Raw genomic sequence first — 57671 nt, 5'->3', positions numbered from 1 at the left:
AGGTACCTTCAGCTTTTATTGCGAGGCAATTACCATCTCGCTTACGAGATGCAAAGCGTTAGAGCCAGAGCTCTCTATACCGTCGATAACATGGTGCAGGAGTTTCAGCAGTTAGAAGAGGAGTATGGCAATTATCTGTTCATCTTCTCCACCGAAACAAGTGTATTGAGAGGCTACACGGTATATATCTTCCACGCTCAGTTTGAGAGAGGATTCATTGACTTCAACGTGGTGGTAGACGATCAGGGCAAAATCGATACATTTGTGGTCCAACCGACGTCACAGCCGGGTGCAATAGCTGAATATATAGATACTAGCAAGTTCGATGAATTTGAGATCACTATCGGTGAGGGAAGATACCGTCTCCCAGCAGTAATAACGGTCCCCAAGGAGATAGACAGGTACCCGCTTGTCATTCTGATTCACGATTCCGGAGCTCTTGACAGAGATTCGACAATAGGTCCCAACAAACCCTTCAGACAGATTGCATGGGGCCTTGCGACCCAGGGCGTGGCCGTTCTTCGTTATGACAAGAGAACATTCGTGTTCGGAGAGCGCTTATCTCAGACTTCTCCAAGTATCGAGACGGAAGTAATAGAAGATGTAATCAAGGCTATAACTGCCGCTTCAAGAATTCCTTCGGTTTCTTCGATCTTCCTTGCCGGTCACGGACTTGGAGGAAGAGTTGCCCCCACCATAGCAATGAGAGATTCAAGAGTCGATGGAATAATTCTGATGGCTACTCCCTCTAGAAGAGAGCTCCAGGTAATAATTGACAAACAGAAGTACATTTCCTCGCTCAACAAGGGGGAGATTGGACAACAGACTCAGCTCCTAACAGATTATCTGCAGATCGCTTTGGAAGGGAAGCTACCTCCAGGAGCTCCCGTGCTTGCAGCGACAGCCGGTTACTATTATGAACTCGACAGGATGAGCCCAATAGAAACAATAAGGGAGCTGGAAATACCTGTGTTGATAGTGCAGGGTGACGCCGACTTTGAGTCGACCGTCCAGGATTACATAATGTTCATGAACGCACTCTGGACAAAAATCAATGTCTATTTCCATTTGTTGCCCGGCCTCGATCATTACTTCATGCCTGTAGAGGGTGAGATATCAACGCCTGACAACTACTATGAGTTCCGACATGTCGATGGTCGTCTCATAGATACCCTATTTTCATGGATCTATATTTTCGATTGAGAGATTTGCTCACAGCGGTTCGCAATTCAAGACGGGTCGAGAACTTCTTCAGAACAATCTATTAATCATAAAGAAAGCACGAAACAAAGTGACCATCACTCACTTCCTTCAATGAAGGGCTTTCTTTCCAGCATCTATCGAATGCCCTCGGGCATCTCTTAACGAATCTGCACGTTTCTGGTGGATCAACAGGTGAGGGAATATCCCCTTTCACTATCTCTCTATTTCTGGCACTTCTTAAGTGGGGATTCGGGATAGGAATCGAGGATAACAATCCCCTTGTGTAAGGGTGCAGAGGATCGTTAAAAAGGGAATCGGTTTCTGCCGTTTCAACAATCTTTCCAAGATACATCACAGAAATCCTGTCACAGATGTGTTTTACGACTGCCAGATCGTGAGCAATGAAGAGATATGTGAGGCCAAAATCATGTTTCAGATCCTCGAGAAGATTTATCACCTGAGCCTGAACTGAGACATCGAGAGCCGAAACCGGCTCATCACAAATGACCAGACTCGGGTTAAGAATTATTGACCTTGCTATTCCAATTCTCTGTCTCTGACCACCAGAGAACTCGTGAGGATAGCGGAACATGTACTCCGGTCTAAGACCGACCTTTTCAAGTATCTCGGCTATCATTGCCTTGCGCTCTTCTTTGCTCCTACCAACTGAATGGACTCTCAAACCTTCTGCAATTATATCGAATACAGTCATGCGTGGATTCAGAGAAGCGTACGGATCCTGGAACACCATCTGTATCTCTCTTCTGAATGGCCTCATTTTGGATTCAGAGAGGGAAAAGATATCAATGCCACCTTCAGGTGAGCCTTCCCCTCTATAGAGAAACTCACCTCCAGTAGGCTGGTAAATCTTTATCAAAGTCCTTCCTATCGTTGTCTTACCGCAACCCGATTCTCCAACCAATCCAAGAGTCTCTCCCTTTACTATTTCTAGGTCAACACCATCCACGGCCTTCAAATGAGACTTCACTTTAAACCCACTCTTCACGGGAAACCATTTTCTGAGATCCCTAATCTCTACCATCGGAGAGGCTTTCATAATACATCACGCCCTTCGAAAAGCCAACATCGAACGGAGTGCTGTCTCTCAATCTGAACTACTGGCGGCTGCTGTAAGCACTTTTCGAACGCTACAGGACATCGGGGCCTGAATCTGCATCCTTCCGGAAAATTCGATGGATGTGGTACGTAACCGTTTATTACATTGAGCTTCTTTTGATCCTTTTTTGCAACATCTATCTTAGGTATAGAACTTATGAGACCTTTTGTGTAGGGATGAACTGGTTTGTCAAAGATATCGAATACTCCTCCGCTTTCAACAATCTGGCCGGCGTACATCACAACAACCCTGTCGCACATTTCAGCGATTACGCCCAAGTCGTGAGTAATTATTATAGTTGCGGTGTCAAACTTGCTCTTCAATTCGTTCATAAGTTCAAGCACCTGGGCCTGTATCGTGACATCCAGTGCAGTAGTCGGCTCGTCAGCTATCAGTAGCTCAGGACTGCAAGCAAGAGCCATGGCAATCATTACCCTCTGCCTCATCCCCCCGGATAATTGATGAGGAAACTCCTTCACTCTCTTCTGGGGTTCTGGAATTCCTACAAGTCGCAGCATTTCAATGCTTCTCTTCATCGCATCATCTTCATCAAGACCTTCGTGCAGTCTGTACACTTCCGAGATTTGCCATCCAATTGTATAAAGAGGATTCAAAGAAGTCATGGGCTCTTGAAATACCATGGATATTGACTTTCCCCTGATTTTCTGTAGCTCTTCTTTACTCAGCGTAGAAATGTCCCTTCCCCTGAAAGAGATCTTAGTTTTGTCGCCCAGGAATGCGTTTTTGGGAAGTAGTCTAATAATTGAAAAGGCTGTGATCGTCTTCCCACACCCGGACTCTCCCACGATTCCTAGAGTTTCGCCTTTTGACAATCCAAAAGAAACGCCATCGACCGGTGTTATCTTTCCGAGCTGTGTCCTGAAAGAGATTTTCAGGTCATCAACTTCTAGTATTCTCTCCATGAACTTCAACTCTCACTCACAAATTTGGGATCTAAAGCGTCTCTAAGCCCATCTCCCAGGAAGTTTACGTTCAACACGGTTATGAAAATAAAGAACCCTGGAAAGACGGTAAGCCACCAGGGATTAGTACCAGCAGTGGTTCCCAATATGTAATTCATTGCCCTCTGAAGCATATTTCCCCACGAAGGCATCGGAGGTTGAATGCCAAGTCCCAGGTAACTCAGCGATGATTCGGCAAGAATTGCGTAAGACATGTTCAAGGTGGCAGAGACAATAACTATCGGTATAACGTTGGGTAGAACATGCCTCAATATGATTCTTCCATTTCTCACACCCATAGCCCTTGCTGACATTACGTACTCAGTCTCTCTTATCGAAAGAACCAGTCCTCTAACCAATCTTGAAACTCCCATCCAGCCAAACACAGTAAGTACAAGAATGATATTCATAATTCCCGAACCAAAAACAAGAGTAAGGGTTATCAAAATTGGGAACATCGGTATAGAAAGCATTACGTCTACGAATCTCATCAACAACCTATCAACGATTCCACCGTAAAAACCCGAAAACAATCCCACGAGCGTTCCTATTAGAGTCGTAATGACTGCTGAAGCAAAACCCACAAATAACGATATCCTTCCGCCATACATAACTCTCACGAGTACATCATGTCCAAGTTCATCGGTACCAAAGGGATGACCCTCAGTCAACGGTGGAGAAAAGAGATTTGAAAAATCCATATCTTCGTACCCTACCTCAACGAAGAGGGGGCCAAGCAGAGTGAAAAACGCTACACCAATCAACACCACGGCACCAAAAAGGGCAAGTTTGTGGCTCTTGAATTTCGTCCACACGAGTTGTTTGTAGCTGTTTATGTGAACAGGTCGCGCTTTCTCCTCTATCTCATCCAGTTTTCTCTTGTAAAAAAACTTTGCCATAACTAAGCTCCCTTTCTTCCCATTCTGATTCTGGGATCGACCATCACGTACAGGAAGTCGGCAACAAGATTCGAAATCAACGTTATTATTGCCAGAAACATTAGACAGCTGATCGCAAGATTATAGTCGCTGGAAATAACTGCATTGTACATAAGCCTTCCCATTCCGGGCCATGAAAAGACAGTTTCAATGATCAACGCTCCACCGAAGAAATACGGAATATCAAGTGCAATTATAGTGATTATCGGTATCATCGCATTTTTCAGCGCATGTTTAATGATTACTTTTCTGTCGGGCACTCCCTTAGCGTAAGCAGTTCTTACATAGTCTTGATCGAGAACTTCGAGCAGCGACGTCCTGATGTATCTTACCCATGATGCCACCTGAACCAATCCCAATACAAAGGCAGGCAGCACAAGGTGTCTCACTCTGTCTGCAAAGATATTCCAAAAACCGGTTATTCCATAGGTTGCCATACCCGAAACGGGGAACCAGCCTAAATTAACACTGAAGATAATGATTGCGATCAAAGCAAACCAGAAGCCCGGCAATGAAATGCCGATAAAAGCAAATATGGTGGTTGCGTAGTCGAAGGTCGAATACTTTTTAACGGCTGAAATAATGCCTATTGGAAGTGCAAATACAAGCCCGATTAGCCAGGCAGTGATCGTGAGCACTAGCGTGTTGGGCAAACGTGAAGCAATCAGATCTATTACAGGAGACTTGTACATACTTGAATAACCCAGGTCACCGGTTAGAACACTCTTCAACCAGGTAAAGTACTTAACCGGAAGAGGGTCATCAAGATGATAGTACTCTCTGAGTTCCTTCATTCTTTCGGGGTCATTGGTCATTGCACGAGGGTTTTGCATTCTCATTTGCAGTAGTGGGTCACCTGGCATTGAGTTCATTATGACGAATATTATTATTGAGATTGCGAAGAAAATCGGGATAAGTTCAAGAAACCTCTTTAGAAAATACACCTTCACGACTTCTAGCTTTCCCTTCTCTGAATATAGTCGGCGACGTTCAAACCTGCAATCAACTGAACACTGACAAGGCTCTTTATGGGGACTGCAGTGTAGTTCAGATTGTTTTCAAGATACTCCATTTTTCTCTCAAATGCCTCATCTGCCATCTTGGAGATCGCCGCTAGCTCCTTAGATCCATTGTCGTTTTCTCTTAATAGCCTTCTTAGCATCCCGAGCATCAATGATTGATAGAACTGGCTGACTATCTTATTATCAAAGACCTCTGCCACACTTGCCTTTCTCTCCAGAGACGGATCGTTTTCAATCCAGTTCTTCTGCGCCTGCAGTTGATCGGGATAGGTTTCAAGAACATTCTTGAAGACCCTGTAGAACGGGGAATTTCTGTCAATAACATATGGTTCAACTGCTTTCATCACTTCGCTGACGAACTCAAAATTCTCAGCGGACCTTTGATAATTGAATCTCTGCGCTTCCTTCCTCGTAATATCGGCTTCAGACATGTCTTCTACCCTTGAATCATAGTAATATGGCATCTCACAAACTAAGGCAAACGTATCGGCTACGGATGAAGCAAAATCATCAGAACTAGTCCCGGCCTTGATGACGTCTGCCGGGTCCTTGTCGGGACCAAGATTCTTCTTCAGATAATCGTACTCTTGAGCCATTCCGAAAAGCTTGAAAACGGCTGGTTCAAGCTGCTCCAAAAAAGGTGCTTCGGGCTCTCCAAGAGAAAGCGGTAAATCAAACAAACCGGGAAGTTTGCTGAAAGTCTCGTAGAGTTCTGGAACTGCGTCACTCACATAATAATAGACGCCTCCAAAACCAGAATTGTGAAGAGAATACATGAACTCGGGTTTCTTCTCCTCGATAAGTTTCATAAGCACTTGCGTCTCTGGTAAAGGCGAGTGAAAGTGAAGCGTTTCATAGTCGACCGGGAAGGTCCATTCAACTTGCTCATGACCGGGCGGTCTGTAGAAGTTGGCTGCGTATTTTCTTATGGATGAAGAATCCTTGAACCAACCTTCATTCAATTTAGTACCGTCAACATCTATTACCTTAATCAAATGCCAGGTGTAGTCAAACTGATCCCGAAAGGTATCGTCGCTGGCAAGTCTTTCACTTAGGAAGTCCAGCATCATTGCGCCAATCGGTTCGTTAGGGTGCGGACAGCCAAAGAGAAGAGCATTCTTCTTTCCGCTGCCAATTTCAAGTACGTAGATTGGATTTTCTCCGCGTGATTTTCCTGCTTCGTAAACTTTGACTTTTCCAGGATATCTCTTTGCCAGCTCTAGAGATCGCCGATCCATCTCCTCAACGGTGAAAAACTCCTTATAATCGGGAACAGAATCGATAAGCTCGATGAACTTCATATCTAAACCTCCGAAATTATGAAATTGAAGATGGGGGAGAAGATCCTCTTCTCCCCCAAAGATTCTTATTGCTCGTCAATGTACCAGTTCTGAATTATCCAGCCCAAACCGTTGTCGTAGCCGGAATTGAAGCTCTTAATGTATTTCTTTGCAAAATGGGGTGTCGGCGCAACAACCAGGGGCAGAACAGGGAGTTCCTCGGTCCAAAGCGCGAAGTGCTTTTCATAGAGTGCCAGCTTCTTTTCCGGATCGAGCTCCCTGGCGGCTGCGTTGACTATTTCATCGTTTTCCGCATTTGCCCAGCCGGTGAAGTTCATTCCTCCCCAATAATTCTCTTCAGAGGGTATCTGATCAGTGGTCCAATAATTCGCCGCTTCGTCGCTGACTCCATACCCCCAGCCTGAGATATGTGCATCAAAATCCCCATAGGGGAATATCTCGGTCCAGATTACCAGCGCTGGCATCACCTCAATTTCTACTTCCATTCCAATTTGCTTCAACATTCCCTGGATCATCTGGGCCATCATCTGGTAATCGCCGCTGCCAGAGGCGAGAGAAAGGCTAAACTTCAGAGGCGTTCCGTCCTTTTCGTATATGCCTTTACTGTTAAGCTTCCAGCCTGCCTCTTCGAGAAGAGCTTTGGCTTTCGCAGGGTTGTACTCGTAGTGCTTAACCTCCGGGCTCTTGAGAGCATCTCTCATCTGGTGCAGATCGGTTATCCAGGTATCTACGACTTCGGCAAGGCCTGCGTAGACTACATTGCTTATCTGTTCTCTATTTAGACCATAGAGAACGGCCTGCCTTACTCTCTTGTCTCCAAAGATCGGATGTGGCTTAGATGTATCCTCTGGATCTCTCAAATTCAGATTCAGGTTATCATAAGCAATGTTTGGTGTGTAGAAAACGTTGAACATATCTGCTCGTTCATTCTCAAGCTGCACTGATTGTTTTAGAGTTAGAGTGTATCTTCCGAAATCGATTTCCCCATTAAGTGTGGATGCGAATACGACATCCATGTCTGGAATAATTCTCATAACCAACTGGTCGATGTTCGGTCTACCCATGTAGTACTCATCAAAAGCTTCCATTATCACATACTGGCCTTCCACGTATTCTTTTAGCTTGTACGGTCCTGTCATAATCGGATTCTTTGTCGCATTTTCCACGAAACTGTCCCAGCTTCCAGAATGCTTCGCTTCCTCGTAACTATCTCTGAAAACGTGTTCGGGGAGTTGGAACCATCCAAAGTAGTAAGCGTAAACAGAAGAACCCAGCTCTGCATTACTCAGAGGTTCTGGAAGAGTGATAGAGTATGTGTAATCGTCGATAACTTCTACTTCCGAAACGGAACTTTCGAAGTAGTTCGTCGTAACAGGAGCACCACTGTTCATTACTTCCCACTGGAATTTCGCATCGTGAGCAGTAACGGGTTCTCCATCATGCCACTTCATACCCTTTCTCAGTTCATAAGTTATGGTGAGAGAACCATCTTCATTTATTACCATTAGACCGTTCTCAAGAGACGGCATTCTCTTTATCATCCTGGGGAAATAGAACCCATCCTTATCTGTGCCGGTGACTCCATCGCCGATGATATTACAGATTGTCCATGTCAAACCCGCAGAAGTAAACAGCGTGTTGAAACCGGGCGCATCTGCAGTAACAGCTGTAGTGGCCGTACCACCCTTCGCGGGTGGATTTATTGCCATATAAATGGATATTGCCGCCTCTTTCCTTGTGATTGGCGAACTGGCCTCGATCACATGGCCGTACCTGAAGTCAAGAAGCTGGCGGTTGCTTCTGTAAGCAACGGTAAGCGCTCCCCAAGCTTCCTCCGGAGCTTCCCACTCATCGAGAGCAGTCGTACAAATCTCGTCAAATGCCTCTGCTTCGGACTGCAGTCCAAGAACTTCAACCATTGCAACTGCAAAATCCGCTCTTGAAACTTCACCCTTCCCCTTAATGATTTCTTCCTTACCAGGGAAGGCCTTTTCAATAGCCGCCTTAAACTCTGTGAAAGTTAGTGGTGACTCGTCAACTGAAGTCAAAATCCCTCTAGATTCAATTACTGGTATCGCTTCTTCTGCGGAAATCTGCGCCAAAGACAGACCCGAGAAAAAAAGAACGAGCATACAGACAAAGAGTTTCTTCATCGCGTGACACCTCCAAGAAAGATGATGTGGAACATGACAGATTTATGCAATTATATACTGGCTTAGCTTACGAAAGGCCAGTAAGCGGAATTTACACCTATTGTTTACTTTAATCGAAAATTCGAACCGAATCGTTCATCTGGCAGAGAAAAAGAGATCCTCATAAGCTCTCATGACCTTAGCAGTATGCTTGCCGCATACTTCGAAGGAGACATCATCTATAGCCCTAACGGGCATAACACGAGAAACTGTGCTGGCAAGGAAGACTTCCTCTGCATTGAAGAACTCTTCCAAGGCGATGCGCTTTTCAACGACCTCATAACCAAGATCCTCGACAAGAGAGATCACCTTCCCTCTTGTGATGCCGGAAAGAATATTGTCAACCTCGGGAGTGTAGAAGACGCCGTCTTTCACAAAGAAGTAATTTGAGCTTCCACCTTCGGTAGCGTACTTTTTTCCGTTTGACTCTCTGAACATCAGAGCTTCATAACCTCCTCTGGCGTACGCAAAATTCTTGGCAAGAACATTTGGTAATAAGTTTATCGTTTTGTGTTCACAGAGTCCGTGGCGCAAGTCGGGATATGTAAGAAGCTTGACTCCATCTCTCCAGCTAGTAGAATCTATCTTTCTTAGAGGAAGTGCAAGCATGAAAAACGTGCTCCTGGTTTCTTTCGGCGGGTATCTGTGATCTCTGTGAGGGTCGGTGCCCCTAGTGAGTTCGATATATAATTCCCCGTCTTCTATACCATTTCTTTTGACTAACTCAACTGCAATCCTCCTTGCCTCTTCAGAAGGGAATCGCATTTCAATATTGAAGAATTCGGCACTTTTTTTCATCCTTGAATAATGATCCTCAAAGAACAGTATTCTCCCTTCCAGTGTTCTAATAACCTCAAAGAGACCGTCTGCAAAAGTCAGTCCGCGGTTCTCCAGCTGAACAAGCCTTTCCTTTTCCTGAACAAATTCACCATCAAGAAATGCCCACATAGAAACCTCCTTGGGTTTTTGAGTCTCTGCAACAATATTATGCATCAAACTGGCTATCGATTTGCGGTAAGACAGCTCATCAGTGTTAGAATATAACGTAACTGTAAGCAGACTTTTCATTTGGAGGGTTTCTTTATGGACAACGTTTTGGCGCTTTTTCCCGGGGGCTCTACAGGACTCTTTGGAAGTAAGGTGTACGATGTTGTTTTAATTCCAGAGGGAATCATGTTGGTGCAGTTGACCAGAGAACTAACGAATGAAGCCATTAAAAAAGCAAAGGATGCCTCTGAAGAGCGGAAGGAAGGGTTCTTTAAGAAGATGGCATCTGTGATGTCGTCAGGCTATTCCCTGCTTGACAGATACAACGAGAAGACAAAAGAGGAGATCTTGAATGAAACACCTGGTAATCTCTTTATTCCAAAAGAATCACTCAGAAAAATCAAGGTCTCCAGCAATACGAATTCTTCTCAGGGAACTTCTTCCGATAGCACAGTAATCAAAATCGTATGGAATGAAGGCAAGATTAAGCTGACTTTCAGAACGGATTTGAATGAAAGAAAGGTTAAACGCGTTTTTGAGGAGACGTTTGGTTTGTAGCTTCATCTTGGGGAATAGTCACTTCATCGATGGTCTGAGGCGGGAGGTATAAAATGAGGAAATCTTTACCATTCTTTGCAATTATCACTCTTATCACGGCCACCTTAATGGCTAATTGTGTTCTTGAATTCCCAAATGCTGACATTTACTATCCCGAGGGATATGAGGAAGTTGCCGTTAATGTAGGTAATACATTCGAATCGATAAGATCAAAAGCCATTGAACTAATCGGCAACGATCCTGGCAGGATAAACATTGTTCTAGCCGACTTCGGAGCGAACACAAACGGTCTGGCTCAACCTCACAATCACAAGACTATTCAGATCTTCGTGTGGCCTGCCGATACAATGCTTTCGACTAGAATGAATGAATCGAACCATTACAGGCTGCTTCTTATGCATGAGTTCACACATATTGCTCACCTGACCTACACAACGGGTTTTCCAGCCTTTGTCTCCAGGGTGATTTTTGGAACGGAAATGCTTTCACCTCAGCAGCTTTCACCATTCGTAGAAGGAGTGACGCTTTTTGCAGAATCGTCTAACTTCTTCTCCGAAGGCAGATTGAACAATCCAATGTGGGGAAGGGAAATGACTTATCAGAATTCGAAATCAAACTCTTTTCCCGGTCTTGATTATGCGCTATCCGTATCTGGCGAAGATTACCGAGGAGGGGCGCTTTATTACAATTATTTGGCCACTTTCTATGATTATCTTGTGAAAAGATTTGGAATAGAATCCGTTAAGCAATTTCACAAAGAAGTTTCCGGAAGATTTCCCATTATCGGTCCCATAAACGCCTCAAGGATTGCATTTGGTGAAACTCTCGACGATCTCTATTTAGACTGGAAAGAAGAGACCGAGTTGAGAGCAACAAAGTATGCCACTCTTACGGAAGTCAGGACAATTGAGAACGGGCAGATCTATGATATTGCAAAGACGGCAAATGGTGTAATCTTCTCTTATTCGATTTTTGGGGAAGCTACTTCCTGGAACGGCTCTGTGGAGCGCGGGATCGAAGAGTACGTCGATGGGGGCTTTTCCCGAAGGCTTTCCGATTTTGGAGCACTGACTTTGAAATGGCACGAAGGAAACATCTACTTGATGACGTCTGTTACTGAAAGAAACACAACGTCAAGAGAGATATGGTCTCACAAGCTGCCTCTATCTGTTAGACTTCTCGACAAAGGTATGATTACCGCATTTGAAATCTACAACGGAAGACTGATCAAAGCAGTTTATGATGCAAAGACAGAGATTTCAACGATCTTTTTTGATGAAATGCAACTTATCAGAATCCCATGGGTTGTCAAAGATATGCTCATCCTTGAAGATGGAAGTCTGATAATGATGCTATCCAGCAGCGGTATTAATGGAGCCATAGCAACTTTCAAAGAAGGTGAGTTCAGAGTAATTCTCGATGATCCATACCTAAAAGGAAGAGGGATTGACTATTATGAAGGCAAAGTGGTCTTCACTGCTGCCTATGAGGAAGGGTTCATGGATGCCTTCGCAGTAGATTTAGAGTCTTTGCAGATCTCTAGGCTTACTCACGGTGCAAATCTTGAAAAAGCAGTCGTTTTAGACTCCAAAGTCTACGGGTTCGGACACTCTCGTAGAGAAAAGGGTATGTCTGTTTTTGCTTTCGATTTTGAGAGTACCCCATATGTCGTGACAGCAGTCGAGTCTGATGACTTTGAGCCTTTACAAGTAGAGTACACGGTTGGGGACTACCTGAAGAAGTCCTTCCTTCATTTTTTGAATCCCGTCCTAAGAGCGCCGTTTGTATCATATGATGGCGAAAACATTTCCCTAGGATTACTTACCGTTCACCTTTCACATGATTCGAAGCACTCTATGGAGCTGAAGCCTCTATTCACTTTTGGTACCAACAAGCTTTCCTTCCAGGGGGAGTATACCGGGCAGTTCTTGGAAGGAGTAAATGTCTCTCTGAAAGTAAACTTAGGCACTCCCAACGTTCCTGTGGCAACTGCAGGGCTATCTTCTGAACTCTTCCAGATGCCTTTGAACCCCTCCACGAGATTTAGATCATACGCGCACATTGGATTTGACACATCAGGGGGAATGACAACTTCAGTTCCTTTGAGTTTGAAAGGAAATCTCTTCGCGATCTCTCTGGAACCCGGCATAAAACTCTCTGATGGGGAGATCACTCCACTGCTCTCTCTTGATGCCGGTTTTGCCCCGACTTTGGGGACTTCTGTCAATCTTGGTGTGGGTTTCTTCGACGATTTTTACTGGTATGCAAACGGCGCTCAGCTCCTGTATCGAATCGACTGGGGATGGAGTCCCATGTTCTTCCTGAAAGAGATTGGGATCGGGGTCGAAGTTAGTGGAACCAATACCAGCCTTGATCACTCTGCGCTGTACATGTTTGTGAACGTAGGTTCTACCCTGGGCTTGGGAGATGTTTTCCCGAAGATAGGAATTCAGCACAGCGACTCTGGTTTTGGGTTCTATTTCGAGTTGGATGCTAAACCTTGATATAAGACCTGACTTTTTATAACGATCCAGGTGAAAAACTACGAAAGAAAGGGGGAAACCCTTTTCTTTATCTTTCTTCAACGATTCAAAAGCTACATCTGGAGGTTAAGAGGAAGGCTCTCAATTCATCAAAACACTTACAGATAAAAGAGCTTCGGGAGCCGAAAAGAGCTTATTCTTTTCAGGTTCCAATAAGAGAAATCCGTCGAGATCATTTCATGTGATTTTCTCATTATCAATTGGTTTCGATGAAATCTGATTTAGGTCCGTTTTCAGTTATATTTCCGAGTTTTCTCCTAGTTTTGACCACGGCGGAAGGGCGTTCACTAGAGAAAACTCGGTAGCTGCCCTTTAGTTAACTTTGCTTAAGACATGACGAATGTATAAGGTATAATGCTTTTATCGGAGATAGCAAAAAGAAAGGGGGAATCAACATGAAGACAATGGGGTACTCGGCTTTTCTTATAAGCGATGCCGGTTCAGTGATTATTGAGGAATCAAAACATGACGGAATAACGCTCACATTTCCTTCCGATCCAGTATTTGCGAAGTACAGGGGCCGTCTCATGGCTGTTATCGAAGTCAAAATGGAATCATCAAAGTTCTCTCTCACAAAGAGCAAGCTTGACCTTAGCGGGGTTAAGCTTCATGGCGTCAAGATAGTTGAAGACAAGTTATTTGAAGATTCGGTTGCTCTTTGGGCCTTCGAGTCGAGAACACTCGGCAAAACTCTGAGAATTGTGTCAGATGGAGAAGCGTCAAAGATACCTGCAAAAAGGGATACGAATTTCGTTGTTCCAATTATTGTGAATACAATAGAGTTCTCCTCGAAGGAAGCGCATACTGGGAGATTGATCTTTCCGTTGCCAGATGAATGGTTTGTTCTTTCCAGTGTATATTTTGGCCAGGATGGCGCGAAAATCCGCAGGGAAAACGCAAAGATCGACTTAGATTCTCTTAGTACAGGAATAGTTGTGGAAGAACTTAGAAAACACAGGGTCTTCACCGACAACCTTTGGGACCTGTATCAACTGTACAAATCATTGGAGAGCTTTGAAACGAAAAACGAGTCTCTTCCCGAACCACTGGGAGAAGAAATCACTGTTTCGGATCTAGACCTTGAAGACTCTATACCTCAGGCTGCCGACCTTTACCTTTCAAAGGACAGAAAGACAACCGACTCTCTTCATCGCGAAGTAGTTATTCAATCGAGCATAGAAAAGGTGGGAACTTTCAGCAAAAAGAAAGCGGTTGTCCTACGGATTATGAACAATTCCGACCTCGGAACGATCAAGGGAATTCATATATCGTTCAGGCTCATAGATCCTATGGGTAAAGAGCTTTACGTTGCAGAAAAAGAACTTGAGGGATTGAGTGTCGGACCGGGAGAGGCAAAAAAACAAGTGTTCACAGACTTTCCGGAATTTGCCGACCAGCAACTGGAACGAGTAGTTGTGAATCTCATGAGTATTTCGTGGAGCAACGGTCTAAAGACGCTTAGTGATTCCTAGAAATAGCTAGATTTCTTAGTTCTCGATACCTGGCTGATTCAAGTATTCTCAGGACCCTCATGGATTTCGTATCATGGGGGTCTAGAACTTCTCCTCCTTCAATACGCCGAAGAGATTTGTCCAGATCGTCAATCGTCACTCCAAAAACATTTTCGTCAGTAACACCAGGTATGAGATCTGGACTTGGAGGTTTTTCTATTATCCTGCTTGGAATTTGCAATTGCCCTGCTAGTTCGATTACTTCGGTTTTAAACAAATGCCTTATTGGCTCAATATCGCTTGAATCGTCTCCCCATTTCACATAAAGCCCACATAACAGCTCGGTCTTGTTGGTGGTTCCCAGCACCGCGTATCCTCGTTTTTCAGCTTCAAGGTAAAGGGAGATCATCCTTACTCTGTGCTTCGATCTATAATAGGCCAGTCCCCTTCTGAATTCATCGTTTCCTTCATTACAAAGATCGTCAAGAAATGGGTCAGAAGACAGCTCCTCCCACTTGTGTTTAACATACTTCTCCTTAATTGTCTGAGGAATTAAGAATGCGGGAGGCTGAAGCTTATAAGAGCCAATCGCTCTGAGAGCTGAGCTTATGTTTTTGACTTTGAAGTCTATCCCAAGAAACTTTGCGACGAGCTTCGAATCCTTAATCGTATCTCTTGAAGAGTCGCGTTCTGGCATGAGTAGCCCAAATATCTTCTCCTTTCCAAGAGCTTCGACGGCAAGTTTTCCAACAACGGCAGAATCGATTCCTCCGCTAATACCTATCACAGCTCCCTTATAACCATATTTCGTAACAGAATCTCTTATGAAGTTTATGATCTCATCCATAGTGTCCACCTAACAAATTATACTAGATAAATGGTCTTTTCCCCTGAAAGGGTATATAAGTCATATCGCAATGAGCAACTAGACTCTCTGGCTGGAAAGGGTACGTCGGATGAAAGTGCTAAACTAGTGATTATGAAGCTCTTAAGCTCAAATTAGGAGGACGATAATGAAGAGAATTCTATTTGTACTTACCATCATAGTAGCTGCCGGAACTCTCATGGCTTCAAATCCAATCAATCTTTATGGAAGAGATGCAGAGGGCAGAAACGGAGTTGTGGCGGCAGCAAAGCCTGAGGCCTCACAAGTCGGTGTTGCAATTCTAGAAATGGGTGGGAATGCGGTTGATGCAGCGATCGCCACTGCATTTGCGCTGGGTGTTCTGGAACCTAACGCATCAGGAATAGGGGGCGGCGGATTCATGATCATCCAGCTGGCTGACATGGATGATGCTGTCGTCATAGACTTCAGAGAAACTGCACCAGGAGCAACGAGTCCTTCATTCTTTAATCTCGACGAGAACAATCGTCCCATTAACTATGAAAGTACTGTTGGTGGAAAAGCCATAGGAGTACCCGGTGAAGTAGCCGGGCTTCTATATGCGCTTGAGCACTATGGAACGCTCTCCCGCGAGCAAGTTATAAAACCGGCTATAGACTGGGCGAAGAAGGGAATTCCGGTAACAACCAACTTGTTCTCGATTATCAATGACAACTACGAAAAGATAATGATGATGGAAAACGGCGCCGATATCTACCTTAAGTATGGCGGCATACCCTATGAAATAGGTGAGACTATTGTTCTGAATGATTTGGCCAACACTCTCGAGCTAATCGCCGAGAAAGGAAAAGATGCATTCTACACCGGTGAAATTGCCGAGAAGATCGTCGCCGAGGTTCAAAAACGTGGCGGAGTTATGACTCTAGAAGACCTTTCAAATTACGAAGTGAAGATCCGGAAACCAGTTTGCGGAAGTTATCGCGACTATACAATTCTTTCCGTGCCTCCCGCCAGTTCGGGTGGAACTCACGTTATCGAACTGCTAAACATTATGGAGAACTTCGATCTTGAATCACTCGGAGACAATACCGCTGAGACTCTGCACATTTGGTCTGAAGCAATGAAGCTGGTATTTGCCGACAGGGCTAAATACATGGCCGATACCGACTTTGCAGAAGTACCCCTTGAGGGCCTAACTTCAAAAGATTATGCGAAACTGCTGGCCGACAAGATTGATATGAACAGACCAATCCAATCGGTGGAGGCCGGAGATCCCTGGCAGTTTGAGAGCGGCAGCACCACGCATCTTTCCGTAATGGACAAAGAAGGAAACATGGTTGCGATAACCAAATCGATTAACTACTTCTTCGGGTCAGGTGTCGTTGTTCCTGGAACCGGCATTCTGCTAAACAATCACATGGACGATTTCGTTAAGACCCCAGGTTCCGTCAATTCAGTTGAACCAGGCAAACGACCTCTCAGCAGCATGAGCCCCACTCTGGTTTTGGACCCTGAGGGAAGACCATATATGACGATTGGCGCTCCGGGTGCCACAAGAATTATTACCACTGTGGCCCAGACAATTAGCAATATCATTGATCACGGGATGACTGTTCAACAAGCGATTCTGGCCCCTAGAGTCTTCAGATCTCAGTCTGGGCCATTTTACATAGAAGGCCGCATCTCAATAAATGCTTACAACAAACTGATCCAAATGGGTCATGAGATATCAATAAGGAATGATTATGATCCTTATTTTGGAGGGGTTCATGCAGTGCTTTTCAACAGAGATATAGGCATTCTTTTTGGCGGAGCCGATCCCAGAAGAGATGGACAGGCTGTTGCGTTCTGATGTAGCACAGAAGATCACCTCTTCGAAAACAAAGCAACGATCTTTTCTTTTTTAAGGATGAAACTCAGTAATCAAATCGGTAATCGCTCTTTGATTGTGTTTCAAATCCTTGATTATAGAACGATACATGATCATAATCTCTTCATAACGTGCGTATTGTAAAGGGGTGAGCGGTGTGTGGAAGGAATTCAAGAAATTCATTAGTCGTGGTAATGTGATTGATCTTGCGGTCGGAATCATTATCGGCGGTGCGTTTCAGGTCATTGTCAAATCGCTGGTCGAAGACATTATCGTGCCTTTTGTCAGCCTATTTCTTGGTGGGATTGACTTTTCAAACATATTCATCAGTCTCTCCGGAGGAAGCTACGCAACTCTCGCAGAAGCAAAAGAAGCAGGTGCCGCAACTCTGAACATCGGCCTTTTCATCAACGCAGTCATAAATTTCCTGATCCTTGCGTTTGTCATCTTTATGATTGTGAGGCTCATTAACAAGATACGGGAAAGGCAGAAGAAGGAAGAGGCAGCGGCAGCGCCAACGACGAAGATCTGTCCTTTCTGTCACACTTCGATTCCGATCGATGCAATAAGGTGTCCCAACTGTACGTCTGAACTTGAAAAGAAGGCTTGAGACCCTTTTCGAAGAGAGCGACCTACGGGTCGCTCTTGTTTTTGGATATTTTCATTCGTCGCTCTTGTCCGTACCGATTTACAGACCGGACCCATTTCATTAAAAATGGATAACACGAAAACTCTTGCGATGATGGTACAATCATTCCATCTAGATCCGGAGGTTCAAGATGCGGCTTATTAAAGTCTTAACGCTTATAACAGCTCTTTTTGTTGTTCTTTGTTTCTCTCTCACTGGATGCATTAAACCCGAGGTTTACTACTCTCTTTCAGGCCAGGTCGTTCCTTACTTTCCAGAAACCTCAGCTCACGATAGTTTTCAAAGAACTGCAGCATACACTCCCATATTTTCCAGTAAAGACATAGAGCAGGGTTTCATGAGTAATCAATTTATTGTCCTCTTCGATAGAGGGTTTGATTCAACAATAATATCGGGCGTTTATGGAGTAGAGATCCTCGATGAGTTCTTTTCAAGAGACGGTTCTGTTGGTTATGCCGTTGTGAAGACAAACGATCCATCTTCGCTGTCTGGAATTGAAGGAGTCAAGTCAGTCGAGCCTGAGAAGATCTTCACTCTTCAATCCGAGGAGAGTGTCCCCAACGACCCGCTGTATTCCGGTCAATGGAACTATCCGATGATCCAGATGCCTCAGGCCTGGACAATTGCTAAGGGTTCTTCCACTGTCGTTGTCGCAGTAATAGACTCTGGTGCTAGGTTGGATCATCCAGATTTGGAAGGTATCTTTCTTCCGGGATACGATCTAATAAACGATGATGATGACCCTACAGATTATGATCCCGTTAAATCCCATGGAACCCATGTTACAGGTACGATTGCCGCGAAAACGAATAATTCTCTGGGGGTTTCAGGGATGACATGGGGAGAGCATTGCACTATCATGCCAATAAAGATTTTCGAAGCTGGGGAAACCACGGCAGGAATACTCGCTAGCAGCATTATCTTCGCAGTAGATCACGGCGCAAAGATAATTAACATGAGCCTGGCGGGTGGGGATGCTGACGTAGTTGCCGAAGCCGTAAAATATGCTAAAGAAAATGAAGTCCTAATGATTGCAGCTTCAGGAAACAAACCATATCAACGTTATCCGGCTTTATATGATGAAGTGATATCAGTTGGCGCGGTCGACAATGATATGCGATGGGCAAGCTACTCGAATTACGGAGTTTATCTCGACCTTGTCGCCCCTGGTGGCTCAAGCAGCGCTCAGATACTAAGTACCGGATACTCGACAGACGAAGGAAACACATACTCATATATGCAAGGAACATCCATGGCGGCGCCACATGTTACAGGGCTTGCAGCACTTCTTATGGCAAAAGGATATGCGGGCAAGGACGGCTCAGGTGAGGAGATAATAAAGAAGATCCTGAGAGAAACGGCTCTTGACCTGGGAGAAAATGGCTGGGATCAGTACTATGGGTTCGGACTCATCCAGGCATACGATTCTCTTACCTACGAGGAAGAACGCAGGCCACTATTGGTTCAGATCTTGTCCACCTCGGGCGAAGTCATTAGGGAGACCGAAGTCAATCCGGACGGATCCTTTCTATTCGATGGACTCACCGAAAACTACATAAAGATAAGGGTATGGAGAGATTTCAACGGAAACGAGGAGATAGACAAGGGAGACCTGATTGGTTATTACGGGTATCAGGAATCCGACCAGTATCACGCCTGGAACCCCTCTCTTGATTACGCGGAAACTTTATCTTATCTCAGCAGCGGTAGTTACGAACTCACTAATCCCTTACACTTTTTTCCAATAATAGAATTTCCGGAATAGGATTAATTAAAAGGGCTCCCTGAAGGGAGCCCTTTTTTAAACTAAGTCTCTTAGAGTTCCTTAGCAATGACCTTAACTGGTGTTGGATTACCAAGATTGTCGGAAACCGGACATCGATCCTCTACGGACTTTACCCACTTTTCCAGGGTTTCTTCTTCGGCATCCGTATCGACTTTCATTTCGGCTATAATTTCCTTATAACCGGCCCTGTCTTCGTAGGACTTCCCATAAAGCCTTGCAGGATTCAACGGGCCATAGACGTCTATCTCCAATCTTCTTATCTTGAAACCCATCTCATCTGCAACGAGATGTCCTACTACATTCAGACAACCGGCCAGTGCGGCGAGAACGTATTCCACTGGATTGGCACCCTTATCCTCTCCGCCGAGATTGGGTGGCTCGTCAACGATCATAGTGAAGTTTCTTGCCTTTACCGATACTCTGGCTGCACTTTCTGAAATTGCCTTTACTCTGAAACTTGCATCTGGCATACTATTTCCTCCTTTGTTGTTACTTCTTTCACAAATAGTGTAACCGTCATTGGGCATGAAAGAGTTAAGCCGAGATAAATTATCCGTAAATAAGGCAACTATCACTCGTTGTTTGGTTAAACTGCCTCGCATCCTGCGTTTTTTCTCGGCATGCTTTTTCTTAATCTTCAAGGAACTCTTCGTTCGGTTTTGAATTTAGATACTTTTGCTGCATAAAAAACAACGAAGAAAAGACCTTCGAATTTTTGGAAAGGATTTTTTCTGTTTAGATTCAAGTAATGAGGTTATCCTTCTTACATAGAGAGCAAATCGGGAAATCCCAATTTCAGGAAGTATCCAGATAATTCAACGCTCGTAGCGGGAGAAAGGAGTTTTTGATTACCTTCTTCTTATCTTATACCCATCTCTCTCATCGAGTACTTCATATCCCTTTTCTGAGATCAACTGTCTAAGCTCATCGGCCTTCTCCCAATTCCTTTCCTTTCGAGCAGCATCTCTCTCATTGGCCAATTCGATAATTTCTTCTGGAATGGTCTTGCTTTCGACCTCAGAGAGGCCAAGACCAAGAACTTCGTCAAATCTGTCGATTAGGGAGAGCTTTTCACCAGGTCGAAGATCTTCACTGTCGACGACTTTCCAAAGAACGGCGAGGGCTTTTGGTGTATTCAGATCATCATTTATGGCCTCATGAAATTCATTCATAAGATCACCATCGGGTCTGGTTTCTGACTCATTTAATTCCTTTAGCTCCTCAATTCTAGTGATGAGTTTTTTCATGGCGCTCTTCGCGCCATCGAGAGCTTCCATTGTAAAGGTCAGCTGCTTCTTGTAATGGGCGCCGAGAAGATAGTAGCGATAATCTGCAGGCTCGTACCCCCTGTCAATAAGAGTCTGAAGAGTAATGAAGTTTCCAAGCGATTTAGACATTTTTTCCCCTTCCCCAATGACGAGAAACTCCGAATGCAACCAGAAGTTCACCCATTCATGTCCGAAAGCCGCCTCGCTCTGAGCGATTTCATTCGTATGATGAACTGGAATGTGATCTATACCGCCTGTGTGTATGTCAAATCTCTCTCCAAGATACTTTGAAGCCATCGCGGAACATTCAATGTGCCATCCGGGAAAGCCCCTACCCCATGGTGAATCCCACTGCATTGCGTGGTTTTCATATTTATATCGAGTGAACCACAAAACGAAATCAAAGGGGTTTTTCTTGAAGGGGTCGCTCTCAACCCTTGAACGAATTTTCTCTTCATCAAGTTGGAGCCTTGCTAGTTTTCCATAGTCGGGAACCTTTGAAGTATCGAAGTAGACATTACCGCCGGCTATGTAGGTGTAGCCGTTGGCTTCAATTTTTCGGATCATGTCTATCATATCTTGCACGTGCTCGGTCGCCCTGCATGTAACAGTTGGAAGAATGATCCTCAATCTTTCTAGATCTTTGAAGAAAGCCTTCGTATAGAAATCAACGATTTCCCACACTGTCTTTCCCTCACGTCTTGCACCGGCTTCCATCTTGTCTTCGCCTTCGTCTTCGTCTCCCGTAAGATGGCCAACATCAGTTATGTTCATTACGTGTCTTACTTTATAGCCATTGAAAAGAAACATCCTTTTGAGGGTATCGGCAAAGACGTAAGCTCTAAGATTGCCAATATGGGCAAAATTATATACTGTCAGTCCACACGTATATATTCCCACCTCGCCTATCTTCAAAGGCTTGAAGATCTCTTTCCTTCTTGACATGGTGTTCGTCAGTCTTATTTCCATACTCTGCCTCACCTCATTCCCAGTTGCCTTCTAAATATTCATTATAAGGTCGTTTCTAGTCTTCATTTCCTCTGTTCTAGGACCGTACGATATGTAGTCTATCTCCACACCGGTTTCTCTTTCAATGAAGGTCATGTACTTCAAAAAGTTAATATGATCCGTGGAAGGCCAGCCGCTAACAGTTTCATAAATCGGTCTTGCCTTGAAGAAATCATATGAAGTTGAAGGCATTTCCTTAACCGCACCCTCAACATCATAAGCCACGCAAACCTTGACTTCGTCCAACCCATTTAACACATCGCCCTTAGTGATGACGAAACCTGTCAGGCCTGACCTTATCCTTGCGTACCTGAGTGCCGGAAGGTCAAGCCAACCCACTCTTCGAGCCCTCCCCGTTGTTGCACCGTATTCCTTTCCTCTTTCGCGAACGAGGTTCCCCACTTCAGAGAACTCTTCGGTCGGGAAGGGTCCAGAACCCACTCGAGTCGTGTAGGCTTTCAGAACCCCATACACGTTGTCAAGCTCGAAGGTCGAAAAACCCACCGATGATACACCGTGAGCCATACATGCCCCGGAAGTGACAAACGGGTATGTCCCGAAATCAAGATCGAGAAGGACACCTTGCGCTCCCTCAAAGAGTATGGAAGTACTCCTGAAGACCCTGAACATGTCTACTGCGCTGGTGAAATTGACGCTGAGCCTTTCGAGCTTAGTCTTGAGCCCAAGCAAATAGGTCGTCATTTCGCCAAATGAAAGTGTGAAATCCCTGTTGTATTTCATTCTTTTCATGTGATAAAGAGCTTCAAGTCTTTCTTTCAAGAGTGATTCATCAAAGAGAACATAGAGCTTCAGCCCCTCCCTAGAGACCTTGTCAGTGTATGAGGGGCCTATTCCTTTTCCTGTAGTCCCTATTGGCACCTTTCGCATCTCTTCTATGAACAAGTCCTCTTCTTTGTGCCATGGAAGAACTATAAAGGCTTCAGGATCAAGATAGAATCTACTTGAAATACCTGGAAAGTCCGCTTCCAGTGTTTCGAGTTCATCGATCAGCTGTTCTACATCTATCACCATCCCGGCACCAAGAAAACCCTTTGAACAACTACGAGGATTGATCGAAGGCAAAAGATGGTTCACGTATTTCTTGTCTTCCACAAAAATCGTGTGACCAGCGTTTCCTCCCCCAGAAAATCTGACTATCCACTCGAAATTCTTGGAAAAGTAATTGACCACTTTCCCTTTCCCTTCATCGCCCCATTGGGCACCGACAACGGCAAGTTTCCTCACTTAGTTACCTCCATCAAAAGCTCTTTCGAATATTTGGCCGACGTTTCTCAAATAATACTCAGGTTCAAAAAGCCGTGACGCTTCTTCTGAATCAAGATACTTAGCTATTTCTCCGTTTGATAAGACGACCTCCTTGAAATCCAGTCCATTATCCCAGCAATTCATAGAGAGATTTTGAATTAATTGATAAGCGTCTTCCCTGGACATACCCCTGTCAACAAGTGACAACATAACCCTCTGTGAGAAGACAAGGTTTCTAGAGGCCTTGAAGTTTTCCCTCATCCTGTCTGGATATACAACAAGATTGCTAACCAAATAGGCTGACCTTTCTGCCATGTAATAGAGAAGCATAGTGGCGTCCGGAAAGATTATCCTCTCTACACTGGAATGCGAGATGTCTCTTTCATGCCAGAGAGAGATATCCTCTAATGACGCTAGCACATAACTCCTGACTATTCTTGCCATACCTGTAAGTCTTTCGCAAATAACTGGATTCTTCTTGTGAGGCATTGCGGAAGAACCTCTTTGACCCTCTCTGAAAGGCTCCTGAACCTCCAGCACCTCGGTCTTCTGAAGATGCCTGAATTCGGTTGCCATTCTCTCTATCGACGAGGCGGCTATTGCCAGCGCCGCACAAAAATCTGCGTGAACATCTCTCGGTATCACCTGAGTAGAAACAACAGTGGGTTTCAAGCCAAGTTCCGCAAGAGCAATTCTCTCAATCTCGAGTGAAATGTTGGCGTAGTTCCCAACGGCCCCACTTAGTTTCCCAACCGCGCAATTCTCTGTGGCCTTCTTCAGACGATCTATTGCCCTCTTTATCTCCACGTAAAAGGATAGAAGCTTTAAACCAAACGAAGTGGGCTCTGCATGAACGCCGTGTGTCCTTCCCATGCAAACAACATCTTTGTAAGCGACCGCTCTTTCTTTCAACGCCTCTGAGAGCTTTTCCAAAGTATGGATTATGAGCTTTCCCGACTCCGTAATTGCAAGTGAAAGCGCTGTGTCCACAACATCGGAAGAAGTAAGTCCGAGATGGAAGAATCTCGCCTCGTCCCCCATATTTTGTGTCACTGATTTGATAAAGGCTATTACATCATGATCAACTTCGCTTTCAACCTTCAGTATTGAGTCTAGATCCACTCTTGCTGACGATGCAATCTTATCATGCGTGCCCTGAGGGACTAACCCTGTCTTCTCGTAGGCCGCAACTACAGCCAGCTCCACTTCAAGCCATCTTTCGTATTGGGCTCTAAGCTCCCAGAGGTCTTTCAGGGGTGAAAGCGCATATCTTTCTATCATGATCCACCTCCATGACCAACAAATAATAGTTTACATCAAAGCTAACATCAATGTCTTGCAGAAATGTCATCCATTTCAAAAGATCCTTCGGCCCGACCGTTGAACCAAGAAAGCGAAAACTCGCAACATATAGCGACGCTTTTGCACGTCACAAGAAGTATGCGTGATTAGCTGAAGAGATTATTCACACGATCAAATCGAATACTGAAAATTCTCCAGGAGAATGAAATGTCAGTAGATTGTTCTGATTATCCATTCAAAAAGAGTGCTTATCTCTACCTTTCTAGATGTCACAAAGTCTTTTGTCTGATCGGCTGTCTTCGGTAATCTAAGCAGATAATCACCAGTCCCTGTCTGCCAATAGATGGAGCTCTTCTGGCGTCTTCTCCAATGGCAACATTTGCCATTGAAAAGCCTCAGTCGCGTAGTTTCTGGCGATAGCCATTCCACCGAGGGCAAGATCATAGGAAGCAACGAGACCTCCAGCCGCAAAATACAAAGAGAAAGCAAGACCACCAAGTGTAAATATCAGGCTTGATGATACTCCTCCTAGGGAAAGCAAAATGGAAAACGCTAATCCGCCAAAGCTAAATAGACCGAATGAGATACCGCCAGTCAAGAGTACACCTACTGCAATGTTTCCAATTGCGATGATCCCCTTAGCAATACCAAAGGAACTGGTATTAATATGAACAATCGAGTGTCCGGCAGTGGCACTCTTTGAAACACACTCATATCCATAGAGACTTCTCTTACGACCAGTAACCGTAGCTCTTGAGTATGCCTTTGGATAAAGCGGCTTCCTTTCTTCCAAAAACCTCCTTGCATAATCATTGGGGGAGGCTAACACCTTGAAAGGGTTATCCATGCCACTGTCGAAAACTCTGTTTTGGATATCGTAATACATCTCTCTTCTCAGGTCTTCTTTGGACATTCTACGAATAGAATTCGAGCTCAAAGAGATCCGGAAGTCAAGTACTGAGAAGCCCTCTTCTCGTTGATCATTCCACTCACCGGTGTCCCATACTACAGAACCCAGCTCTCACACTCAATCATATGCTTTCATTATCGCCGGGTCTTCCTTCATCAAGTGTTCTGCGATAGAAAACATATCGGTTTTTTCCCAGAATGAAAGCTTCTGATGAGCAATGAGATATTTCATGGGAATTGGATGAGTACCGATTACAACCGGTACTTCATAATAGCTTTCGATGAACTCCTTGAAATGACTCAGCCTCGGACATGGTGGATATCCCACTACCATTCCCGTTGCCAGGTGTATGACTTCTGCACCGTTTTTTATCATTTCCTGCGGTACGTATTCTACATTTCCACCGGGACATCCTCCACAGTAGGAATAACCAACAAGCTGCAGTTCTTCATCTTTCGGATATAATGCAAAACCCCCGACATGTTCTCTCATGGCCCTGAGACACTTACCACCACCGCAATTCTGATAACGCGCACAAATAATTATCCCTATCTTCTTCACATGAACACCCCTTCCACTCTCGAGTATCTATCATTCTCATTATAGCAAGTATTAGCAACGATAATCCTTCAACATGCATCATTGCCTATCTTCAGAAATAGCTGTATAATTTTACGGCGTTAATCTCATCGGAGGTAGTTATGAAGGATTTCACGAAGCGAATGCTCTCCATTGCCGTACCAATTACTCTTCAGAACCTTATATCTACCGGCCTTAATCTCGTTGACAATTTGATGATCGGGCAGCTGGGTACAACTGCCATAGCTTCAGTGGGTTTGGTCAATCAAGTAGTATTCATTCTCAACATACTTACATTTGGTGTGTCCAGCGGAGCCGGGATATTTGTCGCTCAGTTTTGGGGCAAGAGAGACGAGAAGAGTATTGAGAAGACCATTGGACACATGCTATATATAACCATAGGAGCCGCTGCCTTATTCTTTGTCCTGCTTTTCTTCTTGCCTGAGAGAATACTCATGATCTTCACGACAGATGTCGAAGTGGTCAAGACAGGGGCAGTATATGCAAGGCCTGTCGCTTTCTCCACATTTCTAACATCCTTTTCCTTCATTATTGCAATGGCCTTGAGGACTGTGGAAAAGGCTAGAATTCCAATGTATGTTAGTCTTGTCGCTCTCTCGATCAATACGGTGGCAAATTACATTCTGATTTTCGGTCTTGGCCCGATTGAACCTTTAGGGGTTTTTGGAGCGTCTTTTGCAACGCTTCTCTCTAGAATTGTGGAATTCGCAATATTCGTCAGTATTGTTTACCGCAAGAAAACTCCAATAAGGCTTTCTAGATCAGCCTTAAAATTCGAAATTCCATTTTTCAGAAGGCTTATGAAATATGCTACTCCAGTAATCATCAATGAATTCTTGTGGAGCCTTGGTATTACAATGTATTCTCTGGTTATGGCAAGAATGGGCACAGAATTCATAGCTGCCAGGAATATTTCCAGCACAATTGAGAACTTTGGTTTTGTTATCTTTGGTGGACTTTCCTCGGCGACGGTTGTAATGGTGGGAGCAGAACTTGGAAGGAACAATTTCTCTCAGGCAAAATACAATGCGAGAAAATTGCTTCAGCTTACCGTCATCACCGCAGTGGCCACGGGCTTTATTATCATCCTTTTATCAAGATTTATAGTGAATCTCTACAATATAGATCAATCACTTAAGAACACCGTTCTCACTGTGCTAATTATTGTTGGCCTTTCACAGCCGATCAAGATGTTCAATGCGGTAAATATAGTGGGGGTTCTTAGAAGTGGGGGTGATTCCAGAGCAGCAATGATAATTGAAATTGTCTCACTATGGGGAGTTGGAATTCCCCTTGTCGCGATAACAGGTCTCGTTCTTAAATGGCCGCTTACTCTAGTTTACATTGCAATGATGGTCGAAGAGCTTTTCAAATCAATCCTGGGAATTAGGAGAACATTAACCTGGAAGTGGTTGAAAAACGTAGTTGATTGAACGCATGCAAATAACAAAGGGACCGAAAAAATTCTTCGATCCCTTGATTATCATATCTAAACAATTAAAACGATTATGACTGAAGGAATCTCAAGAACAGCTGAGCGTATATTCTCGAAACAAGAAGGAGATCTTCGATCGATACTCTTTCATTTGGCTGGTGTGCCATCTCGACATTTCCAGGAAAAAGCGCTCCGAAAGCCACTGCGTTTGGTACGGCACGCGCATAAGTGCCACCGCCGATAGCTATTGGTTCTTCATCATGTCCCGTTACTTCCTTGTACACCTCTCTGCACATCTTAACGAGTTCAGAGTCTGGAGAGATATAAAGCGGCTTCTGGTGATGAAAAGTCTCGACGCGAAATCCTTTGAAGGCTTCTTCTATTTGTGATCTAACCATCGATTCGTTGAAGAAAACCGGATACCTTATATTGATAACCAGCTTCAATACACCTGCCTGAAGTCTTAGTGTACCTGCATTCAAAGTCAGTTCACCAGACATCGAATCCTTTCCAGAAATTCCTAGAGATTCACCATAGAACTCATAACCGATCTTGGACTTTATAGCAGTAAGAAAGTTTTTGATTTCAGAGTCTCCAAGTCTAAGATCGGCCAGAAGATCTACAATAGCAGCCATAGCACTTTGCCCTTTGTAAGGAGTCGACCCATGAGCGGAAGAACCTGTAATCAAGATTTCGACTTTATCCTCCGATCTGGTTAATTTCAGTTTTGTATCATTTTTCGGCGAAAAGGCTTCAATCTTCTCATAAGTCTCGGCATCCACACCCCGGAGTACTGCCCTGGCCGAAGATGCAACCATGTTCGGAGCCTCACCGGCAGAAAGAACCTCTACTGATATTCCTTCCCCTCCGTTGTGCGCGGGTGCTGATATCCCGTAATTAACGATACCTTTCTCAGCAAATATAACAGGAAAATCAGCATCTGGAGTCACTGACATGTCCGGGATCTCCTCGTGTTTGACGTAGTATTTCATGCACTCCCACCCAGATTCTTCGTTCGTGCCAAAAATCAGTCTTATCCTCTTCGAAGGCTTCTTTACGTACTCTTTTACAGCCTTCAGAGCGTAAAGGGCTGCTATCATAGGACCTTTGTCATCCTGGGTCCCTCTTCCCCAGATTTCCCCGTCCTTTACAAGTCCGCTGTATGGTGGAACTTCCCAGCCTTCTCCTTCTGGAACTACATCGAGATGTCCTAAAACGCCGAACGTCTCTCCAGATCCGTAATCAACTATCCCAACGTATCCATCAGCGTTTCTGGCTTCAAAACCGAGATCCTTTGCCAACTTTACTGTCTTTTCAAGAACTTCCTTAACACCTTTACCAAAGGGGCCGCCATCAACAGGCGTGTCCTGAACTGACTTGATCCTAACTGAATCAGACACAGCACTTACCAGCTCATCTTTAAGGGCGATCACCATTTCGTCAAGTTTCCTATCCACTTTTTCTCCTCCTTACTTTATTATCTTCTTTATATCTTGTGACTCTCCTCGTCTGCAAACCAACGTTCCCTCACTGGTTGCTACCAATATGAAGCCTTCAATTCCCGATACGGCTAGTTTCTTCTGGGTATGATTTATCAAAAGGCAGTTCTTCACGTCCTTTAGAGAAAACTCCCCCTCGACGGCATTCCCGTTCTTGTCTTTGATCAGCAAATCATAAACTGCATCCCACGAGCCAATATCGTTCCAGTAGAAACTTGCCGGTACAGTTGCTACTTTTGAGGACCTCTCCATCAAACCATAATCAATTGAGATCTTTGGAAGCCTTTCGTAGATCTTTTCTATGTCTTCTGGTCTCTTACTAATCTCTGAAATTGCAGAAAACAGATCCGGGAAGTTCTTCGAGAGCTCCAAATCGAAAACGCTCTTCTTCCAAACAAAGATGCCGGAATTCCATAGAAATCTGCCGGACTGGACATAATGCTGAGCAGTTTCATAGTCTGGTTTTTCATGAAACTTCTTTACCGAATATACTTCTTCATTATCATCAACAGCATTTCCCCGCTCGATATAACCATAACCAGTGTAAGGATGAGTGGGGGTAATCCCTATCGTAACTAGCGAATCATTTGATTCGGCGTATTTGATTGCCTTATTCAGAGTCTTGAAAAAACTCTCTTCATCTCTTATAACATGGTCGGCGGGAACGACAACCATGATGTCATCAGGGCTAAATCTGGTACTGCCCAATGCTATTGCGGGAGCTGTATTTCTTCTCATGGGCTCAAAGATTACGTTCTCTCCCGGGAAGAGCGGTAGATAGTACTGCATTAAAGGAAACTGCTCCCTTGTTGTAATAATGATTATCTCATCTGTTACCTTTTCCATTCTTTCAATAGTCTCTTCAATCATTGTCTTCGATGAACCAAACTTGTGAAACTGCTTTGGCCTTTTCTTAACACTTACAGGCCAAAGCCTCTCACCTATGCCGCCTGCCATTATCAAGGTCCTTACCACATACATCTCTCCTTCCCGCCGCATCCCATTATCTATAGCATACCAGAAAGTCAGACCTTTACCCCGTGAAGTTCGGGAGGCTATTTTCGGAAAAATCGTGTATAACAGAATAGGAAGAAAGACTTAGAGACGAATGTTCGACTCTATAAGCCTTTAATCACCGGCCTCAAGCTTTGCGACCGTCACAATTTAGAGGCAAAATTAAATAAGGGGGCGAATTTGATGACAAAAGTCATGATCAGGCTGCGAATGAGTCTTAACGATGCTCACTATGGAGGCAACCTAGTTGACGGGGCAAGAATCCTTCAGATGTTCGGCGATGTCGCCACAGAACTTCTTATAAGAAACGATGGAGACGAGGGCTTATTCAAGGCCTATGATAATATCGAATTTATCGCGCCGGTCTATGCGGGAGATTACATTGAAGCCACAGGAGAGATTATTTCGACCGGAAATACATCCAGAAAAATGTTGTTTCAGGCATTCAAGGTCGTACAGACCAGGCCAGAAATAAGCGATTCTGCCGCAGAGTTACTGCCAGAACCAGTACTGGTATGCAGGGCAAGTGGAACATGCGTTGTCCCGAAAAGCAGACAGAGGAAGCGCTATGAATAAACTCATAATTACTGCTGCATTAACGGGCGCAGAAGTAATGAAGGATCAGCAACCCGCTCTTCCGATTTCTCCTGAAGAGATTGCTGAGGCAGCGTATGACTGCTTTCTGTCAGGAGCAAGTATTGTTCATATTCACGCTAGGGATTCTTCGGGGAAACCTACGCAGAATTTAGAAGTTTACCGAGAAATCAAGGAGAGGATCGCAGAGAAATGCGATTTGATCTTTCAGCCTTCAACTGGCGGAGCAGTATGGCACAAAGTAAGAGAGAGGGCTCAGCCTCTAGAGCTCAATCCTGAGATGGCGACTCTTTCGGCAGGTACTTGTAACTTTGGTGAAGATGTTTTTTTCAATTCACAGGATACTATGGAGACTTTCGCACAGGAGATGAAAGCAAGAGGAATTAAACCTGAGATTGAAGTTTTCGAGAGGGGAATGATCGAAAACGCTTTGAAATTGCTTAAGAAGGGTTTGATAGATAGCCCCATACATTTTGATTTTGTCCTCGGTGTTCCTGGAGCTTGCCCCGGGAATATTGAAGATCTGATCCACATGGTGAGAGCAATTCCTCAAGGAAGCACGTGGACGGTGGCCGGAATTGGAAGGAATGAGCTTGTTCTGGCAACTGCCGCTATTCTTCTTGGAGGGCATGTCAGAGTTGGTTTCGAAGACAATATCTACTACAAGAAAGGTGAGCTGGCAATTTCGAACGCTCAACTAGTCGAGAGGGTTGTAAGAATTTCGAATGAACTGGGTAGGGACGTAGCCAGCCCCGAAGAAGCGAGAGAAATCCTTGGAATCAGGAGGAAGAATCAGTGAAAGGATGCCCTTATGGAAGTCACAGAGTAATCGAGCCCGCGGGATTCCTTCCGCAGGCAGCATCAAGGATCGACAACTCTTTGGACCTATACGATAATGAAATCCTGGTGGACGTTACAACTTTAAACGTAGACTCGGCAAGTTTTACTCAGATAAGAGAAGCCTGTGAAGATGATGTGACAAAAATCTCGTCCATGATAATGGATATAGTAATGAAGAGAGGTAAGCTGCAGAATCCAGTTACGGGTTCGGGGGGGATGTTTATCGGAAAAGTGTCAAAGATCGGGAAAGACCTTTTGAAACGAGATTTAGAGATAGGCGATACTATTGCGTCTCTTGTTTCGCTATCGCTGACACCTTTGAATATCGAAAGGATTGTTCAAGTACATCTCGAAAAGGACCAGATAGATATTGAAGGAAAGGCAGTGTTATTTGAAAGCGGAATTTATGCACGGCTACCGTCAGATATCCCCCCTAAAATGGCCCTGGCCGTACTTGATGTTGCTGGTGCACCGGCACAGGTTGACAAACTAGTAAGAAAGGGTATGAATGTAGCAATTCTTGGAGGCGGCGGGAAATCCGGCTTACTCTGTTGTTATGCAGCTATGAAGAAGTGTCGCGATTCGGGGAAGGTTATTGTAGTAGAATATTCAGTGGAGAATGCAGAGAGAATTCGAAAGCTTGGCCTTGCCCACGAAGTTATCATTGCCGATGCAACAAAACCTCTCGAAGTCTATGAAAAAATCAGTGAGTTTACAGAAGGCGATCTCTGTGATGTGGTAATAAATAACGTCAATGTTCCCGGAACAGAGATGGGGTCTATTCTAAGTGCAAAAGACAACGGAATTGTATATTTCTTCAGCATGGCTACATCTTTTACCAGAGCCGCGCTGGGGGCTGAAGGTGTTGGAAAGGATATTACAATGATGATAGGGAATGGATATACTAAGGGCCATGCTGAGTTTGCGCTAGGAATCTTAAGGGAATCTAGTGAAATTAGAAGGCTTTTTCAGAAGCTATACATTTGAGGTGGCGTAAATGCGTGACTACAGAGAAATACCAATGTGGAGAGATGTAACACCTACTCAGTGGAGTGACTGGCGGTGGCAGGTAGCCAACAGAGTCAAGACCGTTGATGCGTTAAGGCAGATTATCGACATCACCGAAGAAGAAGCTCATGGAGTCGCCGAATGTCTCAGAACGCTACGAATGTCAATAACACCTTACTACGCAACGTTGATGGACCCCAATAATCAAAGATGCCCTATACGAAGGCAGGCCGTTCCAACCGACAAAGAGCTAAAAATCGACAAATGGGATATGATAGATCCGCTTCACGAAGATGAGGACTCTCCTGTACCAGGACTCACTCACAGATACCCCGATCGTGTCCTCTTCCTTATAACCGACCAGTGTTCGATGTACTGCAGGCATTGTACTAGAAGAAGATTCGCTGGACAGCTCGACAGGGCGAGAACCCGGAAGGAAATCGATGATGCTATTGAATATATCCGGGAAACTCCTGAAGTAAGAGATGTCTTGCTTTCCGGGGGAGACGCATTACTTGTTGGAGACGATTATCTGGAGTACATTCTCAACGAACTCAGGGAGATCCCCCATGTTGAGATTATTAGAATTGGAACTAGGACGCCCGTCGTTCTCCCACAGAGAGTTACTCCAGAACTCGTGAAGATGATCAGAAAATATCATCCCGTATGGATAAATACTCACTTCAATCATCCTCTCGAAATCACTCCCGATTCAACCAGGGCATGCGAAATGCTCGCAGATGGAGGTATACCACTGGGAAACCAGTCGGTACTCCTCAGAGGAGTTAACGATTCTCCATATATAATGATGGAACTAGTGCATCAGTTAGTCAAGATCAGAGTGAGACCGTATTACATATATCAGTGTGATCTCTCTCAGGGAATCGGTCATTTCAGAACCTCAATTAGAAAAGGTATTGGAATCATGGAATCATTGATCGGCAACACGTCGGGATTATGCGTTCCAACATTCGTCGTTGACGCTCCAGGTGGGGGCGGTAAGATTCGAGTAATGCCTCAGTACAATATTTCCGAATCAGACAGAGTCGTCGTTCTGAGAAACTACGAAGGAGTAATCACCACATATCATGAGCCAGATGACACTTCTAGCGATGTTGATGACAGAGTGTACAGAGAGAAATACGAGTTCACAGGAGTATCAGATCTTCTTTACGGAAATTCGATGAGTTTCGAGCCTACAACACTTCAAAGAAGAGACAGGATAAAGAAGTGGAAGGAGAAGAAGGTGAGAAAATGAAATTCGAAGACTTCTTCGTGGGCCAGAGTTTCTCAACCAGAAGAAGAATTACAGCCGAAATGGTTGACTCCTTTGCGAACTTGACCGGAGACAGGAATCCCGTTCACACAGATGAGAAATTCGCAAGAAAGTCGCGTTTTGGCAGAAGAATCGCTCATGGAATGCTGTCTGTGGGGATAATTTCCGCGATTCTAGGAAATGAATTCCCTGGACCCGGCTCCATATACATGAAACAGGAGGTAAGATTCCTCAAACCAATATTTCTTGAAGAAGAAGTGTTAATTACTATAGAAATCCTCGAAATCAAAGTTGAGAAAAAGAGATTATCTGTAAGAACAACCGTAGAAAAAAACAACGGAGAGATGGCAGTTGACGGAGAGGCGCTTCTACTATTCGAGGGAGAATGAAGCGTCGGATCAGAATATCAGATTTGGCCGAGGGAATTGAAGTAATATCGGTGATCGGTCTTGAGAAGAATACAGGAAAGACTGTTGTTTTGAACCAAATGCTAAAAGAATTTCGAGAAAAGGGCACAACTGCAGGAGTAACATCTACCGGCCTAGAGGGTGAAAAGAGAGACCAAGTTTACCTTAATGAGAAGCCGGAGATAACTCTAAGCAGAGGGACTTATTTCGTCACATCTGAGAGGGATTTCCGTCATCGAAGTTTTTCTGCTACCGTAATAGATTTGAGAGACTACAGATCTCCTCTAGGAAGAACGGTTTTTGCGCGGGCGGAAGCCGATGGGAAAGTCATAATATCGGGGCCATCTATTCTTGAATATCTGAGTGAAGCTGTAAACACAATGAGATCCTACGGTTGTGAAAAGATACTGATCGACGGCTCAACTTCAAGAATGAGTCCGGGTACGCCTCTAGTTTCGGACGGAGTTATTCTCGCCACCGGTGCGGCATTATCGATGAATTTGGAGGAACTGTGTAGGAAGACCAGTTTTGTAGTGAGATTGCTTTCTCTTCCAGGCACAGAACTCGAGCTCCACAAAAGAATTGCTCCGCTAGGAACCGGTTTGTGGGTAGAGAAAGACGGAGTTTTCGAAAGATTAAGCCCTTCTCCATTAACAGCAAAATCCTTGAAGCATGAACTTGCCGGGAGAACGATTTACATTAATGGTTCGCTTACATCTTCAGTTCTTCTTGCCTTAGCAGAAAAGAATACTAGAATCATCTTGAAGGATTTTTCACGAGTTTTCTTTGACGAGTTAACTCTCGCAAAGTATGAAAGAGCGGGAGGCCACCTAGAAGTCTTGCATCCGACGCACCTGATCGCAGTCACAGTGAATCCGTTAGCACCGAACGGGTTCAAGATTCAATCAGATAAACTTATAAAGTCACTTGAAAGCAAGATTGATGTGCCAGTACTAGACGTTTTGGAGGAGAGTTCAAATTGAAGTATTTGGATTGTGGATTTGAGTACATCCTCTCTCGCATTGATCCCGTTACTCCTATGGGCAGAGAGGAATTGCGCGCTATGACCTTCTTGAAAAGGGATGAGGATATAGAGGCTTTTCACAAGAGACAGCTTGAGGTGAACGAGAGAAAATCACAAGTAGAGTCCCTCAAGTCTATTCTAGCGAGGGTACGGGACATTAGGGGAACTATTTCAAATCTCTCCCCTGGGAAGATTCTCGACGATATTGAACTGTTTGAGATAAAGAGCTTCGCCTATTGGTCAGAAAGACTGAGAAGTGAGATTGGAGAGTGCAGTTCGTGGATGCAGCTTCCCGACCTGTCAGTTGTGTTTTCTTTTCTAGATCCCGACGATGTTGGAACAGAGAGTTTCTACATTTCTGACAAGTTAGATAATGCTCTCGCGGTTGTAAGAAAAAAGCTTTATAGACTTCAGAGAAATAGAGAAGAGTATGACGAAGCGAGTCTCAATGAACTTATCCGTCTGAATTTTGAAATCGAAGAGAAAGTAAGAGCTGATCTTTCCGGCAAGCTCATCACTTATCGAGAAGACCTTCAAAGCTCTGCAACAACAATCGGGAAGATTGACCTGATCGTAGCGCTAGTAGAGTTCAATAGGAAACTCGGTCTCAGTAAACCGGAAATCAGTTCGGGAGAATATGAATTTGAAGAACTGGTCAATCCTGAATTAGCTGCATCCCTTAACAAGAGCGGCAAGAGTTTTCAACCATTTAGCGCCAGTTTTGACAGAAGATCCGTTATTATCGGAGGCAACATGACCGGCAAATCGGTTCTTCTCAGAACTGTTGCTCTCCTTCAGACAATGTTTCAGCATGGACTTTTCGTGCCAGCGAAGAGAGCCTTTATTCCTGTATATGATGCGATTGTCTACTACAGTGGCGACAAACAGTCTTTTTTGGATGGGCTGTCATCGTTCGCCGGAGAAGTAGACCATCTGAAGAAGGCTCTAGAGATAATCCATATGGATATCAGAGGCCTGTTTTTGTTTGATGAAATAGGAAGGAATACAAACCCCGTAGAAGGTCCGGCATTTCTTATGGCTTCGGCAGAGTATCTTAGTCGAAATCAGAGATGTCGAACCATCCTTACATCCCACTATGAAGAAGCCCTGGAGATTGAAGGAGCGAAGCTGTTTATTATTAAAGGGCTTGACCATGAAAGAATGAGAAATGAAATCGGAAGGGAAATCTCTTATTATGTGGATCATTCACTTGTAGAAATAGAAAGCAATGCGGCCTTTCCTAGGGAGGCAGTAACAATAGCGCGTCTTATGGGATTAGACAGAGAGTTCGTTGAACTGATAATAAGAAAGCTGAAGGAGAGTTGCGAATGAATGGAAAGCTGAATCTGAACATGAACAAAGTCAAAGAAGCAAGAGATTATGCCCAAAGGATTGCCAGTGAAGTTCATGACTTTGTTGAAGAGCACACAACAGTAAGTATCGAGAGGGCGATCTGCAGGTTTTTTGGTATAGATGGTGTTGACGATTATGGAATTCCAATCCCAAATGTCGTAGTAGATCACCTTAAATCATCAAACCTAATTAATGATGGTGCTGCCTATGTGATCGGAAATGCGATTCTCGAAACGGGACTTTCGCCGCAAAAGATTGCAGAAGAAATCTCATTCGGAAGACTCGATCTCAGAAGTCTGAGTTACAGATCTCAAGATGAAGTTTTCGATCGCATCGACCGACTCGTGAATGATGCTGTAGGAAAAGTCAAGTTGAATCGAGAAAAACGTGAGTCTTTGATCGGTGAACTGGGTGAGGGAAAAAAGCCCTACCTGTATGTGATAGTCGCGACGGGAAACATTTACGAAGATGTTATTCAGGCAAGAGCAGCCGCAAGACAAGGCGCAGACATAGTTGCTGTAATCAGGTCTACGGGCCAGAGTCTCCTTGATTATGTGCCTTACGGGCCAACAACTGAAGGATTTGGAGGCACATACGCCACACAGGAGAACTTCAGAATAATGAGGTCGGCTCTCGATGACACCGGAAAAGAGGTCGGTAGGTACATAAGGCTTTGCAATTACTGCTCGGGTCTCTGCATGCCGGAAATAGCTGCAATGGGAGCCATCGAAAGACTGGATGTAATGTTGAACGATGCTCTCTACGGAATTCTATTCAGAGACATAAACATGAAGAGAACTTTGATAGATCAGTATTTTTCGAGAGTAATAAATGGATTTGCGGGCGTCATAATAAATACAGGAGAAGACAATTACCTCACGACGGCAGATGCTTTTGAAGAAGCCCACACAGTACTCGCTTCTCAGTTAATAAATGAAAGCCTGGCTCTCATGGCAGGCATACCCGAAGAGCAGATGGGGCTCGGTCATGCCTTCGAAATGGATCCATCAATTGAAAACGGTTTTCTGTATGAACTTGCTCAAGCACAAATGAGTCGAGAGATCTTCCCGAAGGCACCTTTGAAGTACATGCCCCCTACAAAGTTCATGACTGGAAATATCTTTATGGGCTACGCCCAGGACACCTTATTCAATGTGATATCTATAATGACAAATCAAGGGATTCAGCTTCTGGGAATGCTCACCGAGGCAATTCACACTCCTTTTATGAGCGATAGGTACCTTGCAATCGAAAACGCAAGATATGTTTTCAACAATCTACGCGATCTAGGCGATGAGATAACCTTCAAAGACAACGGAATAATTCAGACCAGAGCAGCGACGGTTCTTGAGGAAGCTCTTCAACTGCTAAGGGAAATCGAATCGATAGGTCTTTTTGAAACGCTCGAAAGAGGCACTTTTGCAAACATCAAGAGATCCCCACATGGAGGAAAAGGTTTGGATGGGGTAGTAAGAAAGGGGCCGAAATACAGAAATCCATTTATCGAGAAAATGCTTGGGGGGCGCAATCATGGATAACTGCTCTGAAAAGAAGAATCAATTTCCCTCTGAAATAGACTTAACAAGAGTAATTCCATACGGAGACACGCTGAATGACGGCAAAGTCCAGCTCAGCTTTACTTTGCCAGTGCCTGGAGGGCCCGAGGCCGATGAAGCAGCTAAGCAGATGATACATAAGATGGGGTTGAAAAACCCGCAAATCGTCTTTTCAAAGGAAATAACAATCGGATTCACATTCTTTCTCGCCTACGGAGAGTTTTCTCACGCTATTGACTACACAGCAATTCGAGTGCCGAAAATTACGCTTGAAAAGATGTCGATGGAGGAGATCGACAGATTTATTGAAGAGAGAATAAAGAGAAGAATCGTTGTTGTTGGTGCTAGCACAGGTACCGACGCTCATACAGTTGGTATTGACGCAATTATGAATATGAAGGGTTTTGCGGGGCACTATGGCCTCGAACGTTACAGAAATATCGATGCCTATAACCTCGGCAGTCAGGTTCAAAATGAGGAGTTAGTCTCAAAGGCAATAGAACTTGATGCGGACGCAATTCTCGTGTCTCAAACTGTTACGGCCAAAAACGTCCATCTTAGAAACATGACTTCGCTTGTCGAGCTTCTCGAAGCTGAAAACATAAGAAAAAAGATCATTCTGATAGCCGGTGGAGCGAGAATTACTCATGAATTGGCCAAAGAACTTGGATACGACGCCGGATTCGGGCCCGGAACTTTCGCTGAAGATGTTGCAGCCTTTATAGTTCACAAACTGGAATCCATGATCTGAAAAGTTGTGTTAAAATCAACCATCGCGGCATAGGCGGAGGTAACACGATTGAAGACCCTCGTAGTAGTTAACCCAAATGCTAGTCACGGTGAAGCCGGCAGGGACTTTGAAAAAAGCATTTCCTCATTGCTCCGAGAGGAAATAGCTGACTACGACATCCACATTACTACTGGTCCTGAAGATGCTCTAAGTTTTGTGACGAAAAACCCGAACTACGATCGAATAATCAGTGTGGGGGGAGATGGCACACTAAACGAGATCGTAAATGGGATGATAAAGGGAAAATCGAATGCTTCGGTAGGCATCGTCGCTCTGGGCTCCGGTAATGATCTCGCTAGAACGATCAATCTAAAGCACAATTATCGAGAAATGGTCAAGATAGCTGCGGGTGAAAACGTTCGAAAAATCGATCTGCTTAAGGTGTCCTATGTAGACATGAACGGCGTGAAAGCTTCACGGTACGCTGTTAATGTAGTTGGAGCCGGATTTGACGCAGCAATTACAGTTAGAATGATTAAATCAAGATTCAAGACAAGCGGCAAGATGGCGTACCTGCTTTCTTTTCTGATCGAATTCTTCACTTCAAAAACTTATCCTTTAACTTTCATTGTCGACGGAGAAGAAACTTCAGGCAGCTACTTCTTCTTGACCATGGCCAACGGAAATTACTTTGGCGGTGGAATGAGGATAGCACCCAAAGCCCTGGTGGATGACGGATATTTTGACGTTGTGGGTGTTTCAAAGATGTCGAAATTGCGTCTGCTTTATCACTTTCCGAAGATCTATCGAGGGGAGCATTTGGTAGTTGATACAGTAAGCTACCGAACCGCCAAAAACATCTCTTTGAAAAGCGACAGAGATGTAATTATTCAGATGGACGGAGAAGTCGTAGGAAGCCTACCTATGGAAATCTCGATTTGTGAAAAGGCTTTGAAGATAGCTTCAGCGTAAGACCTTCAAATTCATTATTGCGCTTTCCAAAGTAATGTAAGAACTGAAATCAAATGAAACACTTTCGAATACATATTCTTCATTGCCAGTATAAGGTAAATCCGTTTTTACGTTCTTTATTGCAGCGCTAGTTTTAAGAATCGCCCGAATATTCTCCGGTATGTGGATCTCTGAATTGATTATCGCGGCATTGACCTTCATATTCGTAAAGCCCGCTGCTGACATAGAAACAATTGCCTTGACGATCGCTCCGTTAATTCTAAGTTCATCAACTCTAAGCTCCCCTAGACTAAAATTGCAGTTCATGACAGCCCCGTTAAACTTTAGAACATAGTCATAAGCGGGATTAAGTTTCATAACGACTGTACTTGTTCCCAACCATGAAACGTTCGATTCCGGTTTCATTATGAACCTCTGCGACAGCTGAGTTATATCCTGTTCAATTTTAAGACCTGAACCACGTACGGCATAATCGACCACGGCAACCGTAGAAGATGCTACTTCATCTCTTAAGGGTTCTAAACTTATGTTCGACATTGCGAGGTCGACTTGAATTTCGATGCTCGCTGCAGAATCGGAACTCTCCAATACTACCGTATCGCTAACGGCCTTCTTACCGGCAAGAAATGGAGAGGGCCAGAAGAAAACGAACAGCACAAAAGCTACAATAAGTATTGTATTCAAGTATCTGATCCACCTGAGTCCCCTAATGCTAGCAAGTATGCTCATTCCTACCAGAACAAGAATGATCGGCCAGAAATTCGCCAAATTGACCAAAGCATTTAGGAGAGTGTCTCCCGTAAATAGACCGAAGATCAACAAAACACCAACCAGGACAAAGATCAATCCCAATGCGATCTTCATAGGATCATCCCCTATTTATTGATTTATAGATCACAAATCCTCCACCTGCAATCAATACAACACCTATAACGGTTTTCCAGAAGATACCGCTGAAAATGTTCCAGGGAGTAAATGATCCTAAAAGAAGGGCTATCCCAAATACTATGAGAAGCGCCGCGATGATCAGTTTACTCTTGCTATCAGAGAATTCTTCCTTTTTTCCCTCTTCTATCGGCTTCCCCTCTTCATCCATTATCACGACGTTGTTCTCGCTATTGATAGGTGCCCTGGGTACTATAAACATACCAATTATGTATATAATCAATCCGGCACCACCTGCGAAGATCAGAGCAACAAACACCAGCCTTACAATCACCGGATCTACCCCCAGATACTCTGCTATTCCACCTGCGAGACCATCTATTACTTTGTCCTTTCTAGACTTGTATAACCTCTTCGTATCACTCACATAACCACCTCCGTTAATGCTTAAGTAAGTAACCGCATAACTTGATCTCATCCATTATAGTACGATCGATATTTTTCTAGCATAACCGGTTAATCATTCACTAATCTTTAACAGAAAAGGGAATTAGCACTCACTTGTTCCAAAACGTCTCGCCGTTATCCTTACGAATTTGCCCGTTAAGTGAACTGCGCGACTGCAGAAATGGATGCGATTGGATGAGATAAAAGCACTTAATTGCCTTTCAGCATAAATGATCAGCTTCATTCGAAGAAAACCGAGTTTTGGCAAATAAAAGAATGATGATAAACTGTAGTTAAACGATTAACTAAACGTTTAACTGGCGAATCAGAAAGGATAGATTAAATGCCGAACATGAAAGATGTTGCTAAGCGTGCAGGGGTATCGGTTGCCACAGTGTCAAATGTTATGTCTGGCAAAAAATACGTCAGCCCAGAGCTAAAGAGAGTTGTTCTGGAATCTATAGACGCTTTACAGTACAGACCGAGCAAAATAGCGAGAAGCCTCAAAATCAGAAAGTCCTTTCTCGTTGGTCTCTTGGTTCCAGATATAACAAACCCCTACTTCGCCGAGATTGCCAGAGGGGTAGAGAGCATAGCTCTCGAGCACGACTACCAAATGTTTCTTTGTAATAGTGATGGAAGAAGTTACAGAGAAGAAGAAACCTTGATTTCTTTTCTTGGACATGGAGTAGATGGTGTCATAAATGTGGCACCGAGAATGGATGAGGAGCTTCTAGCCGATCTCTCCAATGGAATGCCTATGGTAATCCTCGATAGGCACCTCAAAATAGAAAACCCGTTAATTGATGTAGTATACACGAATAACTTCAAGGGTTCCGCTCAACTGGCAAGGCACTTGCTGGACAAAGGCCACAAGAGATTCGCTTGTATATCTGGTCCTAAAGATGTTCCAAGCGCAGTCAGGAGGCTTCAAGGCTTTTGTAGCGAATTAGAAAAGGACGGTATTAAAGGCGAAAAGCTGAAGATCTATTTCGGTGGTTTCAAGTACGAAGATGGTTTCAAGATAATGAAGCAATACATTTTGAAGCTTAAGATAAGGCCTACAGCCGTTTTTGCTGGAAACGACATGATGGCGTGGGGAGCGATCGAGGCGGCAAAACAAAATGGTTTGAAAATCCCCGAAGATATCGCCATAGCCGGCTTCGACAACGTTCTGTATTCTTCGCTGGTGATTCCGTCAATGACCACTGTCGATCAACCTAAGTACGAAGCTGGACGGACAGCGATGAAACTGCTTCTAGAAAAGATTATTAAGAAGCAACATGGAGAATACGTCGACACAAGAAAGATTGAACTCGATTCACATCTTATTGTAAGAGAATCAACGCAAGTTTGACAAATCTTTGGAGGTGAAATGATGAAAACAAAAGGCATTCTTCACAACGATCTTTCGAGAGAAGTCGCGAGGCTTGGGCACGGTGACATGCTGGTAATAACGGATAGAGGTTTTCCCTTTCCTAGGCATGGGAACACTGTATGCATTGACGTGTCAGTCGGAAGAAATCTACCAAGATTCGTGGATGTCGTTAAAGTCGTTCTTGAAGAGCTCGAGATTGAAAAGGTAATCATTGCTGACGAGACCAGATCAGTAAGCCCCGAGATCTATTCTCAGCTAAAGGAGATAGTCTCTAAAGTGAAAAACAAGGGCAACGACATTATTGAAGAGAACATTCCTCATCCGGAGTTCAAGGATCTCGTTTTAAATGGAAGTCTCCAGGGCAAAGAGGTAAAAGTCTTCGTTAAGACTGGGGAATTCACCCCATATGCAAACATAATCCTGGTTTCCGGAGTCGATTTCTAGATTTCGGCAAAAGGCTCAGTTCAAGTATCACGATTTCATCTGCGCCAAAAGAAAAAGAGGTGGTTATGTGAGAAGAGATAGGGAAGTTCTAAGCAGCATATTCAAAAAAGGCAAACCGATTATTGGAATGATACATCTGCGTCCCCTTCCAGGATCACCGAGATACGATCCCGAAAAACTGGGCATGAAGGAGATTCTCAGGATCGCTATTGAAGAAGCGAGAATTATGGAGGGATGTGGTGTTGATGGACTTCAAATTGAAAACATCTGGGACTTTCCATATCTCAAAGGGGAAAGGATCGGTCACGAGACTTCCGCTGCTCTGGCAGTAGCGACTCAAAGTGTGAGAGAAGCCGTCAATATACCTGTAGGTGTGAACTGCCATCTCAATGGAGGAAAGGCAGCACTCGCCGCCGCAGTTGCTGGTGGCGCAAAATGGATAAGAATCTTCGAATGGGTCAATGCGTATGTTTCTCACGCGGGTTTGACGGAAGGCATCGGGGCAGAGCTTTCTAGATACAGAAAACTTATAGGCGCAGAAGAGATTAAGTTCATGTGTGATGTGAATGTGAAACATGGGAGTCATTTCATTATTTCAGACAGAAGTGTTGAGGAACAGGCTCATGACGCCGAATCGGAAGGGGCAGAAATTCTAATCGTTACGGGATTTGAGACCGGGCAGGCACCTAACGCAGAAAAAGTAAAAAGTTTCAGTGAAGCTGTAAGCATTCCGGTGATGATCGGAAGTGGTTTGACAAAAGAAAACGTAGGTGAACTTCTTAGGTTTGCCGATGGAGCAATCGTCGGAAGCTACTTCAAGAGGGACAACAACTGGAAGAATCCCGTTGATCCAAACAACGTCAGAAGCTTTATGAAAACCGTTGAATCCCTTAGAGAGGCGGGCTACGATGATTGATTACGCATTTAACGGAGAGATTCTCTGCATGGGAAGCATGAACATGGATCTAGTGATGGTAATGGATAGACTTCCTGAGCCTGGAGAGACTGTTCTCACAGACAACTTCAGTACCTACCCGGGAGGAAAGGGAGGAAATCAAGCAGTTGCGGCGGCAATCAGTGGCGCGAGAGTTCAGATGTTTACGAAACTTGGTGGTGACGGATTCAGTGAAGAACTGATCCAGATGATGAAGGAAAAAGGGGTAGACACTTCCAGAATACTTAGGGATCCCGAAAGCACAGCGGGTATTGCAATGATAAGAGTTGACAAAAATGGGCAAAACTCGATTTCTTTTACCCCGGGTAGTAATGCGCGGCTTTCTCCTGAAGACGTGGAGAAAAACTCTGATCTCTTCAAACGCGGGCGTATTCTTTTGTTAACAATGGAAATAGCACAGGAGACAATCTTCAGGGCAATCAAACTGGCCCATGAAAATGGAATGTTTACGATCGTCGATCCCGCGCCTGCTCCTAGAAATGGGTTCCCCGATTCCATCGCGCCTTTGATCAATTTAATAAAGCCTAATGAATCTGAAGCGAGGATTCTGACAGGCATAGATGTTCACGACAGAGAATCTGCGCGGATTGCCCTCCAAAGACTAAGTTCAATGGGCTTCAATCTACCAATAATAACTCTTGGCGAAAAAGGCGTTGTTGGAGTTGATGGCAATAACTTCATGGACTTGAAGCCCTTTGACGTTGACTGTGTGGACACAACTGCGGCTGGAGATGTCTTTTCAGGAGCTTTGGCAGCAGCTTTATCGAAGGGTGTGCATCTGAAGGAATCTCTAGAGTGGGCAAATGCAGCAGGAGCATTGAGCACTACGATCTCCGGTGCTCAAACTTCTATCCCTGCTCCGAAAAGCGTCGAGAAGTTACTAAGAAGGCAGGTGTAACAGGTGCCCGATATTGCGCTGAAACTGGAAGGAATATATAAATCTTTTGGTGGAATCCATGCTCTGAAGGATGTCAACTTCGAGCTGAGCGAAGGTGAAGTACATGCGCTCCTTGGCGAAAACGGAGCTGGAAAATCTACACTGATAAAGATCCTGACCGGAGTTCATAAAATGGATTCGGGGACTATTCAGGTCCAAGGAAAAACAGTAACGATTGAAGACCCCGTAGACGCACGACACAAAGGAATAGGCGCAATATATCAAGAACTAAGTCTCGTAGACTCACTAACAGTAGCCGAGAATATATTTCTGGGTCACGAACCTACCACATCCTTCTTTGGAACTTTAAGAAAGAAAGAGCTCATTCGAAGAGCAGCGGAGTATCTATCTTCCTTCGGAATCGAAATAGATCCTAGCACTCTTGTCAGAGACCTAGGTCTTGGGCAGAAAAGGATAGTGGAAATAATAAAAGCGCTATCGATAAACGCCAATATCCTTCTTCTCGATGAACCTACAACCGGTATGAGCAGAGTGGAAATCGATACTCTGTTTGAGATTATGGATGATCTGAAACTAAAAAAAGTGAACATGATCTACATCTCCCATCATCTTGATGAAGTCTTTAGAGTGTGTGACAGAGCCACCGTACTGAGAGACGGTCAAAACGCCGGAACCTTCGAAATTGATAAGGTGGATCTAAAGACGCTGGTAAAATCAATGCTTGGAAGAACCTTGAAAGAAGAGTTCCCGGTACGAGAGGGGAGACCATCCGAAGATACACTGTTGGAAATAGAAGAGTTCAAGACCGACAAGATGCTTGCTCCAGTCAGTTTTAGCCTGAAAAAAGGCGAGATCCTCGGTATAACGGGAATAATCGGTTCTGGAAAAAGCGAACTTGCCCTCGGTTTGTTCGGAGCAGACAGGGCTATGAAGGGAAAGCTCTCAATTGCTGGCAAGGAAGTGAGATTAAACTCGCCCGATGATGCAAAGAGACATGGTATCTCTTTCATTCCAGAGGATAGAAAGGAACAGGGCTTATTTCTTAGGCTCAACGTAGAACATAACATCTGTGTTGCAAACATCGATCTCGCCATTAAGAACGGAATAATCTCGAGCAAAAAGAAATCAGAAATTGCAACGGATACGTCAGAAAAACTAAAAATAAGACCTTTAGACATAAAAATGGCAGTCCAGAATCTCTCTGGTGGAAACCAGCAGAAAGTTGTTATTGGAAAATGGCTTTGTGGTGAACCAGATATCTTGATACTTGATGAGCCGACTCGCGGAATTGACATTGGTGCAAAGACAGAGATCTATTCTCTGATCAACTACCTTGCCGATAGGGGTACAGGAATATTGATATTGTCATCTGAATTCCGGGAGATGAGTGCGATATGCGATCGAATCCTTGTGATAAGAAAAGGAACAATTGTCGCCGAACTTGAAGGTAAAGATTCATCTACAGAGCAGTTATTGACACTGGCGCTTGGAGGTTAATGCACATGGAAAATAGGATTGAGAAAAATGACAGATCGGCGTTTGTTAACAAATTTTTGAGATTGCTAAAGGGTGAACTAGGGCTGATCTTAATCCTTGTAGCATTAATGGTGGTTTTCTCATTGATGTCACCATATTTCTTCACCTCTAGGAATCTGCTGAACATTACCAGGCAGGTGTCGATAACTCTAATTGTCGCTATTGGAATGACCTTTGTAATACTCACAGGTGAGATAGATCTTTCTGTTGGTTCTTCTGCAGCATTAGTTGGAGTTGCAACTGCGGCGGTTCTTAATGCAACGGGCTCCATCTTCCTAGGCCTGATTGCGGGGTTGATACTTGGGGTCGGAATCGGGTTTGCGAATGGCGTTCTGACTGTTTACGGTCGAGTCCAATCCTTCATAGTGACACTTGCTATGATGGGGATTGCAAGGGGAGCCGCACTGGTTTGGACCGGAGGAAAGCCGATATCCAGATTGCCTGTAGATTTCGCGATAATGGGTGCTGGCTATCTCGGACCAGTACCGGTTTCAACGATAATAGCTGCCGGAGTCTTCATTCTCGCCTTCTTTGTTCTGAACAGAACAAAACACGGAGTGTATGTGAAGTCAATTGGAGCAAACAGGGAAGCAGCTAGGCTATCAGCGATACCAGTGAGGAAATACCGGGTTCTTGCCTTCGTCATTTCCGGTCTCATGAGTGCGCTTGGTGGCATTCTCATAACTTCCAAATTGCTTTCCGCTCAGCCAACTGCCGCCGAAGGACTTGAGATGAATGTAATAGCGGCTGTAATACTTGGCGGAGCATCTCTTTCCGGAGGTGTAGGTACAGTTCTGGGCACTCTCCTGGGCGCCATGGTAATAGGAGTTATCGATAATGGAATGAATCTCGTAGGAGTATCATCGTTCTTTCAACAAATAGTGAAAGGAGTAATAATACTCGTTGCCGTACTGGCAAAACGTAGTGATTAGGATTCTCTAACAAAAAAGGAGGGGTAACATGAAACGAATGCTTTTGGTAGTTCTTATGATCGGATTGTTAGCGCTAACAGGCTTTGCTGCAAAAACCATTGGTTTTTCAGTCTCGACACTTGCAAATCCCTTTTTCGTGACTATGAAGGAAGGTGGAGAGGCAAAGGCGAGCGAACTGGGTTTGGAGATGATCGTTTTGGACGCTCAGGATAAGCCAGAAACTCAGTTTGCTCAGATTCAGGATCTCATAACGAGAAGAGTAGATGTGTTGATCATCAACCCTGTTGACTCTGACGCAATAGTCTCGGCAGTTCTTGAAGCAAACGCAGCCGGAATTCCGGTTATCACTGTGACAAGACCTTCAAACGGTGGAGTAGTGGAACAGCATCTAGACATCGATAACAAGGAAGCAGGTATGCTCGCCGCAGTAGCATTGGCAGAAGCACTTGGCGGAGAAGGAAAAGTAGCTGTCCTTGAGGGGATACCCGGAGCACCGTCGGCAGTTGACAGACAGAAAGGTTTCATGGACGAACTTAAGAAGTACCCAGGTATCGAAGTAGTAGCATCACTGACAGCCAATTACTCAAGAGAAGAAGGTGCAAGAGTTACGGAAGACATTCTTCAAGGTAACCCGGTGCTGGACGGAATCTACGCACACAATGACGAGATGGCACTCGGCGCGGTTAGGGCAGTGATTGCCGCGGGAAGACTGGACGAAATAAAGATTGTCGGAATTGATGCCACAGATGATGCAATTGCAGCCATAAAAGCCGGTGAAATGGTTGCTACAGTTCAACAGCAGCCTTATCTACAGATGCAGATGGCAGTTATCGCGGCACAGAGAATCATCAACGGCGCAACTGTGGAACCTAAGGTAATAATTCCACTGAAACTTATAACTATCGACGTTCTCCAATAATTAGCTGATCTACAAGGAGAGCAGCGTATGCTGCTCTCCTTTTTTGTGAAAGCATCACGAGAAAATGAAGAGCCCACTCATCTGATTTCTCAAAATACTCGCTTGCGATGATCCAAAACTCTTCCATTTCGTTTCCAAGCTACTAAAGAAACAATAGAAATCCAGGAGACGACTTTTGAACAATGGCCTCCTTAATTTCAAGTTAACAATGCTGTTCTGCTATATCGAATCTTTGCTTTCAGAATACCACAAGGAGTATAATGTGACTGATTAGTCATATGACTTGTTAGTCACAAAGGAGATGTTTGAGTGCCAAAGGAGACTTTCTTCAACTTGCCGAAAACGAAGCGAAAACGAATTTTGGAAGCCGCCATAGATGAGTTTGCAGCGAATGGATATGAAAATTCAAGAGTCAACGAGATAGTCCGAAGATCTTCAATCCCGAAGGGTAGCTTCTACCAGTACTTCGAAAACAAGTCTGATTTGTTCAGATATGTTCTGGACATTATCTACAAGAAAAAGATGGAGATTATGACGGGCATCGAAATCTCACACAGAGAACTGAGTGTATTTGAAACATTAAGGGTAATGGTTGAAGCAGGAATTAAGATGGCCGAGGAAGATCCTCGGCTTTTGAAGATCAGTGACAGTCTCGTTGCAAACAAACCTTTGATGGATGAGGTTCTGATAGAATATGCTCCATCAAGCGACGGTTTTATTATTTCCTTGATTAGACGAGGAAAGAATAACGGTGAATTAGCTGATTGGGTGGATCCGGAGCTATCTGCGAAGTTGATTACTGCCTTCATGCTCTCACTGAGTGAAATGATAAGATCCAGCAGCAATGGGAAGATTACTGACGAAACGAGGAAGAAGTACCTCTCTCTAATTAATCTTCTTGAATACGGTATGAAAAGGAGAGAAGACTATGATTCAGGTATGTGATCTTTACTATTCTTACGGGAAAAACGAAGAGTTCGCCGTAAATGGCATCTCTTTCGAAGTCAAGGAGGGAGAGATTTTCGGTTTTCTCGGTCCAAACGGGGCGGGAAAGTCGACGACTCAGAGAATATTAACGGGCCTCTTACCGGTCCAAAAGGGAAAAGTAAGGGTCATGGATGTCGATGTTTCTGCAACTACCCCTGACTTCTATAACAACATAGGCGTCTCCTTTGAAAATCCTAATCTTTATCTCAAGCTGACTGGTATCGAGAACCTTGAGTATTTTGCCAGTTTGTACGATGTACCAACAGAAGATCCAGCCCATATGCTTGACATGATCGGCTTGAAAGACGTTGCTAAAAAGAGGGTAGGAGAATACTCCAAAGGGATGCAACAAAGACTGGTCTTTGCTCGTTCTCTCATTAACAATCCGAAAGTCTTGTTTCTGGACGAACCTGTTTCCGGGCTAGACCCATCAACTTCCGCAGCAATAAAAGAATTAATCAAAGAGAAGAAGAAAAAGGGCACAACGATCTTTCTGACGACGCATAATATGCACATCGCCGATGAACTATGTGATAGGGTGGCATTCATTGTTTCTGGAAAGATTTCGCTCATTGACTCCCCGAGGAATCTAAAACTACAGCATGGTAAGAAACTGGTGGAAATTGAATACAGGAAAAATAGTTCTCTGAAGAGGGAAAGCCTTTCTCTTGTTTACGAAGCTGATCGGCAGAAGCTCAATTCTCTTCTTGACCATGAGGTGATTGAGACGATTCATTCTAAAGAAGCTACCCTTGAAGAGATCTTCATTAAAGTGACCGGAGAGAAGTTAGAAATATGAGACTCTTCACGAACATCTCTAAGGAAATAATACTAGGTTGGAGGAGTCACTTCTTCCTGCTTACCGTAATGCTGGCTGTGGCCTACTTCCTTTTGATGACATTTCTGATTCCCGAGGATCTTTCAACCAGCACACAGCTAATTCTTCTAACTGAAAGCAAGGAAATCGCGAGAGCGATCGAAGCCAGTGATCGTAGTTCCGAATCGTCACTTTCATTTGTCAACAGTCGTGATGAGCTCTATGAATCACTCAATAGAAGTTTCAATAGTGTTGGCGTAATTATGAGAGGCGATACAGCTTCCCCATCATTTGAGCTGGTTTTCCAGGGACATGAAGACACGAAAACCAGAGAGCTTGTGAAACTAGTGGTTGCCCATCTTCTACATGGTTCAGATAATCACCCGATTTCCAGCAACAGTGTCCAGTACCTTCAGGGAAAACAAGATGATGGACTCGATATCCCCTTCAACAAGTCTTTTCTTCCGATCTTCCTGATGTTTGAAGCCGTAATGATGGGTATGATAATGGTCTTTGCAATGGTTTTCAGCGAAAAATCTCAGAAGACCCTCGACGCATTTGCGGTGACACCGGGAAGAGTCTGGGAATATCTGGGAGCCAAAGTGATCTTTCTCATGATTTTAGGGATAGTTTTCGCGATCATTCTCACGGCTCTCACGGTTGGCCTCCAAGCTGAGTACTTGCAGCTTGTTTTGATTGTCTCAGTTGGGAGCTTCCTCTCGACATCTGTTTCTCTAATAGCTGCAAGTTTCTATGAGAACCTATCTCAGTCAATGGCTGCTATTCTGGCGTTGACGGTAATTTTCTCATTACCGATGCTTTCGTATTATATGGAAGGATTCTCTCCCTGGTATCTGAGAATACTTCCTACTTTTCCCATTCTCTTCTCGTTGCAAGGAGCTGTTTTCCCTCATCAGGGTTCAACAGATATTTCCTACATGATATTGGTAGCGGTCGAAGCGGTGCTGGCTTTTGTGATAGCCGTCAATCTCTATAAGCTCAGAATACGAAGGATTAGGATGTGAGATCATGAGAATGAAGAGGATACTCAATGTTTTCAGAATAGACACCATCAACGGTGTTAGAGATAAGATGGTGATATACATACTCGTGGCCCCGATAATCTTCTCATTCTTTTTCAGAATCATAGCACCTGATTTTCAGAGTCTTTCTTTATCGTTCGTTACTCTGAAAGACCAGAAGGCCACTTTGGAAGCTCTTGAGAAGTTTGGTAGCGTCGAACCCGTCTCATCCGAAGCGGAAATGAAAGAAAGAGTCGGACGATCTGATGACTCTGTGGCTATATACAAGAAAGGCGAATCATTTAATCTCTTTCTTCAGGGTAACGAATCGGAAGAAATAGAAGAGATTGCAAAGATCATCCTCACAGGACTTCAATCTGATACGACGAGATATATCGATTTTAAAGAAAGCGATCAAGGAAGATTTGTCGCACCGGTAACAGTATTCGGATTCACCTTCGTTGTAATCATCTCCTTTGTTTTGGGAGGAATGGTAATAGGGTTTAATATCATCGAAGAAAAAGAATCAGGAGCAATGAGAGCTCTCATGGTAATACCAATAAAAAAGAGCGAACTCATTCTCGGAAGAAGCATCCTTGGGATTATCATTCCTTTGATTCACTCATTTCTGGCCGTTCTGATTCTCGACTTGCCCACTATGAATTATCTGAAACTAATAATAGTTACCATTTCTAGCTCAATTATCGGTATTGTCGTCGGTTTTCTCATCGGAGTAATCTCGTCTTCACAGATGAGCGGGATTGCAAACATGAAGATAAGCGGCTGGTTACTCCTGATGCCTGTAATACTTGGCTTCATACTTCCCGAAAGACTACATTTCATATTCTTCTGGTCACCTACATACTGGTCATTTGTCGTACTCAAAGACATCGTAAATCGCAGCATTAACTGGTCAAGTTTCGCCATTCAGATTCTCTGGATATGTCTAACGACTGCCACATTATTCCTCTTGATGATGAGCAGAATCAAGAAGGGACTCCAGACTTACCTCAACTAAGGCGGGTAGCCCGCCTTAGTCTTAAACTGATAAATATTTTTATGGGGCAAAAAATTAAATCGATGCTGCCAGAATTCACTTGAACATCCTATAGGCGCTTCAGGAACGATCTGAGATGATTATTCTTCATCTAATGAAAACAGCAAAAGTCAATGCAGTTTCTCGCAAAATTCTTTCGTTTTTCACTCGTTCTTTTGGTCAGATGCAATGCAAGAATTAGGTCTGGTTTTAGCTATAATTTTAGAGAATAGGAGAAATTCCTTATCTTCTTAGTGTTTTGTTCGTAAGAAAACATCATATACGAGAGGTGAGAGAGATGATTGAAGGCAAAGAAGTCGCCTCTGCTGGTCAGCTAAGATATGGAATGGTAGGCGGCGGCGAGGGTTCGTTTATCGGTGACGTTCATAGAAAGGCAATAGCAATCGACGGTCTTGCAAAGCTTGTAGCCGGATGTTTTTCGATTTACTATGACGACACTGTAAGAACGGCCAAAAAGCTTGGAGTTTCTGATGATAGAGTTTACAAAGACTACAAAGAAATGGCGAGAAAAGAATCTGAGCGAGAAGATGGAATTGACTTCGTAAGTATCTGTACTCCAAATGTCACTCACTTCCCAATTGCCAAGGAATTTCTTGAAGCAAATATAAACGTCGTTTGCGAAAAGCCTCTTGCAATCGACGAATCTGAAGCACAGGAACTTGCGGATTTGGCAAAAAAGAAGAATTTGCTTTTTGCCGTTGCATACGCTTATTCCGGTTATGCAATGGTAAAACACGCAAGGGAAATGATACAGAATGGAGCAATAGGTGAAATTCGGGTTGTCATGGGTGAGTACGCTCAGGACTGGCTAGCTACAAGACTGGAAGATACCGGCAACATGCAGGCAGCATGGAGAACGGATCCCTCACAGACCGGAAAATCGAACTGTGTCGGCGATATTGGAAGTCACATTGAAAATACAGTTTCCTACATCACGGGCCTCAAGCTCAAGTCGCTTTGTGCCAGTCTTGACTCGTTCGTCCCGGGCAGAACCCTGGATGATAACGCCGAGATCCTCGTTAGATTCAACAATGGGGCACGGGGTGTCTTCTGGGCTTCCCAGGTCGCTGTTGGTCATGACAATGGCCTTAAAGTCAGAATATTCGGAAGCAAGGGATCAATAGAGTGGGAACAGGAAAATCCAAACTACCTGAAGGTAGCATACGTTGGGGAACCGGTCCAGATTCTCTCAAGGGGTGGTGGATACATGCTGCCCAATGCTGCAAGCGTTTCTAGAATTCCGGCCGGACATCCAGAAGGATATTATGAAGCCTTTGCAAACATCTACCGGAATTTCGCAACAACTCTTATAAAGAAGAAGAGTGGAGAAGACATGTCTGGAGCCGATTTCCCAACAGTCGAAGACGGCTTGGCAGGAGTTAGGTTTATCGGAAAGGCAGTTGAAAGCTCTCAGAAGGGGAGTATCTGGGTAGACATCTAGTCAGGAGGTTATGATATGGGAAATAGACCAGTCACATTGTTTACGGGGCAGTGGGCCGACCTCACTTTTGAGGAAATCTGCAAGAAAGCCAGTTCGTGGGGATATGATGGCCTTGAGATTGCCTGTTGGGGAGATCACATGGATCTCGAAAAGGCCGCTAAAGATCCAAATTATGTCGAAAAAAGGAAGGAGATTCTCGAAAAGTACAATCTGAAATGCTGGGCCCTCGGTGCCCATCTTATGGGGCAGTGTGTGGGAGATCTTTATGACGTAAGGCTTGATGGATTTGCTCCTGCCAGCTGTAAAGGTAATCCCGAAAAGATTCGAGCATGGGGAATAGAGCAGATGATGTACGCTCCTACAGCTGCAAAGAACATGGGCTGTTATACTGTAACAGGCTTCACAGGCTCTCCTGTATGGAAGTTCTGGTACTCGTTCCCCCAAACAACGGAGAAGATGGTTGAGGACGCCTATCGGGAAATCGTTGATCTCTGGACACCTATTTTTGAGAAGTTCGATGCTGAAGGCATTACATTCTCACTTGAAGTTCATCCCACCGAAATCGCCTTTGATTATTACACCGCAAAGAGGCTGTTAGAGGTATTCAATTACAGAAAGACGCTTGGATTCAATTTCGATCCAAGCCATCTCATCTGGCAGGGAGTAAAACCCCACCTCTTCGTAAGAGATTTCGCAGAAAGGATCTATCATGTACACATGAAGGATGCAGCAGTTACATTGGACGGAAGGGCAGGGATACTTGGATCAATGATGACCTTTGGTGACACTAGACGGGGATGGAACTTCAGGTCTCTCGGTCACGGCCACGTAAATTTTGAAGAAATCATCAGAGAGCTAAATAACATCGGTTACAGCGGTCCCCTCTCGGTGGAATGGGAAGACAGTGGAATGGAAAGAGAATTCGGTGCCAAGGAAGCTGCCGAGTTTGTCAGGAAAGTTGATTTCGAGCCTTCAAACATCGCTTTCGACGATGCAATGAAAAGCTGAGGAGTGAACTAATGGGTGAGGTCTTGATAGAGACCAAAGGGATTTCAAAGGAATTCTCAGGGGTTAGGGTTCTCGATAACATAGACATAGGAATAGAGAGGGGCGAGATTTTCGGGATCATAGGTGAAAATGGAGCCGGAAAGTCGACTCTCGTTAAGATCCTCAGCGGAATCTACACACCTACCGAAGGAAAGATCTTCTTCGAGGGCAAGGAAGTGGAGATCAAAGACCCTTTGCACGCGAAAATGATAGGAATCTCTATTATCCCTCAGGAATTCAACTTGATCAATGAGCTCAGTGTCTATGAGAACATCTTCCTAGGAAGTGAGATTACACGCAAGGGGTTCCTCAACACAAGAGAGATGAAGAGGCGAACCATTTCTCTTCTGGAGGAGTTGAAGAAATCAATCGATCCCGAAGAGAAGATTGAGAGGTTGAGCGTGGCCCAGAAGCAAATGGTTGAAATTGCGAAGGCCATAGCTTACGATTCAAAGCTCCTGATAATGGACGAACCGACGACTGTTCTTACTCTCAATGAAATTGAAATCCTCTTTGACCTCATGAGAAGTCTAAAGGAAAGAGGGGTTACCATCATCTACATCTCTCACAAACTGAAAGAAGTCAGAAAAATCTGTGATAGAGTGATGGTTCTAAGAGACGGCCAAATGATCAGTGTAAGTCAGACTGGTGAGGTTGATGAAGAAGAAATGGCAAAGAGAATGGTAGGACGCGAGCTGAGCCAGATCTTTCCAGATAAAGTTTCACCGTCTGACGAAGTTGTATTCGAAGTCGAGAACCTGACAATTAATGGTCTTCTAGAAAACATTTCCTTCGGACTTCGTGAAGGGGAAATTCTTGGCTTTGCCGGTCTAGTGGGTGCGGGAAGAACTGAACTAGCCGAAGCTATAATTGGTATCAGAAAGAGAGATTCAGGCAAGATCAGTATCAAAGGCAAACCGGTGGAAATCAAGTCACCCAACGATGCTGTGAAGAACAAGATTGCTTACCTTTCGGAAGATCGTCAGGGGAGTGGAATATTAACATCCTTCGATTTGATAAAGAATACAACGCTTATTTCGCTTCCGGCTTATTCTAAAATACTCATTAACAGTAAGAAAGAGCGGGAAAAGACGAAGAAGTATGTCGACAAATTCAATATCAGAGCAGCATCTCTCAAGACAAGACTGGAGTTTTTCAGTGGTGGAAACCAGCAGAAAGTCTCCCTCGCAAAATCCCTTGACCCGGAGCCCGAGATTTTCATTTTTGACGAACCCACCAGAGGAATAGATGTGAACGCTAAGAGAGAAATATACAGATTCATGAACGAACTGGTAAATGAGGGTGTGTCTTGTATTCTCATTTCCTCCGAGCTTGAAGAGATAATAGGAATGTGTAACAGAGTCGTCGTGATGAAAGAGGGAAGAATTACGGGAATCCTTGAAGGTGAACATATCAACGAGGAAGAGATCATGCTTCATGCCACGGGACTCAAGGGGGTTGCTTGAATGGCAGGTGAAAATGTAAAGAGACGCTTCGAATATGAAAGATTCGGCCCGTTAATAGCCCTTGCGATACTTTTCGTAGTATCCGCTATTGCCAGCCCGTACTTTCTTCAGACTCAAAACCTTTTGAATATCCTGAGACAGGTTTCCTATACAGGGATCATAGCTCTAGGAATGACTTTTGTGATCATTTCGGGAGGGATCGACCTTTCGGTTGGATCTATGGTCGCTCTTGTTGGTGGAGTTGTGATTCTTGCGCTAAACTGGCTTCTGACCGTATTTGGCGAGGGTGGAGAAGCATGGGCTATACTGTTCGCGCTGATAATTGGTTTGCTTTTTGGTGCAGGATTGGGCGCGTTGAACGGACTGATGGTAACAATTGGAAAGATCGCTCCCTTCATCGCAACACTCGGTACTATGGCCATTTTCAGATCAATGGCGCTGTATATAGGAAGCGCCGGCGTTTTTAGATCTGAAAGCAATCTCTTTCCCGATCTGGGAATGGGTAATGTCCTGGGCATTCCAAATCCTGTAGTTGTATTCATAAGTCTTGCAGTGATTTTTGCCATTATCCTCAATAAGACTCGTTATGGAAGATACCTTTGCGCCGTCGGCTCCAATCCAAAAGTTGCCAAGTATTCTGCCATCAAAGTGAACCTCACAAGGTTCATTTCATACGTTGCAGTAGGTATTACCGTTGGATTCTCCGCCGTCTTTCTCTCTGCGAGATTGAATTCAATGAGTTCCACGAATGGCGGCTTGAACTATGAACTTGATGCCATAGCCGCAGTCATTATCGGTGGAACGCCAATGACAGGTGGAGCGGGTTCGATATTCGGAACTGTTATCGGTGCCATCACACTCGGCATAATAAACAATATGCTTAATATGCTGGGGGTATCGCCATATCTTCAGGGTACAGTCAAAGGTGTGGTAATTATCGGTGCGGTACTAATACAGAGAAAGAGATCTCAATAACCCCAAGGGGGTCAAAGGAAACAGGAGGTGTTTCTTGTGAAAAAGGCATTTGTTCTTACAATCCTCGTAGTGTTCATTCTCTCGGCTTTTGCGATGGCTGCCGAGAAGATCAAGATTGGTGTTGCCATTCCAAGTGCGGACCATGGTTGGACAGGTGGAATCGTATGGTGGGCACAAAGAGCCATAAAGGACTGGAGTGAGAAGGATCCCGACATTGAGTTCTTCCTGGTGACGGCCGACTCACCTGCAAAACAGGTTGGAGACGTTGAAGACCTCATGGTAAAGGGCATCGACGCTCTGGTTATTCTTGCTCACGATTCGGAACCACTCACACCTGTTGTCGAGAAGGCCTATAACAGTGGTGTTTTTATCGTGTCAGTCGACAGAGGTTTGACGAAACCCGTTGAGAATGTCTACGTAGCCGGTGACAACCCGGGCCTTGGAAGAGTATCTGGCGAGTGGCTGGCTGAGGCTCTCAATTACAAAGGCGACATAGTTGTTCTGGAAGGCATCCCTTGCGTTATTAATAGCGAAAGAGTAGACGCATTCAACGAAGTAATGGCGAAGTATCCGGACATAAGAATTCTGGATTCACAGCCAGCTTACTGGGATACTGCACGTGGATTAGAGATCATGGAGAACTACCTTCAAAAGTATCCGAAAATCGACGCTGTTTGGGCACAGGACGATGATGTTCTTGTTGGAGTCCTTCAGGCATACAAGGAATCTGGAAGAAATGACATCAAGCTATTCCTCGGCGGCGCCGGATCTAAACAAATGATAAAGAAGATCATCGACAATGATCCTCTCGTGAAGGCAGACGTTACATATCCTCCATCAATGATAGCTACAGGAATTTCCATGGCGGTATTTGCACTGAGAGGTCAGCCCCTTGAAGGATTCTATCAGCAGCAGATCCCATCAAAAATAATCCTCGCTGCAGAGCTGATTACTGCTGAAAACGCCGAGCTTTACTACGA

General features: G+C 44.3%; 52 protein-coding genes (2 of these 52 cut by a window edge). 34 read left to right on the top strand and 18 right to left on the bottom strand.

Annotated elements, in window-relative coordinates; translation table 11 throughout:
- Window positions 1-1203, top strand: the 3' portion of a protein-coding gene (locus tag Y696_RS10050) for a DUF3887 domain-containing protein (RefSeq protein ID WP_121510409.1). It extends 78 nt beyond the left edge of the window; only the last 1203 of its 1281 coding nucleotides appear in the window; its start codon lies beyond the left edge, outside the window; it ends in the stop codon at window positions 1201-1203.
- A gap of 61 nt (window positions 1204-1264) precedes the next feature.
- On the opposite strand, the gene Y696_RS10045 is transcribed toward Y696_RS10050, so the two are convergent.
- From Y696_RS10045 to Y696_RS10015, 7 genes are all read right to left on the bottom strand, one after another.
- Window positions 1265-2260, bottom strand: coding sequence for an ABC transporter ATP-binding protein (locus Y696_RS10045; RefSeq protein WP_014731539.1), 996 nt, complete (start codon window positions 2258-2260; stop codon window positions 1265-1267).
- A complete protein-coding gene (locus Y696_RS10040) occupies window positions 2257-3243 on the bottom strand; it encodes an ABC transporter ATP-binding protein (protein WP_121510408.1) in 987 nt (328 codons plus the stop codon). Before Y696_RS10040 ends, Y696_RS10045 begins: the two co-directional genes overlap by 4 nt.
- 5 nt (window positions 3244-3248) lie before the next feature.
- A complete protein-coding gene (locus tag Y696_RS10035) occupies window positions 3249-4181 on the bottom strand; it encodes an ABC transporter permease (protein WP_014731537.1) in 933 nt (310 codons plus the stop codon).
- Between the two features lie 2 nt (window positions 4182-4183).
- The gene (locus Y696_RS10030; RefSeq protein ID WP_014731536.1) at window positions 4184-5164 is read right to left on the bottom strand and encodes an ABC transporter permease; all 981 of its coding nucleotides are present in this window, start codon (window positions 5162-5164) and stop codon (window positions 4184-4186) included.
- 11 nt (window positions 5165-5175) lie between these two features.
- Entirely contained in the window at window positions 5176-6543 is a 1368-nt protein-coding gene (locus tag Y696_RS10025; protein ID WP_121510407.1) for a M14 family zinc carboxypeptidase, read from the bottom strand.
- A gap of 65 nt (window positions 6544-6608) precedes the next feature.
- On the bottom strand, window positions 6609-8696 hold the full coding sequence (locus tag Y696_RS10020) for a peptide ABC transporter substrate-binding protein (protein WP_099771282.1): 2088 nt from the start codon (window positions 8694-8696) through the stop codon (window positions 6609-6611).
- Between the two features lie 135 nt (window positions 8697-8831).
- Window positions 8832-9683 (bottom strand): aminotransferase class IV, encoded by an 852-nt coding sequence (locus Y696_RS10015; protein ID WP_014731533.1) that lies wholly within the window; start codon window positions 9681-9683, stop codon window positions 8832-8834.
- A 135-nt stretch (window positions 9684-9818) separates the two neighbouring features.
- Here Y696_RS10015 and Y696_RS10010 point away from each other — a divergent pair, with 135 nt between their 5' ends.
- The 3 genes from Y696_RS10010 (at window position 9819) to Y696_RS10000 (ending at window position 14295) form a co-directional block, all read left to right on the top strand.
- Window positions 9819-10280: a hypothetical protein gene (locus tag Y696_RS10010; RefSeq protein ID WP_014731532.1), complete on the top strand. Its 462-nt coding sequence runs from the start codon at window positions 9819-9821 to the stop codon at window positions 10278-10280.
- 53 nt (window positions 10281-10333) lie between these two features.
- Complete coding sequence (locus Y696_RS10005; protein ID WP_014731531.1) at window positions 10334-12784, top strand: hypothetical protein; 2451 nt, start codon at window positions 10334-10336, stop codon at window positions 12782-12784.
- Between the two features lie 434 nt (window positions 12785-13218).
- Complete coding sequence (locus Y696_RS10000; protein ID WP_014731530.1) at window positions 13219-14295, top strand: hypothetical protein; 1077 nt, start codon at window positions 13219-13221, stop codon at window positions 14293-14295.
- Here the strand turns inward: Y696_RS10000 and nadE are convergent.
- The gene (gene nadE / locus Y696_RS09995) at window positions 14282-15121 is read right to left on the bottom strand and encodes an NAD(+) synthase (RefSeq protein WP_121510406.1); all 840 of its coding nucleotides are present in this window, start codon (window positions 15119-15121) and stop codon (window positions 14282-14284) included. The genes Y696_RS10000 and nadE overlap by 14 nt on opposite strands.
- Before the next feature lie 166 nt (window positions 15122-15287).
- On the opposite strand from nadE, the gene ggt reads away from it, so the two are divergent.
- From ggt to Y696_RS09980, 3 genes are all read left to right on the top strand, one after another.
- A complete protein-coding gene (ggt, locus tag Y696_RS09990; RefSeq protein WP_121510405.1) occupies window positions 15288-16970 on the top strand; it encodes a gamma-glutamyltransferase in 1683 nt (560 codons plus the stop codon).
- A gap of 175 nt (window positions 16971-17145) precedes the next feature.
- Entirely contained in the window at window positions 17146-17598 is a 453-nt protein-coding gene (gene mscL, locus Y696_RS09985) for a large conductance mechanosensitive channel protein MscL (protein WP_121510404.1), read from the top strand.
- Window positions 17599-17767: 169 nt separating this feature from the next.
- Window positions 17768-19402 carry a S8 family serine peptidase gene (locus Y696_RS09980; protein WP_121510403.1) on the top strand — a complete coding sequence of 545 codons (1635 nt, stop codon included), beginning with the start codon at window positions 17768-17770 and terminating at the stop codon, window positions 19400-19402.
- A 50-nt stretch (window positions 19403-19452) separates the two neighbouring features.
- Here the strand turns inward: Y696_RS09980 and Y696_RS09975 are convergent, their stop codons facing one another.
- The 6 genes from Y696_RS09975 to Y696_RS09950 form a co-directional block, all read right to left on the bottom strand.
- The gene (locus Y696_RS09975) at window positions 19453-19893 is read right to left on the bottom strand and encodes an OsmC family protein (protein ID WP_121510402.1); all 441 of its coding nucleotides are present in this window, start codon (window positions 19891-19893) and stop codon (window positions 19453-19455) included.
- A 378-nt stretch (window positions 19894-20271) separates the two neighbouring features.
- A complete protein-coding gene (gene cysS, locus Y696_RS09970) occupies window positions 20272-21660 on the bottom strand; it encodes a cysteine--tRNA ligase (RefSeq protein ID WP_099771274.1) in 1389 nt (462 codons plus the stop codon).
- A gap of 30 nt (window positions 21661-21690) precedes the next feature.
- The gene (locus Y696_RS09965) at window positions 21691-22944 is read right to left on the bottom strand and encodes an adenylosuccinate synthase (RefSeq protein WP_099771273.1); all 1254 of its coding nucleotides are present in this window, start codon (window positions 22942-22944) and stop codon (window positions 21691-21693) included.
- Entirely contained in the window at window positions 22945-24246 is a 1302-nt protein-coding gene (gene purB, locus Y696_RS09960) for an adenylosuccinate lyase (protein ID WP_121510401.1), read from the bottom strand.
- Between the two features lie 340 nt (window positions 24247-24586).
- Window positions 24587-25060, bottom strand: a complete 474-nt coding sequence (locus tag Y696_RS09955) for a hypothetical protein (RefSeq protein ID WP_259459916.1) — start codon at window positions 25058-25060, stop codon at window positions 24587-24589.
- A 234-nt stretch (window positions 25061-25294) separates the two neighbouring features.
- Window positions 25295-25738, bottom strand: coding sequence for a CGGC domain-containing protein (locus tag Y696_RS09950; protein WP_121510400.1), 444 nt, complete (start codon window positions 25736-25738; stop codon window positions 25295-25297).
- Window positions 25739-25878: 140 nt separating this feature from the next.
- Here Y696_RS09950 and Y696_RS09945 point away from each other — a divergent pair, with 140 nt between their 5' ends.
- Window positions 25879-27210, top strand: a complete 1332-nt coding sequence (locus Y696_RS09945; protein WP_121510399.1) for an MATE family efflux transporter — start codon at window positions 25879-25881, stop codon at window positions 27208-27210.
- A 73-nt stretch (window positions 27211-27283) separates the two neighbouring features.
- Here the strand turns inward: Y696_RS09945 and pepV are convergent, their stop codons facing one another.
- Window positions 27284-28669 (bottom strand): dipeptidase PepV, encoded by a 1386-nt coding sequence (pepV, locus tag Y696_RS09940; protein WP_121510398.1) that lies wholly within the window; start codon window positions 28667-28669, stop codon window positions 27284-27286.
- 12 nt (window positions 28670-28681) lie between these two features.
- Window positions 28682-29692, bottom strand: a complete 1011-nt coding sequence (locus Y696_RS09935) for a mannose-1-phosphate guanylyltransferase (RefSeq protein ID WP_099771268.1) — start codon at window positions 29690-29692, stop codon at window positions 28682-28684.
- 216 nt (window positions 29693-29908) lie between these two features.
- Here Y696_RS09935 and Y696_RS09930 point away from each other — a divergent pair, with 216 nt between their 5' ends.
- Genes Y696_RS09930 through Y696_RS09885 form a run of 10 tightly spaced genes read left to right on the top strand, consistent with a single transcriptional unit; the run spans window position 29909 to window position 39485 of the window.
- A complete protein-coding gene (locus Y696_RS09930) occupies window positions 29909-30301 on the top strand; it encodes a hotdog domain-containing protein (RefSeq protein ID WP_180274795.1) in 393 nt (130 codons plus the stop codon).
- On the top strand, window positions 30294-31118 hold the full coding sequence (locus Y696_RS09925; RefSeq protein ID WP_121510397.1) for a 3-keto-5-aminohexanoate cleavage protein: 825 nt from the start codon (window positions 30294-30296) through the stop codon (window positions 31116-31118). Before Y696_RS09930 ends, Y696_RS09925 begins: the two co-directional genes overlap by 8 nt.
- Window positions 31115-32146, top strand: a complete 1032-nt coding sequence (locus Y696_RS09920; protein ID WP_121510396.1) for an L-erythro-3,5-diaminohexanoate dehydrogenase — start codon at window positions 31115-31117, stop codon at window positions 32144-32146. The genes Y696_RS09925 and Y696_RS09920 overlap by 4 nt, the downstream gene beginning before the upstream one ends.
- A 10-nt stretch (window positions 32147-32156) precedes the next feature.
- On the top strand, window positions 32157-33425 hold the full coding sequence (gene ablA, locus Y696_RS09915) for a lysine 2,3-aminomutase (RefSeq protein WP_121510395.1): 1269 nt from the start codon (window positions 32157-32159) through the stop codon (window positions 33423-33425).
- Entirely contained in the window at window positions 33422-33832 is a 411-nt protein-coding gene (locus Y696_RS09910) for a MaoC family dehydratase (protein WP_121510394.1), read from the top strand. Before ablA ends, Y696_RS09910 begins: the two co-directional genes overlap by 4 nt.
- Window positions 33829-34833, top strand: coding sequence for a hypothetical protein (locus Y696_RS09905; RefSeq protein ID WP_121510393.1), 1005 nt, complete (start codon window positions 33829-33831; stop codon window positions 34831-34833). The genes Y696_RS09910 and Y696_RS09905 overlap by 4 nt, the downstream gene beginning before the upstream one ends.
- Entirely contained in the window at window positions 34830-36206 is a 1377-nt protein-coding gene (locus Y696_RS09900; protein ID WP_121510392.1) for a MutS-related protein, read from the top strand. The genes Y696_RS09905 and Y696_RS09900 overlap by 4 nt, the downstream gene beginning before the upstream one ends.
- Entirely contained in the window at window positions 36203-37765 is a 1563-nt protein-coding gene (locus Y696_RS09895; protein WP_006487855.1) for a lysine 5,6-aminomutase subunit alpha, read from the top strand. The genes Y696_RS09900 and Y696_RS09895 overlap by 4 nt, the downstream gene beginning before the upstream one ends.
- Window positions 37758-38534, top strand: coding sequence for an OAM dimerization domain-containing protein (locus tag Y696_RS09890; protein WP_121510391.1), 777 nt, complete (start codon window positions 37758-37760; stop codon window positions 38532-38534). The genes Y696_RS09895 and Y696_RS09890 overlap by 8 nt, the downstream gene beginning before the upstream one ends.
- Window positions 38535-38582: 48 nt before the next feature.
- Window positions 38583-39485: a diacylglycerol kinase family protein gene (locus tag Y696_RS09885; RefSeq protein WP_121510390.1), complete on the top strand. Its 903-nt coding sequence runs from the start codon at window positions 38583-38585 to the stop codon at window positions 39483-39485.
- Here the strand turns inward: Y696_RS09885 and Y696_RS09880 are convergent.
- Both Y696_RS09880 and Y696_RS09875 read right to left on the bottom strand, forming a co-directional pair.
- Window positions 39477-40349, bottom strand: a complete 873-nt coding sequence (locus Y696_RS09880; RefSeq protein ID WP_121510389.1) for a hypothetical protein — start codon at window positions 40347-40349, stop codon at window positions 39477-39479. The genes Y696_RS09885 and Y696_RS09880 overlap by 9 nt on opposite strands.
- 4 nt (window positions 40350-40353) lie before the next feature.
- Window positions 40354-40797: a PspC domain-containing protein gene (locus tag Y696_RS09875; RefSeq protein ID WP_006487862.1), complete on the bottom strand. Its 444-nt coding sequence runs from the start codon at window positions 40795-40797 to the stop codon at window positions 40354-40356.
- 363 nt (window positions 40798-41160) lie between these two features.
- On the opposite strand from Y696_RS09875, the gene Y696_RS09870 reads away from it, so the two are divergent.
- The 16 genes from Y696_RS09870 to Y696_RS09795 form a co-directional block, all read left to right on the top strand.
- The gene (locus tag Y696_RS09870; protein WP_121510388.1) at window positions 41161-42174 is read left to right on the top strand and encodes a LacI family DNA-binding transcriptional regulator; all 1014 of its coding nucleotides are present in this window, start codon (window positions 41161-41163) and stop codon (window positions 42172-42174) included.
- 21 nt (window positions 42175-42195) lie between these two features.
- Window positions 42196-42639 (top strand): D-ribose pyranase, encoded by a 444-nt coding sequence (gene rbsD / locus Y696_RS09865; protein WP_006487866.1) that lies wholly within the window; start codon window positions 42196-42198, stop codon window positions 42637-42639.
- A 67-nt stretch (window positions 42640-42706) separates the two neighbouring features.
- Entirely contained in the window at window positions 42707-43555 is an 849-nt protein-coding gene (locus tag Y696_RS09860; protein WP_014731511.1) for a BtpA/SgcQ family protein, read from the top strand.
- Entirely contained in the window at window positions 43548-44492 is a 945-nt protein-coding gene (gene rbsK, locus Y696_RS09855; protein WP_099771256.1) for a ribokinase, read from the top strand. The genes Y696_RS09860 and rbsK overlap by 8 nt, the downstream gene beginning before the upstream one ends.
- Before the next feature lie 3 nt (window positions 44493-44495).
- On the top strand, window positions 44496-45989 hold the full coding sequence (locus tag Y696_RS09850) for a sugar ABC transporter ATP-binding protein (RefSeq protein WP_121510387.1): 1494 nt from the start codon (window positions 44496-44498) through the stop codon (window positions 45987-45989).
- 5 nt (window positions 45990-45994) lie between these two features.
- Window positions 45995-46960 (top strand): ABC transporter permease, encoded by a 966-nt coding sequence (locus tag Y696_RS09845; protein WP_257211843.1) that lies wholly within the window; start codon window positions 45995-45997, stop codon window positions 46958-46960.
- A 28-nt stretch (window positions 46961-46988) separates the two neighbouring features.
- Complete coding sequence (locus Y696_RS09840; RefSeq protein ID WP_121510386.1) at window positions 46989-47879, top strand: substrate-binding domain-containing protein; 891 nt, start codon at window positions 46989-46991, stop codon at window positions 47877-47879.
- A 309-nt stretch (window positions 47880-48188) separates the two neighbouring features.
- Window positions 48189-48824, top strand: a complete 636-nt coding sequence (locus Y696_RS09835; protein ID WP_121510385.1) for a TetR/AcrR family transcriptional regulator — start codon at window positions 48189-48191, stop codon at window positions 48822-48824.
- The gene (locus Y696_RS09830; protein WP_121510384.1) at window positions 48808-49665 is read left to right on the top strand and encodes an ABC transporter ATP-binding protein; all 858 of its coding nucleotides are present in this window, start codon (window positions 48808-48810) and stop codon (window positions 49663-49665) included. Before Y696_RS09835 ends, Y696_RS09830 begins: the two co-directional genes overlap by 17 nt.
- Entirely contained in the window at window positions 49662-50708 is a 1047-nt protein-coding gene (locus tag Y696_RS09825) for an ABC transporter permease (protein WP_121510383.1), read from the top strand. Before Y696_RS09830 ends, Y696_RS09825 begins: the two co-directional genes overlap by 4 nt.
- Before the next feature lie 4 nt (window positions 50709-50712).
- A complete protein-coding gene (locus Y696_RS09820) occupies window positions 50713-51723 on the top strand; it encodes an ABC transporter permease (RefSeq protein ID WP_121510382.1) in 1011 nt (336 codons plus the stop codon).
- Between the two features lie 316 nt (window positions 51724-52039).
- The gene (locus Y696_RS09815) at window positions 52040-53203 is read left to right on the top strand and encodes a Gfo/Idh/MocA family protein (RefSeq protein ID WP_121510381.1); all 1164 of its coding nucleotides are present in this window, start codon (window positions 52040-52042) and stop codon (window positions 53201-53203) included.
- Between the two features lie 15 nt (window positions 53204-53218).
- Window positions 53219-54211 carry a sugar phosphate isomerase/epimerase gene (locus Y696_RS09810; protein WP_014731501.1) on the top strand — a complete coding sequence of 331 codons (993 nt, stop codon included), beginning with the start codon at window positions 53219-53221 and terminating at the stop codon, window positions 54209-54211.
- Window positions 54212-54222: 11 nt separating this feature from the next.
- Window positions 54223-55716 (top strand): sugar ABC transporter ATP-binding protein, encoded by a 1494-nt coding sequence (locus Y696_RS09805; RefSeq protein WP_121510380.1) that lies wholly within the window; start codon window positions 54223-54225, stop codon window positions 55714-55716.
- Window positions 55717-56691 (top strand): ABC transporter permease, encoded by a 975-nt coding sequence (locus Y696_RS09800; protein WP_121510379.1) that lies wholly within the window; start codon window positions 55717-55719, stop codon window positions 56689-56691.
- Between the two features lie 36 nt (window positions 56692-56727).
- On the top strand, window positions 56728-57671 hold the 5' portion of the coding sequence (locus Y696_RS09795) for an ABC transporter substrate-binding protein (protein ID WP_014731498.1). The gene runs 19 nt beyond the window's last position; 944 of the gene's 963 nt are visible here — the first part of the coding sequence; its start codon is at window positions 56728-56730; the stop codon falls past the right edge of the window.

The sequence above is a fragment of the Mesotoga sp. H07pep.5.4 genome (genome assembly GCF_003664935.1).
GTDB classification, from domain to species: domain Bacteria; phylum Thermotogota; class Thermotogae; order Petrotogales; family Kosmotogaceae; genus Mesotoga; species Mesotoga prima.
Note: the sequence above shows the minus strand (reverse complement) of the source record. Positions and strands in the feature narration are given on the sequence as shown.

What these genes read in the sequence shown, in the direction of transcription:
- Y696_RS10045 (WP_014731539.1), bottom strand. Translation starts at nt 2,260, where the DNA reads ATGAAAGCCTCTCCGATGGTAGAGATTAGGGATCTCAGAAAATGGTTT.
- Y696_RS10040 (WP_121510408.1), bottom strand. Translation starts at nt 3,243, where the DNA reads ATGGAGAGAATACTAGAAGTTGATGACCTGAAAATCTCTTTCAGGACA.
- Y696_RS10035 (WP_014731537.1), bottom strand. Translation starts at nt 4,181, where the DNA reads ATGGCAAAGTTTTTTTACAAGAGAAAACTGGATGAGATAGAGGAGAAA.
- Y696_RS10025 (WP_121510407.1), bottom strand. Translation starts at nt 6,543, where the DNA reads ATGAAGTTCATCGAGCTTATCGATTCTGTTCCCGATTATAAGGAGTTT.
- Y696_RS10020 (WP_099771282.1), bottom strand. Translation starts at nt 8,696, where the DNA reads ATGAAGAAACTCTTTGTCTGTATGCTCGTTCTTTTTTTCTCGGGTCTG.
- Y696_RS10015 (WP_014731533.1), bottom strand. Translation starts at nt 9,683, where the DNA reads ATGTGGGCATTTCTTGATGGTGAATTTGTTCAGGAAAAGGAAAGGCTT.
- Y696_RS10010 (WP_014731532.1), top strand. Translation starts at nt 9,819, where the DNA reads ATGGACAACGTTTTGGCGCTTTTTCCCGGGGGCTCTACAGGACTCTTT.
- Y696_RS10005 (WP_014731531.1), top strand. Translation starts at nt 10,334, where the DNA reads ATGAGGAAATCTTTACCATTCTTTGCAATTATCACTCTTATCACGGCC.
- Y696_RS10000 (WP_014731530.1), top strand. Translation starts at nt 13,219, where the DNA reads ATGAAGACAATGGGGTACTCGGCTTTTCTTATAAGCGATGCCGGTTCA.
- nadE (WP_121510406.1), bottom strand. Translation starts at nt 15,121, where the DNA reads ATGGATGAGATCATAAACTTCATAAGAGATTCTGTTACGAAATATGGT.
- ggt (WP_121510405.1), top strand. Translation starts at nt 15,288, where the DNA reads ATGAAGAGAATTCTATTTGTACTTACCATCATAGTAGCTGCCGGAACT.
- Y696_RS09980 (WP_121510403.1), top strand. Translation starts at nt 17,768, where the DNA reads ATGCGGCTTATTAAAGTCTTAACGCTTATAACAGCTCTTTTTGTTGTT.
- Y696_RS09975 (WP_121510402.1), bottom strand. Translation starts at nt 19,893, where the DNA reads ATGCCAGATGCAAGTTTCAGAGTAAAGGCAATTTCAGAAAGTGCAGCC.
- cysS (WP_099771274.1), bottom strand. Translation starts at nt 21,660, where the DNA reads ATGGAAATAAGACTGACGAACACCATGTCAAGAAGGAAAGAGATCTTC.
- purB (WP_121510401.1), bottom strand. Translation starts at nt 24,246, where the DNA reads ATGATAGAAAGATATGCGCTTTCACCCCTGAAAGACCTCTGGGAGCTT.
- Y696_RS09945 (WP_121510399.1), top strand. Translation starts at nt 25,879, where the DNA reads ATGAAGGATTTCACGAAGCGAATGCTCTCCATTGCCGTACCAATTACT.
- Y696_RS09935 (WP_099771268.1), bottom strand. Translation starts at nt 29,692, where the DNA reads ATGTATGTGGTAAGGACCTTGATAATGGCAGGCGGCATAGGTGAGAGG.
- Y696_RS09930 (WP_180274795.1), top strand. Translation starts at nt 29,909, where the DNA reads ATGACAAAAGTCATGATCAGGCTGCGAATGAGTCTTAACGATGCTCAC.
- Y696_RS09925 (WP_121510397.1), top strand. Translation starts at nt 30,294, where the DNA reads ATGAATAAACTCATAATTACTGCTGCATTAACGGGCGCAGAAGTAATG.
- ablA (WP_121510395.1), top strand. Translation starts at nt 32,157, where the DNA reads ATGCGTGACTACAGAGAAATACCAATGTGGAGAGATGTAACACCTACT.
- Y696_RS09910 (WP_121510394.1), top strand. Translation starts at nt 33,422, where the DNA reads ATGAAATTCGAAGACTTCTTCGTGGGCCAGAGTTTCTCAACCAGAAGA.
- Y696_RS09905 (WP_121510393.1), top strand. Translation starts at nt 33,829, where the DNA reads ATGAAGCGTCGGATCAGAATATCAGATTTGGCCGAGGGAATTGAAGTA.
- Y696_RS09895 (WP_006487855.1), top strand. Translation starts at nt 36,203, where the DNA reads ATGAATGGAAAGCTGAATCTGAACATGAACAAAGTCAAAGAAGCAAGA.
- Y696_RS09890 (WP_121510391.1), top strand. Translation starts at nt 37,758, where the DNA reads ATGGATAACTGCTCTGAAAAGAAGAATCAATTTCCCTCTGAAATAGAC.
- Y696_RS09880 (WP_121510389.1), bottom strand. Translation starts at nt 40,349, where the DNA reads ATGAAGATCGCATTGGGATTGATCTTTGTCCTGGTTGGTGTTTTGTTG.
- Y696_RS09870 (WP_121510388.1), top strand. Translation starts at nt 41,161, where the DNA reads ATGCCGAACATGAAAGATGTTGCTAAGCGTGCAGGGGTATCGGTTGCC.
- rbsD (WP_006487866.1), top strand. Translation starts at nt 42,196, where the DNA reads ATGAAAACAAAAGGCATTCTTCACAACGATCTTTCGAGAGAAGTCGCG.
- rbsK (WP_099771256.1), top strand. Translation starts at nt 43,548, where the DNA reads ATGATTGATTACGCATTTAACGGAGAGATTCTCTGCATGGGAAGCATG.
- Y696_RS09845 (WP_257211843.1), top strand. Translation starts at nt 45,995, where the DNA reads ATGGAAAATAGGATTGAGAAAAATGACAGATCGGCGTTTGTTAACAAA.
- Y696_RS09840 (WP_121510386.1), top strand. Translation starts at nt 46,989, where the DNA reads ATGAAACGAATGCTTTTGGTAGTTCTTATGATCGGATTGTTAGCGCTA.
- Y696_RS09830 (WP_121510384.1), top strand. Translation starts at nt 48,808, where the DNA reads ATGATTCAGGTATGTGATCTTTACTATTCTTACGGGAAAAACGAAGAG.
- Y696_RS09825 (WP_121510383.1), top strand. Translation starts at nt 49,662, where the DNA reads ATGAGACTCTTCACGAACATCTCTAAGGAAATAATACTAGGTTGGAGG.
- Y696_RS09820 (WP_121510382.1), top strand. Translation starts at nt 50,713, where the DNA reads ATGAGAATGAAGAGGATACTCAATGTTTTCAGAATAGACACCATCAAC.
- Y696_RS09815 (WP_121510381.1), top strand. Translation starts at nt 52,040, where the DNA reads ATGATTGAAGGCAAAGAAGTCGCCTCTGCTGGTCAGCTAAGATATGGA.
- Y696_RS09810 (WP_014731501.1), top strand. Translation starts at nt 53,219, where the DNA reads ATGGGAAATAGACCAGTCACATTGTTTACGGGGCAGTGGGCCGACCTC.
- Y696_RS09805 (WP_121510380.1), top strand. Translation starts at nt 54,223, where the DNA reads ATGGGTGAGGTCTTGATAGAGACCAAAGGGATTTCAAAGGAATTCTCA.
- Y696_RS09800 (WP_121510379.1), top strand. Translation starts at nt 55,717, where the DNA reads ATGGCAGGTGAAAATGTAAAGAGACGCTTCGAATATGAAAGATTCGGC.